General features: G+C 57.3%; 47 protein-coding genes and 1 tRNA gene. 24 read left to right on the top strand and 24 right to left on the bottom strand.

The features are described 5' to 3' along the window. The 4 genes from FT726_RS14955 to phnF form a co-directional block, all read right to left on the bottom strand. The coding region (locus tag FT726_RS14955; RefSeq protein ID WP_346302977.1) for a carbon-phosphorus lyase complex subunit PhnI at nt 1-245 on the bottom strand (245 nt) is incomplete at its 3' end. Further along, nucleotides 245-820: a phosphonate C-P lyase system protein PhnH gene (phnH, locus tag FT726_RS14950; RefSeq protein WP_058774784.1), complete on the bottom strand. Its 576-nt coding sequence runs from the start codon at nt 818-820 to the stop codon at nt 245-247. The genes phnH and FT726_RS14955, both read right to left, overlap by 1 nt. Continuing rightward, nucleotides 817-1,266 (bottom strand): phosphonate C-P lyase system protein PhnG, encoded by a 450-nt coding sequence (phnG, locus tag FT726_RS14945; protein WP_058757348.1) that lies wholly within the window; start codon nt 1,264-1,266, stop codon nt 817-819. The genes phnH and phnG overlap by 4 nt, the downstream gene beginning before the upstream one ends. Then, entirely contained in the window at nt 1,263-1,979 is a 717-nt protein-coding gene (phnF, locus tag FT726_RS14940) for a phosphonate metabolism transcriptional regulator PhnF (RefSeq protein WP_132466836.1), read from the bottom strand. Before phnF ends, phnG begins: the two co-directional genes overlap by 4 nt. Nucleotides 1,980-2,291: 312 nt before the next feature. Between phnF and FT726_RS14935 the strand changes: the two genes are divergently transcribed. After that, nucleotides 2,292-4,457, top strand: coding sequence for an EAL domain-containing protein (locus tag FT726_RS14935; RefSeq protein ID WP_346302976.1), 2,166 nt, complete (start codon nt 2,292-2,294; stop codon nt 4,455-4,457). A 423-nt stretch (nt 4,458-4,880) separates the two neighbouring features. Next, the gene (locus FT726_RS14930) at nt 4,881-5,333 is read left to right on the top strand and encodes a transposase (protein WP_288421879.1); all 453 of its coding nucleotides are present in this window, start codon (nt 4,881-4,883) and stop codon (nt 5,331-5,333) included. Nucleotides 5,334-5,401: 68 nt separating this feature from the next. On the opposite strand, the gene FT726_RS14925 is transcribed toward FT726_RS14930, so the two are convergent. From FT726_RS14925 to nac, 4 genes are all read right to left on the bottom strand, one after another. Then, the gene (locus FT726_RS14925; RefSeq protein ID WP_288421881.1) at nt 5,402-7,183 is read right to left on the bottom strand and encodes a thiamine pyrophosphate-requiring protein; all 1,782 of its coding nucleotides are present in this window, start codon (nt 7,181-7,183) and stop codon (nt 5,402-5,404) included. Between the two features lie 126 nt (nt 7,184-7,309). Continuing rightward, nucleotides 7,310-8,149, bottom strand: a complete 840-nt coding sequence (locus FT726_RS14920; protein WP_346302975.1) for a GNAT family N-acetyltransferase — start codon at nt 8,147-8,149, stop codon at nt 7,310-7,312. Nucleotides 8,150-8,242: 93 nt separating this feature from the next. Next, nucleotides 8,243-9,202, bottom strand: coding sequence for an HTH-type transcriptional regulator Cbl (cbl, locus tag FT726_RS14915; protein ID WP_058757342.1), 960 nt, complete (start codon nt 9,200-9,202; stop codon nt 8,243-8,245). A 257-nt stretch (nt 9,203-9,459) separates the two neighbouring features. After that, complete coding sequence (gene nac / locus FT726_RS14910) at nt 9,460-10,377, bottom strand: nitrogen assimilation transcriptional regulator NAC (RefSeq protein ID WP_058757341.1); 918 nt, start codon at nt 10,375-10,377, stop codon at nt 9,460-9,462. Between the two features lie 185 nt (nt 10,378-10,562). Between nac and FT726_RS14905 the strand changes: the two genes are divergently transcribed. After that, on the top strand, nt 10,563-10,712 hold the full coding sequence (locus tag FT726_RS14905) for a hypothetical protein (protein WP_288421885.1): 150 nt from the start codon (nt 10,563-10,565) through the stop codon (nt 10,710-10,712). 122 nt (nt 10,713-10,834) lie between these two features. Here FT726_RS14905 and FT726_RS14900 read toward each other — a convergent pair whose 3' ends face one another. The 3 genes from FT726_RS14900 to FT726_RS14890 are packed head-to-tail and all read right to left on the bottom strand — an operon-like array spanning nt 10,835 to nt 14,321. Continuing rightward, a complete protein-coding gene (locus tag FT726_RS14900; RefSeq protein ID WP_058777949.1) occupies nt 10,835-11,866 on the bottom strand; it encodes an ABC transporter permease in 1,032 nt (343 codons plus the stop codon). A gap of 14 nt (nt 11,867-11,880) precedes the next feature. Further along, nucleotides 11,881-13,365: a sugar ABC transporter ATP-binding protein gene (locus FT726_RS14895; RefSeq protein WP_021509786.1), complete on the bottom strand. Its 1,485-nt coding sequence runs from the start codon at nt 13,363-13,365 to the stop codon at nt 11,881-11,883. A gap of 32 nt (nt 13,366-13,397) precedes the next feature. Further along, nucleotides 13,398-14,321, bottom strand: coding sequence for a sugar ABC transporter substrate-binding protein (locus FT726_RS14890; RefSeq protein WP_058757339.1), 924 nt, complete (start codon nt 14,319-14,321; stop codon nt 13,398-13,400). Nucleotides 14,322-14,828: 507 nt separating this feature from the next. On the opposite strand from FT726_RS14890, the gene FT726_RS14885 reads away from it, so the two are divergent. The 3 genes from FT726_RS14885 to FT726_RS14875 all read left to right on the top strand — a co-directional run bounded on the left by FT726_RS14885 (nt 14,829) and on the right by FT726_RS14875 (nt 16,442). Then, a tRNA-Asn gene (locus FT726_RS14885) sits at nt 14,829-14,904 on the top strand. Between the two features lie 303 nt (nt 14,905-15,207). After that, nucleotides 15,208-16,053 (top strand): DUF3289 family protein, encoded by an 846-nt coding sequence (locus tag FT726_RS14880; protein ID WP_346302974.1) that lies wholly within the window; start codon nt 15,208-15,210, stop codon nt 16,051-16,053. Next, on the top strand, nt 16,050-16,442 hold the full coding sequence (locus FT726_RS14875) for a DUF943 family protein (RefSeq protein WP_346302973.1): 393 nt from the start codon (nt 16,050-16,052) through the stop codon (nt 16,440-16,442). Before FT726_RS14880 ends, FT726_RS14875 begins: the two co-directional genes overlap by 4 nt. A gap of 136 nt (nt 16,443-16,578) precedes the next feature. Here the strand turns inward: FT726_RS14875 and FT726_RS14870 are convergent, their stop codons facing one another. Continuing rightward, the gene (locus FT726_RS14870; protein ID WP_282995957.1) at nt 16,579-17,028 is read right to left on the bottom strand and encodes a GNAT family N-acetyltransferase; all 450 of its coding nucleotides are present in this window, start codon (nt 17,026-17,028) and stop codon (nt 16,579-16,581) included. 112 nt (nt 17,029-17,140) lie between these two features. Beyond that, entirely contained in the window at nt 17,141-18,085 is a 945-nt protein-coding gene (locus FT726_RS14865; RefSeq protein ID WP_238561831.1) for a LysR family transcriptional regulator, read from the bottom strand. A gap of 146 nt (nt 18,086-18,231) precedes the next feature. On the opposite strand from FT726_RS14865, the gene FT726_RS14860 reads away from it, so the two are divergent. From FT726_RS14860 to FT726_RS14820, 9 genes are all read left to right on the top strand, one after another. After that, the gene (locus FT726_RS14860; protein ID WP_278708377.1) at nt 18,232-19,182 is read left to right on the top strand and encodes a PDR/VanB family oxidoreductase; all 951 of its coding nucleotides are present in this window, start codon (nt 18,232-18,234) and stop codon (nt 19,180-19,182) included. Then, nucleotides 19,179-20,375 carry an amidohydrolase family protein gene (locus FT726_RS14855; protein ID WP_282995958.1) on the top strand — a complete coding sequence of 399 codons (1,197 nt, stop codon included), beginning with the start codon at nt 19,179-19,181 and terminating at the stop codon, nt 20,373-20,375. Before FT726_RS14860 ends, FT726_RS14855 begins: the two co-directional genes overlap by 4 nt. After that, entirely contained in the window at nt 20,365-20,820 is a 456-nt protein-coding gene (locus FT726_RS14850) for a RidA family protein (protein WP_021509778.1), read from the top strand. The genes FT726_RS14855 and FT726_RS14850 overlap by 11 nt, the downstream gene beginning before the upstream one ends. A 14-nt stretch (nt 20,821-20,834) precedes the next feature. Beyond that, entirely contained in the window at nt 20,835-21,713 is an 879-nt protein-coding gene (locus tag FT726_RS14845) for a creatininase family protein (protein ID WP_104189734.1), read from the top strand. A 13-nt stretch (nt 21,714-21,726) separates the two neighbouring features. After that, nucleotides 21,727-22,698, top strand: coding sequence for an ABC transporter substrate-binding protein (locus tag FT726_RS14840; RefSeq protein WP_088518058.1), 972 nt, complete (start codon nt 21,727-21,729; stop codon nt 22,696-22,698). Beyond that, complete coding sequence (locus FT726_RS14835) at nt 22,695-23,525, top strand: ABC transporter ATP-binding protein (protein WP_104189732.1); 831 nt, start codon at nt 22,695-22,697, stop codon at nt 23,523-23,525. The genes FT726_RS14840 and FT726_RS14835 overlap by 4 nt, the downstream gene beginning before the upstream one ends. Beyond that, the gene (locus FT726_RS14830; RefSeq protein ID WP_104189730.1) at nt 23,522-24,319 is read left to right on the top strand and encodes an ABC transporter permease; all 798 of its coding nucleotides are present in this window, start codon (nt 23,522-23,524) and stop codon (nt 24,317-24,319) included. The genes FT726_RS14835 and FT726_RS14830 overlap by 4 nt, the downstream gene beginning before the upstream one ends. Before the next feature lie 57 nt (nt 24,320-24,376). Next, entirely contained in the window at nt 24,377-25,765 is a 1,389-nt protein-coding gene (locus FT726_RS14825; RefSeq protein WP_088518055.1) for an FAD-binding oxidoreductase, read from the top strand. A 104-nt stretch (nt 25,766-25,869) separates the two neighbouring features. Beyond that, complete coding sequence (locus FT726_RS14820) at nt 25,870-27,141, top strand: TonB-dependent receptor (RefSeq protein ID WP_346302972.1); 1,272 nt, start codon at nt 25,870-25,872, stop codon at nt 27,139-27,141. Nucleotides 27,142-27,315: 174 nt separating this feature from the next. On the opposite strand, the gene FT726_RS14815 is transcribed toward FT726_RS14820, so the two are convergent. From FT726_RS14815 to FT726_RS14805, 3 genes are read right to left on the bottom strand one after another with little or no spacing between them, the layout of a single operon-like run. Next, a complete protein-coding gene (locus tag FT726_RS14815; RefSeq protein WP_211727413.1) occupies nt 27,316-27,972 on the bottom strand; it encodes a methionine ABC transporter permease in 657 nt (218 codons plus the stop codon). Further along, the gene (locus tag FT726_RS14810; RefSeq protein WP_288421894.1) at nt 27,953-29,077 is read right to left on the bottom strand and encodes a methionine ABC transporter ATP-binding protein; all 1,125 of its coding nucleotides are present in this window, start codon (nt 29,075-29,077) and stop codon (nt 27,953-27,955) included. The genes FT726_RS14815 and FT726_RS14810 overlap by 20 nt, the downstream gene beginning before the upstream one ends. An 11-nt stretch (nt 29,078-29,088) precedes the next feature. Continuing rightward, entirely contained in the window at nt 29,089-29,916 is an 828-nt protein-coding gene (locus FT726_RS14805) for a MetQ/NlpA family ABC transporter substrate-binding protein (protein ID WP_088518052.1), read from the bottom strand. A 212-nt stretch (nt 29,917-30,128) separates the two neighbouring features. Between FT726_RS14805 and FT726_RS14800 the strand changes: the two genes are divergently transcribed. The 3 genes from FT726_RS14800 to FT726_RS14790 all read left to right on the top strand — a co-directional run bounded on the left by FT726_RS14800 (nt 30,129) and on the right by FT726_RS14790 (nt 33,077). After that, nucleotides 30,129-30,770, top strand: a complete 642-nt coding sequence (locus FT726_RS14800; protein WP_021509768.1) for a TetR family transcriptional regulator — start codon at nt 30,129-30,131, stop codon at nt 30,768-30,770. Nucleotides 30,771-30,848: 78 nt separating this feature from the next. Further along, complete coding sequence (locus FT726_RS14795; RefSeq protein WP_288421898.1) at nt 30,849-32,231, top strand: D-arabinono-1,4-lactone oxidase; 1,383 nt, start codon at nt 30,849-30,851, stop codon at nt 32,229-32,231. A gap of 18 nt (nt 32,232-32,249) precedes the next feature. Continuing rightward, nucleotides 32,250-33,077, top strand: coding sequence for a glycosyltransferase family 8 protein (locus FT726_RS14790; RefSeq protein ID WP_288421900.1), 828 nt, complete (start codon nt 32,250-32,252; stop codon nt 33,075-33,077). Between the two features lie 303 nt (nt 33,078-33,380). Here FT726_RS14790 and FT726_RS14785 read toward each other — a convergent pair whose 3' ends face one another. The 3 genes from FT726_RS14785 to FT726_RS14775 all read right to left on the bottom strand — a co-directional run bounded on the left by FT726_RS14785 (nt 33,381) and on the right by FT726_RS14775 (nt 35,141). After that, on the bottom strand, nt 33,381-33,791 hold the full coding sequence (locus FT726_RS14785; protein WP_058781997.1) for a type II toxin-antitoxin system HicB family antitoxin: 411 nt from the start codon (nt 33,789-33,791) through the stop codon (nt 33,381-33,383). An 18-nt stretch (nt 33,792-33,809) separates the two neighbouring features. Further along, nucleotides 33,810-33,998, bottom strand: a complete 189-nt coding sequence (locus tag FT726_RS14780; RefSeq protein ID WP_288421901.1) for a type II toxin-antitoxin system HicA family toxin — start codon at nt 33,996-33,998, stop codon at nt 33,810-33,812. A gap of 120 nt (nt 33,999-34,118) precedes the next feature. Continuing rightward, on the bottom strand, nt 34,119-35,141 hold the full coding sequence (locus tag FT726_RS14775) for an LLM class flavin-dependent oxidoreductase (protein WP_058757329.1): 1,023 nt from the start codon (nt 35,139-35,141) through the stop codon (nt 34,119-34,121). Between the two features lie 217 nt (nt 35,142-35,358). On the opposite strand from FT726_RS14775, the gene FT726_RS14770 reads away from it, so the two are divergent. Together FT726_RS14770 and FT726_RS14765 are read left to right on the top strand one after the other, a co-directional pair. Further along, on the top strand, nt 35,359-36,426 hold the full coding sequence (locus tag FT726_RS14770) for a fatty acid desaturase (RefSeq protein ID WP_346302971.1): 1,068 nt from the start codon (nt 35,359-35,361) through the stop codon (nt 36,424-36,426). Continuing rightward, a complete protein-coding gene (locus FT726_RS14765; protein ID WP_223815647.1) occupies nt 36,323-37,108 on the top strand; it encodes a phosphate/phosphite/phosphonate ABC transporter substrate-binding protein in 786 nt (261 codons plus the stop codon). The genes FT726_RS14770 and FT726_RS14765 overlap by 104 nt, the downstream gene beginning before the upstream one ends. A 39-nt stretch (nt 37,109-37,147) precedes the next feature. Here the strand turns inward: FT726_RS14765 and fusA are convergent, their stop codons facing one another. Further along, the gene (fusA, locus tag FT726_RS14760; protein ID WP_346302970.1) at nt 37,148-39,247 is read right to left on the bottom strand and encodes an elongation factor G; all 2,100 of its coding nucleotides are present in this window, start codon (nt 39,245-39,247) and stop codon (nt 37,148-37,150) included. A 211-nt stretch (nt 39,248-39,458) separates the two neighbouring features. Here fusA and FT726_RS14755 point away from each other — a divergent pair, with 211 nt between their 5' ends. Then, a complete protein-coding gene (locus FT726_RS14755) occupies nt 39,459-40,370 on the top strand; it encodes a ketopantoate reductase family protein (protein ID WP_288421905.1) in 912 nt (303 codons plus the stop codon). A gap of 215 nt (nt 40,371-40,585) precedes the next feature. Here FT726_RS14755 and FT726_RS14750 read toward each other — a convergent pair whose 3' ends face one another. Continuing rightward, nucleotides 40,586-41,356, bottom strand: coding sequence for a YdcF family protein (locus FT726_RS14750; protein WP_058757325.1), 771 nt, complete (start codon nt 41,354-41,356; stop codon nt 40,586-40,588). Nucleotides 41,357-41,455: 99 nt separating this feature from the next. On the opposite strand from FT726_RS14750, the gene FT726_RS14745 reads away from it, so the two are divergent. After that, the gene (locus tag FT726_RS14745) at nt 41,456-42,523 is read left to right on the top strand and encodes a LacI family DNA-binding transcriptional regulator (protein WP_136545760.1); all 1,068 of its coding nucleotides are present in this window, start codon (nt 41,456-41,458) and stop codon (nt 42,521-42,523) included. Nucleotides 42,524-42,566: 43 nt separating this feature from the next. Here FT726_RS14745 and tmaR read toward each other — a convergent pair whose 3' ends face one another. The 3 genes from tmaR to dacD all read right to left on the bottom strand — a co-directional run bounded on the left by tmaR (nt 42,567) and on the right by dacD (nt 45,446). Then, a complete protein-coding gene (gene tmaR, locus FT726_RS14740) occupies nt 42,567-42,887 on the bottom strand; it encodes a PTS system regulator TmaR (RefSeq protein ID WP_021509369.1) in 321 nt (106 codons plus the stop codon). Between the two features lie 171 nt (nt 42,888-43,058). Beyond that, entirely contained in the window at nt 43,059-44,117 is a 1,059-nt protein-coding gene (locus FT726_RS14735; RefSeq protein ID WP_346302969.1) for an FUSC family protein, read from the bottom strand. A gap of 162 nt (nt 44,118-44,279) precedes the next feature. Continuing rightward, the gene (gene dacD / locus FT726_RS14730; RefSeq protein ID WP_288421908.1) at nt 44,280-45,446 is read right to left on the bottom strand and encodes a serine-type D-Ala-D-Ala carboxypeptidase DacD; all 1,167 of its coding nucleotides are present in this window, start codon (nt 45,444-45,446) and stop codon (nt 44,280-44,282) included. A gap of 202 nt (nt 45,447-45,648) precedes the next feature. On the opposite strand from dacD, the gene sbcB reads away from it, so the two are divergent. After that, nucleotides 45,649-47,070 (top strand): exodeoxyribonuclease I, encoded by a 1,422-nt coding sequence (gene sbcB, locus FT726_RS14725; RefSeq protein WP_058757323.1) that lies wholly within the window; start codon nt 45,649-45,651, stop codon nt 47,068-47,070. Between the two features lie 120 nt (nt 47,071-47,190). Beyond that, on the top strand, nt 47,191-47,299 hold a 109-nt coding region (locus FT726_RS14720; protein ID WP_346302913.1), incomplete at its 3' end, for a hypothetical protein.

Below are 47,299 nucleotides of genomic sequence, written 5' to 3'. Positions count from 1 at the left end.
CGGTAGGCGCGCAGCAGGAAAATCGCCTCGACCAAATCACCACTGGCCTGTTTGATGGCCAAGGCCGCCAGCTGTGTGTCAAAGATGCCGCCTTCGGTCATCACCCGGTCCACCGCCAGCCCCAGCTGTTGCGCCACCTGATCGCAGCCCAGCTCCGCAACGCTGCGATCACCACGGCGCAGATCGGCCTGCAGCTGATGGGCGCTGGCAATCGCCTTTTCGCCCCCTTTCACGGCTACATACATCAGCACACCTCCACGTCGGTGGTGCGTGGCAGCGCCATCATCGCTTCACCGCAGGTGAAAATCAGATCCACCCCCTGCGGGAACGGATGCGGGCGCTCACGCAGATAGGTCAGAATGGCGGCCGGCAGTTGCGGCGCGATGGCGCGCGGCTCACGCAGGCCGGGCCCGGAGAGGCGCAGCGTCAGCCCGCCGTTGAGCGACGGCACTTCGACAATCAGCGTGGTGCTCTTCTCAGGGGACAGATTGTCACCGGCAGCGAAGCAGGCGGGATCGGGATTGGCCGCCGCGTGGGTCAGCGCAAACGGGGCATCGCGCTCATCGACAATCGGTACGCCGGTGTGAAAGCGCAGGTTGCTGCGCAGGATATCGCTGTCCACGCGGCGATCCAGCCACAGCGCGCTCTCCTGATCGACCAGCGTCAGCAGCACCGCCGTTGCGGCCGGGGAGAGATCGCCCCAGCCCTGCGCCAGCGGCAGCGAGACCATCACGCCCGGCTCGCTCATCGCTTTGAGAATGCGGCGGAAGGCGCGCTGGGCGTCGGCAACCGGATGGTTAAAACTTGCCAGTAATGTCATTCGTTATCTCCGCGAACCAGCGTAAAGAAATCCACTTTGGAGCTGGCGATCTCCCGCGCGCGCAGCTGGCGCTGCTCTTCACGCAGTGCCGCCAGCGGGGCAATAATTTTTTCCTGCAGCAGCGCCTGGGTTTCCGGCTGTTGCAGCAGCGCATCAATCAGCGCGCAGCGTTCGGCATGCGCCTTATCGCGCCCCAGCACATAGCTAAAACCCAGCGTGCCGTCGTGCAGTCTGATCACCGCGCGGGTGACGGTGGCATCGCCCATGACGAAGCGTTTCCCGCTGCCGCCCATGCGCGCCTGCAGACGGGTTAAACCGGTTTCCGCCGGGCGCAGGCGCTCGAAGGCGGGTGTAAGCTGTAGCGACTGCCAGTGGCTGGCCAGCGCGCTGGCTTCACTGTGCGCCAGCACCGAAAGCCAGTGCTGACGGGCGGTTTGCTGTTTCATTGGTGCTCCAGGGTGAGTTCAATCATGTCGCCACGCGTCAGGCTGACGGAGTACTCCGCCACCTGACCGTCAGGCTGTGTGTTCAGGGTGCGCACGCACAGCAGCGGCGCGTGCAGCGTAATCTCCAGCTGTTTGCACTCTTTGGCCTGTGCGCGGCGGGTACTGATGCGGGTCTGACGGCGACTCAGCTGCAGGCCGAGCTGCTGCTGCATGAAGTCGTGCAGGGAACCGTGCTGGAACGTCTGCAGCGCCGGCCACCAGCGCAGGTCGGGCAGATAGTGGTTGATCACGCACACCGGCACGCCGTTGACGCGGCGCAGGGTGCGTAAATGAATGACGCTGGCGCCCTCGTCACTGCCCAGCGCGGCGGCCACGTCGCTACTGGCCGGACGCAGTACCGCCAGCAGCCGTTCGCTGGTGGGATGACTGCCCTGCTCCAGCAGGTTCTGGCTAAAGCGCGCCTGGGCATGCAGCGGATAGTCGTACGGGCGCATCAGCACCAGGATGCCGACGCCATGGCGCCGCTGCAGCAGGCCTTTGTTCACCAGCTCATCTACCGCCCGGCGCAGCGTATGGCGATTGACGGCATAGTGATCGGCCAGCTGCTGTTCAGACGGCAGATAATCGCCGCAGCGATAGCGCTCCTGCAGCGCCTGCTCCAGCTGGGCGGCAACCGCCTGATAGACAGTGGTCGGATGTCTGGATATCTCCATCACGCTCAATACCTCATTCGCTTCAGGTTGAGGGGCGCAGCGGAAGAGGCTGCGGAATGGCGACTACAGTGCGGGAGACAGATGACAGTGCCGTGACGGCTCAGTGACGTGCGGATGAATTTGCTTTAAGGCAGCAGGATGGCAGCCAGACGGCGACCAATTCAATAAAATCCACTTAACTGTTACCTTTGTGACTATGCGCAAAAAAATTGCGTGCAGTTTCACGCCTTTAACGCTTCCCTTATCGGATGCAGGCTGCGTAAATTCTGCTAATTTATTCAGTAAGCCCTGCCCGGAGCGCGAAACCTTAAAATGATAAACACCTTCAAACTTTCGCACGGTTTTCGCCGCAATTTTTTGCGCGAAGTGATCCTGCCGCTGGTGGCGATTTTGCTGCTGACTTTTCTCGGTGCCGGTTTCGGCCTGTTCTGGAGCACCTCGGCCACCAACCATGAGGCGCGCGAGCAGCAGCAGCGGATGATCGCCGCCTCGTTCAATCAGAGCCTGAGTGAACATCTGCGCCAGCTGCGCAGCCTGACGCGCTGGTCCCCGCTCGCCGATCAACTGGCGCAGCCGCAGCCTGACAGCGACTGGCTGAATCAAAACGTCGGTAGCTGGCTGTACGATATGTTTGATCATCAGCTGATTGTGCTGCTTGACCGCACCAATCAGCCGACCGCCGTGTGGCGCAACGGCCAGCCGGTGGCGGATCTGCGCATCGGGCCGTACCTGCGCGATCTGTTGCAGACGCCACTGGTGCAAAGCAGTGATGAGGTACCCGGTCCGGCCGACCGCGCGGATTTTGTCCGCATCGGCCAGCGTGCGGCAGCGCTGGCGGTGGGCGATATCAGCAGCACGCGCGAGGCCGGGCGCTACCGGCTGGTGAGTATTAAGTTTCTTGATGATGGCTATCTGCGCAACCTGTCTGAACGCAGCCAGCTGCGGCAGCTCTTCTTTAGCGATGGCGTACCGCAGAACGAACACAAAGCGCGCTATCCGCTGACCTCGCGTCAGGGCGATATCGTCGGCTACCTTAGCTGGGATCCGGACAAGCCGGGCGCGCAGATGTTGCGTACCCTCGGTCCCTCCACGCTGATTTCGGTGCTGCTGATCACCCTGCTGTGTCTGTTTATGGTGCGGCGTATCTGGACTTCCTCGCTCGATTTATCGCAGTCACTGCTGAAGCTCGGGGCCAGCGAGGCGCAGGCGCAACATCTGGCGTTTCACGATGTGCTGACCGGGCTGCCGAACCGGGCGCTGGTTGAAGATCGGCTGACTCAGGCACTGGCCGCCGCGACGCGTCACGACCAGCGCGTGGCGTTGCTGCTGCTGGATCTGGACCGCTTCAAAATCATTAACGATACCTGGGGCCATCACGCCGGCGATGATCTGATTATCGAGGTGGCGCGCCGCCTGAGCCACCTGGTGCGCGCCAGCGATACCGTCGGGCGTATTGGCGGCGATGAATTTATCATCGTGATGCCGGAGGTAGAGAATATCGGTCAGGTGCAGGCGCTGGCGCAGCGCATCATCGCCGCGCTGGGCGAGCCGTATCAGCTGGTGGGCAACGAACTGTGGGTTGGCGTCAGCATTGGCCTGGCGCTGGCACCCCGCGATGGCATTGACCGGCTGGAGCTGATGCGCAAAGCCGACATTGCGCTATACGAAGCGAAAAATGGCGGACGCGGTCAGTATCGCCAGTTTGAAAAGGTGATGGATGAATCGCTGCGTACGCGGCAGCAGATAGCGGCGGATCTGCGTCAGGCGCTGGTCACGTACGACGGTCTGGCGGTGTGGTATCAGCCACTGATGGAGATCAGCGGCCAGCAGATTGTCGGACTGGAAGCGCTGCTGCGCTGGCATCATCCGCAGCGCGGCGATGTGTCGCCTGCGGACTTTATCGCCATCGCCGAAGAGACCGGCATGATTATTCCGCTGGGCGAATGGGTGCTGCGCGAGGCCTGCAAAACCGCCCTGAAGTTACCGCAGGTGATTGTGGCGGTGAACGTTTCGCCGGTGCAGTTCCGCGCCAGCGGGTTTGTCGAACGCATAATTGAGATTGTGCAGTCGGAAGGTGCCGATCCGCAGCGGCTGGAGCTGGAAATCACCGAAGGCGTGTTGATTGAGGATGAACACGAAGCCCGCAACAGCATCATCGCGCTGCGCGACGCCGGGTTCCGTATCGCGCTGGATGATTTCGGCACCGGCTATTCGAGCCTGAATTATCTCAGCACGTTTCCGGTCGACAAGATTAAAATCGACCGGTCGTTTACCCAGTCGCTGGGCGTGGCGGAGAACTCCACCGCGATTGTCGAATCCGTGGTGCGCCTCGGCCACGCCATGGGCCTGACCGTCACTGCCGAAGGCGTCGAAACCGAGGGCCAGAAGAACGCGCTGGCCGATGCCGGGTGTAATGAGCTGCAGGGATATTTGTTCAGCCGGGCGGTGCCGTTGAGCGAGATTGAGCGGATGGTGTGAGGGGAGAACGGCGTTTAATTCGTTTGTTTTTGTCCTGGTGCGCATGAATGCGCACCCTACAAAACCTTGTACCGTCCTGTGGGTTTGCCATTTACGGCAAACAAACACAATCCCAACCCTGTAGGGGCGCCATTTATGGCGACCTGGTAAAAACCCGCACTCATCTAAAATTATCCTGGTGCGCATAAATGCGTACCCTACAAAACCTTGTACCGTCCTGTGGTTTTGCCAATTACGGCGACCAAACACAATCCCAACCCTGTAGGGGCGCCATTTATGGCGACCTGGTAAAACCCCGCACTCATCTAAAAATAACCCATTCATCGCGCTCTGAATATCTGGAATGCAACTCCCAACGTTACCCTCTTCTAATGGCTTTCCGCAAATAAAAGGAGCACATTCTTTTTGAACAAGGAGGTCATAATGAAAAATCGCAAATATCCCCGCCTGAAGCATTATAATTATCGTTCGGCAGGCGCCTATTTTTTAACGCTGGTGTGTCATCAGCGTCGCTCCTTATTTGGCAATGTACATGATGGCATAATGATAGCCTCGCCTTTAGGAAATATCGTTATCTCCGCCTGGAACGAGGTTCCGCGCCGGACGCGTTTCGCCACGCTTGATACATTTGCGCTGATGCCCAATCACTTCCATGCCATTCTGTGGTTACAGGAACATAATGAACGCTCCATCAATCAAATAATTAATTTGTTTAAAGGCGGCGTCACGCGTCAGGCAGGATATAAAATCTGGCAACGCAGCTTCTACGATCGCGTTATCCGCAATGAAAACGAATTACTGCATATACGACAATATATTATGGATAATTCAAAGCGATGGGAATCAGATCGATTGTATATTCTAGGTGCGCATTAATGCGCACCCTACAGTGAAACAGTAAATATTTAGCCAGGCGTTATCCCGGGCATAAACAGGACAGCGCGCTAACCCTTGCTGTGCAGCAACTGACTGGCGGTGTCGCTAATCACCTGCGCCATGCCGCGGTCTCCCTTCGCCATTGACGACATAAAAGCTTTGGCCTGCTTAAGTGTGATATGCGGCGGCAGCGGGGCCACTTCCGGATCGGTTTTCACCTCCAGCACTACCGGTCGGGTGGCGCTGAGCGCCTGCTGCCACGCCGCTGCCAGATCCTTCGGCCGGTCGACATAGATGCCCTGCAAACCGAGGCTGTCGGCAAAGCGCGCATACTGCACATCCGGCAGCTGCTGCGAAGCTTCAAAGCGCGGATTGCCTTCCATCACCCGCTGTTCCCAGGTGACCTGATTGAGATCCTGATTATTGAACACGCAGACAATCAGGCGCGGATCGGCCCACTGCTGCCAGTATTTCTGAATGGTGATCAGCTCGGCCAGGTTGTTCATCTGCATCGCCCCGTCGCCCACCAGCGCCACTACTGGCTGAGTGGGAAAAGCAAATTTCGCGGCGATGGCAAACGGAACGGCGGCCCCCATGCAAGCCAAACCACCCGACAGCGTGGCGCGCTGGCCCTGCTTCACCCGATAATCGCGCGCAAACCAGTTGGCGCAGGAGCCCGAGTCCGAGGTGACAATCGCATCGTCCGGCAGCTGCGGGGACATCTCCCACACCACGCGCTGCGGATTGACCGGGTTGGCGGGCGCCATGGCGCGCTGTTCCATCAACGCCCACCAGTCGCGCACCTGCACCGCGATCTCCTCCTGCCAGTGGCGATCCGCTTTATGCGTCAGTAACGGCAACAGCGCGCGCAGGGTTTCTGCCGCGTCGCCGTGCAGGTTGACCTCGCACGGATAGCGCAGCCCCAGCATCGCCGGATCGATATCGATTTGTACCGCGCGCACTTTACCTTCCGGCGGCAGAAATTCGGTCCACGGAAAACCGCTGCCAATCATCAGTAAAGTGTCGCAGTTCTGCATCAGCTCCCACGACGGTTTGGTGCCGAGCAGGCCGATCGAACCGGTGACAAAAGGCGCATCGTCCGGCAGCACGTCTTTGCCCAGCAGCGCTTTGGCCACGCCCGCGCCGAGCACATTGGCAATCTGCACCACTTCAACCGCAGCACCGCGCGCACCGGCACCGATCAGTACCGCGACTTTTTTGCCGGCGTTAAGCACTTCAGCGGCACGGCGCAAATCCTCGTCGTAGGGCACAATCTTTGGCCGCTGATAGCCCGGCCCGGAATGGGTAAATCCGTGCGCATGCTGCGGTGGCTGCCAGTTCTCATCCTGCAAATCTTTTGGCAGGATGATCACCGCGACGCCGTTCTGCGCTTTGGCAATGCGCACACCGCGATCGACCAGATGCTGGACCTGCGCCGGGGCTGCCGCTTCCTGCACGAAGTTCGCCACATCGGCGAAGATGCGGTCCAGATTCATCTCCTGCTGGTAGCTGGCGCCGCGCGCGGTGGTTTCCGCCTGGCCGGCAATCGCTAGCACCGGCGCGTGATCCATTTTGGCATCGTACAGGCCGGTCAGCAGATGGGTCGCGCCAGGTCCGCCGGTCGACAGACAGACGCCGAGCTCCCCGGTAAATTTGGCGTGACCGGCAGCCATAAAAGCCGCCATCTCTTCATGTCGCACCTGAATAAATTCGATGCCTGCACCGGCTTTATTGGCCCGCTGGATAGCGCCCAGCACGCCGTTGATGCCATCGCCCGGATAGCCATAAATGCGCGTGACGCCCCATGCCTGCAGGCGTTCAACAAAGAAATCGCTGGTTTTCTTGCTCATGACGGGCTCTCCCTTAGACGTTTGCAATAAACGTTAAGGGTAGCCGACGAAATGGAATGTGACAGATTACACCTGTTCGGCGACGTTCGCCGCGTCTGGCTTAGAAATCACCGCCGTTACGCTTAGTTAACCCAGCGCAGGCGAGACCAGCGCAAAGGTCTGCGGCCCGTTCGGTGCCGCCCGCCACGCTGTGCCGTGTACCATCGCGAAAGGCGCATCGACCTGCGCCAGCCCAAGGTTGAGCAGCCACGCGCCGAGCCGGGCATCGGGCGTATCCAGCCGGACAAACTGCTGCGTCAGATCCTGCATCAGCTGCGACACCAGCGCCTGCGCCGCCGCAACATCGTCAGCAATCACCGGACCGATAGTCCAGCCGTGTCCAAAGCGGCGGCGACTGGCAAACCCCTGCAACCTGCCCTGTGCATCCTGCAGCACCACGCTTTGCGCCAGCAACTGCTGATGCAGACGCGTGCGCCGCAGCCCGTTCGCCTGATAATCCAGTGCGTCGATGGCGGCGGCATCCGCTTCAACGGCCAGCCGCAGCGTCATGCCATCCGGTACGATTACCGCAGGCTGCTGCGCCAGCGCGCGCGTCTGGTGCTGCGCCACGCGCTCGCAGGCCTGGAAGCCGAGCTTCTCATACAGCACCTGCCCCATATCGGTGGCGTGCAGCCGCACGTTGCAGCCGGAGAATTTTTCCAGCATTGCCTGCATCACCTGGCGGCCAATACCGCGTCCGCGCGCCTGTTCGCTCACAATCACCAGACCAATAGTGGCGGCATCAGGCCCCCAGCGCCAGCCAATCGCCCCGCCGAGATAGTCGCCCTGCGCCTCAACCACCACGCCTTCACCCAGGGCGATGAGCTGCTGCCAGTCTTCGCGGCGGTGCGCCCAGCCCAGTTGCTGAGTCAGGCGATAACCCGCTTCGGCGTCCGCGAGGGTCATGGCGCGCAATATCGTATTCATTCTGTTCTCCCTGAGAGGCGTTCTGCCCGCCAGCTTGCCACGTCCTTTTGGGGAAGCAAATAAAAAAGGCCCGCACCGGGCCAGAGAGGGAACTCAGATTTGGAAATCGATGGCGGGTTCGTCGTCGGTTTCGTAAGAGAGCGCCTGCCGTTTGATCTCTTCCAGTGACAGGTTAGCGTTACACAGTTCAAGGAACTGCCAGACGTAGTTGCGCTGGAGCTGGCCGCGCTTCAGTCCGAGCCACACGGTGTTGGCATCAAACAGATGGTGAGCATCAATCTTCACCAGGTCTTCGCCGTCGTAAATATCGCACGCCTGATCGGCGAGGATACCGACGCCCAGCCCGAGTTCGACATAGGTTTTCACCACGTCAGAATCCTGCGCGCTGAGCACGATATCCGGGCGGAGGCCAGCAGCCTGGAAAGCACGGTCCACGCGTGAGCGACCGGTAATCCCCTGACGATAGGTGATCAGCGGATGGCGGCTGAGGCTGACGAGCGTGACCGGCTGATTCGCCAGCAGCTCGTGATCGTGCGGCACCAGCAGCGAGTGGTGCCAGCTGAACCACGGGAATGCCGCCAGGCTGGTGTTATTCACCAGCTGCTCCGAGGCGATGCCGACATCGGCCTCACCGGCCAGCAGCATGGCGACGATCTCCTGCGGTGAACCCTGATTGAGTTCCAGCCGCACGTTGGGATAGAGCTGGCGAAACGCTTTGATGACGCGCGGCAGGCTATAGCGCGCCTGGGTGTGCGTGGTGGCGATGGTCAGCACGCCGCTGGTTTCATTGGTAAACACATCCGCCAGCCGGCGCACTTTGCCGGCCTCATCGAGGATACGTTCAGCAATGGTCAGCAGCGCTTTGCCCGGTTCGGTCATGCCTAACAGCCGCTTGCCACGACGAATGAAGATTTCCACGCCCAGCTCATCTTCCAGATCGCGAATATGCCGGCTCACCCCGGATTGTGAGGTAAACAATGTATTGGCGACTTCTGTCAGGTTGAATTCGCAACGGGCCGCTTCGCGTATAATTTTAAGTTGCTGGAAATTCACACCCTTTTCTCCTGTTTCCTGCCCTGTTTCGTCCATGTTATGAAGTTGGTGTGATTGCAACAAATAATAAAAAACGGTGTGTTATGCGCAATAGTAATAAGCGTGGGGTTGGGGATGGGTGCGATTTGCCGCCCTCACCCATGAGGAGAGAGCGGATCGCGCGAGATTGAGATGGCGTGCCGGGATAGATGGCCGCGCCAGACGGTTCCCTCTCCCCCAGGCGGGAGAGGGTTAGGGTGAGGGAAAAAACCTCTCTATCACCCCACTAACATCAGTTCGCGCTCCTCCACCATCGGCTTATTCAGCAGCGACAGCAGAATATTTTTGACCGCCTGCGCCGATGGCGACAGCGGCAGGCGCGCTGAGACGTTCAGCGACAGCGGCAGATTCAGCGATGGACTGTTAATGCGCGCCATCCACGCATGCGTTGAACTCACCAGCGCGCGTGCCGCCGATTCCGGCAGTACGGTGACGCCCATGCCGCTCGACACCGCCGCGGTTAAGGTTGAGATCGACTCAATTTCACCGATGATTTTCGCACTCAGGCGACGCAGCGAGAACGCTTCGTCCACGCGTTTGCGCACGGCGCTGTAGTCACGCGGCAGGAACAGGTTCATCTGCGCCACGTCAGCCAGATCCACCGTAGCACCCGGACAGGCCGTCGCCCCTACCAGATACAGCTCCTCTTTCATCAGCGGAATGCTGTTGATACCGGCAGTCGGCGCGCGATCGTACAGCACGGCCATATCCAGCTGGCCATTCATCACTTTCTCATTGAGTGAAGTGCCGCTGTTCTCATGCAGATAGACCAGCACATCAGGATATTGCTCGCGCACCGTTTGCAGCAGCGGCATGGTGAGCGAAGAGGCCGCCGTGCCCGGCGCGAGGCCAATCGATACCTGACCATTGAGCGCCTGGCCAGCGTTGATCACCGCTGTCTGCGCCTGTTCGCACTGGCGCAGGATGGTGCGTGCGTGAGCATAAAGAATTTTACCGGCTTCGGTTGGCGTTACGCCGCGCTTGGTGCGGATCAGCAACTGCTGGTCGAGTTCGTTCTCCAGCGTCGCCACCTGTTGGCTGAGTGCAGGTTGTGCGATATGCAGGACTTCTGCTGCCTGCGTCAGGCTGCCGATATCGACGATTTTTACAAAGTATTTCAGTCGTCTTAAGTTCATATTGCCTCCGTCACGGATCCCCGAATGCCCAAATGATGAGTTCTCAGCCTGCTGGCTTGTGACAAAGAAATTGCAATATGCAGGCCAGGTTTGATCTTTACCCGGCGGGCACTGACCAGAATTTTCCTAACGAACGGGAAAATAAGCGTTTCTGATTACCCCGAATGGGTTAATAAGCCCCGCACATGACCCATAACGTTTATCCGCTGGCGATGACGCACCCTGATGGTGCAGCATTTGCGAGGCAGATGTGCAAAAAAGTGATGACTGAGCGTGCTGCTGTGGTGCAAAACGGGCAGAAAATGCACGGATTGCGGGGGCAGAAAGGAGAATAAAGAGAAATTGCGCGGTGGCTATCAGTGGGAAAACTTATTGTGTCTGACGATGCCGGCAGCCTGGCAGCGTGCAATTACCGCCTTTACCCTGCTCCTCTCCCGGAAGAGAGGAGCAGAACGGGTTAGCGTTTTTTGCGGTTGCGGTGCATATCGATTGAAACCGCTGCGACGATGATCATCCCTTTGATGATGTCCTGCACGTAGGCATCGACGCCAACAAAGGTAAAGCCACTTTTGATTAAACCGAGGATCACTGCGCCGATCAGCGTGCCGGTAATCCGCCCGACGCCGCCCATCAGGCTGCTGCCACCGATAACTGCGGCGGCGATGGCGTCGAGTTCATACGCCATGCCCATGCTCGACTGGCCGCTGCTGACGCGTGCCGCCAGCACCACTCCCGCCAGACCCGAGAGCGCCCCGGCGATGGTATACACGATGATCAGGTATTTATTAACGTTGATGCCCGATACTTTGGCGGAGGTCATGTTGCCGCCAATCGCATAGACATATTTGCCGTAGCGGGTGTGTTTGAGTGCGATGTGGAACAGGAAGGCGACCACCAGGAAGATAATCACCGGCATCGCGCCCTGACCGATGGAGGTGAAACCGTCCGACAGGAAGCTGATCGGGTTGCCCTGGGTATAATATTGTGCCAGACCGCGCGCCGACACCATCATACCAAGCGTGGCGATAAACGGCGGAATACCGGTTTTGGTGATCAATACGCCGTTGACCACGCCGCACAGCAGGCCGACGCCGATGCCGGCGACGATCGGGATGGCGGCAGGCAGATTGACCAGCGACGGATACATCGGCGACAGGCTGTCAGACGTCTGTGCCAGGCTGGCGGCAACCACCGCCGTCAGGGCGATAACCGAACCGGACGACAGGTCGATACCGGTAGTAATAATGACCTGGGTGACGCCGACGGCGATAATACCGATGATCGCTACCTGCAGCACAATCAGCACTAAACGGTTGGTGTTGAGCAAAAATGACTGGTCACGCACGTACCAGCCGGCTATTTCAAAAATCAGCGCAATGCCTAACATCACGACAAAGATGCCGGTGTCTTTCGGCAGTTTATGGCGCAGATTGCCGAAGAAAGAACTCTGTTCGGTGGCCTGCGGGGCCGTTACTTTTACGTTACTCATAGGGGTCTCGTGCCTCACTCGGATGCCAACGACAAAATGGTTTCCTGGTCGGCCTCTTCTTTATCGAGGATGCCGGTTATACGTCCGCCGTGCATCACCATCACCCGGTCGCTCATGCCGAGAATCTCCGGCAGCTCAGAGGACACCATGATGATGGCCACGCCACGGTTAGCCAGTTCACTGATCAGGCGGTAGATTTCGGCTTTAGCGCCAACATCAATGCCGCGGGTTGGTTCATCGAGGATCAGAATCTTCGGTTGCGCCAGCAGCCAGCGCGCAATCAGCACCTTCTGCTGGTTACCGCCACTGAGGTTATTGATGATCTGATCCATGGTCGGCGTTTTAATATTGAGTTTGCGGATCTGCTCCATGCAGTCCTGCGCCATCTTCATGTGGCTAACGAAACCGCTTTTGCCGATGTAATCGGGCATATTGACGATGCTCATGTTCTCCAGCACTGACAACACCAGAAACAGCCCGGACTTTTTACGGTCTTCGGTGAGAAATGCCATGCCCTTCTCAATCGCCGTTGAGGGCGAATCGATTTTCACCGGCACACCATCAATCAGCACTTCACCGCTGTCGAAGCTTTCCATGCCGAACAGGCTCTCCATCACCTCGCTGCGTCCGGCACCCACCAGCCCGGCCACGCCGAGGATCTCGCCTTTGCGCACGCTGAAGCTGACATCGGTAAAGCGATCTTTGCAGGTCAGATTGCGCACCGTCAGCACTTCTTCGCCGATGGCACTGTTGAATTTAGGGAACAGCTGCGTCAGTTCGCGTCCCACCATCTGGGTGATCAGCGACTGACGGGTAAAGGCGGTGGTGCTGTTGCTGCCGACCCAGGTGCCGTCGCGGAAGATGCTGATCTCATCGGTGATGGCGAAAATTTCATCCATTTTATGGCTGATATAGATGATGGCTTTGCCCTGGGCACGCAGGTCGCGGATGATGGTGAATAGATGCGCCACTTCAGTTTCCGTCAGCGCCGAGGTAGGTTCATCCATAATCACGATGTCGGAGTTCCACGACACCGCTTTGGCAATTTCCACCATCTGCTGGGACGCAATGCTGAGCTCGCCGACCAGCCGATCGGCTTTCAGACGGATATTCAGCTTGTTAAGCAGTTCCTGCGTCTGCTGATTGAGCTTGCCGTGATCGACAAAGCCGTATTTCATCGGTTCACGACCGAGCCAGATATTCTCTGCCACGGTCATGTAAGGCACCAGATTCAGCTCCTGGTGAATCATGGAAATGCCGGAACGCAGCGCGTCCATGGTGTCCTGAAACTGCACTGGCTCCCCTTTAATGCGGATGGTGCCCTTATCGGGACGATACATCCCGATAAGGCATTTCATTAAAGTGGATTTGCCCGCGCCATTTTCACCCATCAGGGCATGTACCGACCCCGGCTTAATACGCAGTGAGACATTGTCGAGTGCCTTCACTCCGGGGAAGAACTTGCTGATGCCTTCGGCTTCAAGCGCAAAAGCGGTCATACATCACCTCCGTACGGCTTAAGGGGGAGCGATTATTTCTGGTTACGGTTTTCGAACTGCGCCATGTTGTCTTTGGTGATCAGCTGGTAAGGGATGTTGATGATTTTTTCCACTTTTTCGCCGTTCGCCAGTTTCACCGCAGTCTGTACGGCACCTTCGCCCTGACCTTTCGCATCCTGGAATACGGTGGCAACCATTTTGCCATTCTTCAGCATTTGCAGCGCATCAGGCGTACCGTCCACGCCGGCAATCAGGATGTGGTTCGGGTTTTTACCCAGCGCCTGCAGCGCACCAATCGCCATTTCATCGTTGTTTGAGGCAATGGCCTGGATATCGTCACCGGCGGTCATCCAGTTGCTCACCACGTCTACCGCATCGTTACGCGTAAATTTGGCGGTTTGCTTCTGTACCACCTTAATGCCCGGATATTTGGCGACCACCGCTTCGACGCCTTTAGTACGGTCACGGGTTGATTCGTTCGCCAGGTCGCCCATCAGGATCGCCACGTTGCCTTTGCCGTTCATCGCTTTGGCCAGTGCTTCCATCTGCAGACGGCCCGCCAGTTCAGAGTCGGAGCCGACGTACGCCATCTTGTCGGTCAGCTGACCCGCCGGTTTGCGGTTGACGAATACCAGTGGAATACCGGCTTTGGTCGCGGCATCCATGATCGGCTTCACCGCGTTAGTATCGACCGGGTTAACGACGATGGCGTCGACGCCCTGGCCGATGAAGTTTTGTACCTGCTGCAGCTGCTGAGAGACGTCGCCTTTGGCATCTTCCACCTGGCCTTTCACGTTATCTTTTTGCATCTCTTTTTGCATGGCTGTGCGCAGGATGGTGAGGAAGTTGTCATCAAACAGCGCCATAGAAACGCCCACCTGGATATCTTTTGCCATCACAGCGGCAGGTAACATGCAAGCTAACAGGGAAGTCACTAACGCTTTTTTGAATTTCATAGGTAACCCTTCTTATTTGTTAACGTGCTCAGGTTGGCTGAGTCCGCGAATGAAAAATATCTTTTACATTCACTCAACGTCGCTGGCGTTTTTTTTCTGTTCGTAGAGGTAAGGCTTCTGGTCTGACGCTATCGGTACCGTGCTGCTCCTTTTTTCAACATCTTCCTTATCAATATGTTACTTTCGAAAGAAGCGTTGAGCGGACAAAACTCGTTTCGGGCGTGATGATAAGCAGTTCATTTGTTTCATCATCTCTTCTTTTGAAATTTTCATCATAAAAGCACTGAAACGATTGTTTTAAAATCGGCAAATAACAAAACTTTGACACGCATCTAACATCTCAAAGGAAATGCGTTTAAAGTGAGATCTTGCTGGCAGTTTGAAATCTGCCCATTCAAGGCAGAAAAGCAGCAATCCGCTGCTTTAACGCGCACTTAAACCAGAAGTGTGCGATCGGGCTTTGACAACGGGGATCGGCATCGCTAATATTCGCCTCGTTCCAACGATTCCTCTGTAGTTCAGTCGGTAGAACGGCGGACTGTTAATCCGTATGTCACTGGTTCGAGTCCAGTCAGAGGAGCCAGATTTAAAGAAGCCCGCTCAGGGAAACCTGAGCGGGCTTTTTGTCTTCTGCGTCCCTCCCCCTTCTCCACACCGCCATCCTGCCATGGCTTGCTGGCTGACCAGCGCTGCATTCACCCTGTCCTCAGTCGCAGGCATGTGCTCCCCGGGGATGCTCCGCAAAAACTGTGTGCCGCTTACGGAATTTAATGACCATTTTTTGTTCTGGCACCAGGCAGTGAAGCGGTAAAACCCGCAGCATGGGCAAATCTGCGCATTCATGTGTGTTTCAACAGGGACAAACACCAGCAAGGGAGCACTTTCTATGAGTAATGCTGTATTTCCAGCAACGGTTTTCACCACCCAGCGGCGTTTTAATGATTACTCTTCTGACGACATGCGTTATGGGGATATCCCGGAAGAGAGGCTGAAAAGAGAGTTTGGACTGGTCAACATATCAAACGTGGTGGATCCTTACACCCTGACCCGATTGACTGCCTTTGATACTCCGCAATCGAGGTTCGCAGGGGCATACAATGGCATACACCGTGGTGGCAAACTCAGCGTTGAACAATGTGCGCAACTGCTGTTTGAAGAGATGCAGGTAACCTCTCTGCCTTACTCTTTCATCGGTCCGCACAGATCTCTTATCAATCAAATGCTGAGGCATTTTCAGCTTTCTCGTGGTTCAGCATTCTATAACGCTCAACTTAATTTAGCGTACCGTGATAAGTTACATTCTGATTATGATGCCAGAAAAACAACGTCGATCATGCGAGAGACCATTGGGTTATTTATTGACTATAACAGCATGGGATTTCCTCAGGAAAAATTAGAGCAATTAACTTCAGCCATTAAACTGTCAATTCTACCGAAATTTGACTCGATGCTACTTGATAAAATCAATGGCATGGGGATTACTGTGCATGATGTCCATGCAACGAAAATAGAAATTATCCGTCTTAATGTTAACAACGCTGGATGGCGTGCGAGTATCAAATTTTCCGGGCAGGATCATTTTGGGCTTGACGCCCGTGATATAGGTAAGCAAAAATTCAGCCAGTTCCAGTTTTTCAAAATCTGGTTTGTCTTGCAACATTTTGACAGATTCGGCTTCCGTCCATTTATCACTAACATGGAAGCGGTGGTCGATATCGAGGGAAAGCGATGATGCGTAAGTTAGTTATTCCAGCCCTGGTGATAGCTTTATGCAGCCTCATTTATCTTTTTTTCGGAAAAGATAAAGTTTCTGTTATTGATGCTCATTATGATGGCAACACTGCACAGATTATTGTTAATAATTTACCTTCCGCTGAATCCAGAAAAATTGAGTGGTGGACAAATAATCGTGAAAAAATACTGGATAAATATAATATTCCATCTGGAAAGAACACGCCGTTCCTGATTGCTATCTATGCATTGGGAACAGGCTATCAAGCGCAAGGTAACGAAGACAGGCTTTGCTTCTCTGATATGAAACCGCCCAAAAATTGTATCGACAAAAATATTCTTATGATGATTTGGCGTACCCGCGAGGGCGGCGTTAAATATCAATTTTAATATCCGGCCAGATTGAAAGAAGCCCGCTCAGGGAAAGCTGAGCGGGCTTTTTGTTGTGGTGAGTTTGCTGGGCGATGGAAGATGATACGGGCCGCTAAATCAAACCCGCCGGACTGATGTCAGCCACCCTTTTATTTTATAACGTTTTGCCCAGGCAAATGGCCTCTTCCCGGCCGCGGTAGGGTCCGTAATTTTCTCTCTGCCGGTAACCCTGCCTGATATAAAAATCCACGGCGCGCTGATTAACATGCCGGGTTTCCAGCCACAGTTCACGATATCCCAGGTTTTTTGCCGCGGCTTCCAGAGCGCAGAGCAAGGCGCAGCCGATGCCCGGCAAACTGCGGTCGGAGAACATCCTTTTCAGTTCAGCGATCCCGGCAGCCACCGGCCGTAACGCGCCGCAGCCGACGGCCGTGCCCTGCGCATCCCTCGCGATCACCCACAACGCGCCTTCACCCTGAAAGGTGTCAACGCTGGCGCGGCTGTTTCCGCCATCGCCAGTGATAGCCGCAAGCTCTGCGGAGAGTTTTTCAATCAGCCACTGTGATTCCGCCGAGCGCGGGTCTGCGTGTTCAATCTTCACCATCGTGATACCTGTATTAAAGGAGGCTGCTGTGCCGCTACCAGACTGACCTTACATCTACAATAGGTGTTGTTCATCACCACCCGCTGCAACATCTGGCGGGCAAGTCCGGCGTTTACCCGATATGCTTCTCTTCCTTGCCTGCCAGCGCTTCTTCACTCTCTATCATTGCAAAGAATAACTCGAGCTGCCCGAGCATCATCGACGCGGCCACCGATAACTGGCGTTGTGGTGCCACGCACAGTGACAGAGTAAAGGGTTTTAATACCGTGTCGATCAGCGGAATGAATTTCAGTTCTCCCCGGCGATATTCATCAACAATATCCAGCCAGCACATCAGGCTGATGCCAACATCATCACGCACTAACGATCGCAGCATATGAATGTTATTGGTGCGCCCCACTTCCTTCAGGCGAATGCCAGAACTGTTAATGAGCGCTTCCAGCGGATCGGCCAGCATTAATGGCGCGGCGGGCACAATAAACGGCCAGGGTTCGCAATGGCTGAAGCGAATAGATTCCAGCGTTGCCAGGGGATGATGTCGGCTAACCACAATCCCCAGACGCAGATCGGCAAAGGATTTCACCAGCAGTTCACGCGAGCTTTGTGGGTTGAGCATGATGCCAAAATCCGCATCACCGGCGGTCAGCGCATTCGCGATATGGATATTGCTCATGGTGGTGAGGGTAAACGAAATGCCCGGATAGTCTTCACGGATACGCTGCAGGATTGAGGAGAAAAAACCGCGGTTAATGGCATCAATGGTGGCGATATGCACATGGCCATGTCGCAAGCCACGCAGATCCTCTAATTGGGTACAAACACGACCAAAATCACGTTGCCAGTTTTTGGCCGCATTAAACAGGATTTCGCCAGCGGCAGTCATACATAAACCTGATGGATGGCGTTCAAACAACGGCATATCCAGCTGTTCCTCCACGCGCAAAATCTGCCGATCGATAGAGGAGGCAGAGACGTGCAACACCTCGGAAGCCTTACGTAGCGAACCCTGGCGTGCCACTTCGGTGAAATAAATCAGAAAACGTGAGAAGGCAAACATAGTGGGTGCTCTCTTTTTTGCAACGCATCATGCGAATTAAACAGATGGACGCTTACACAACGGCAAAATAATAATCGCATCCATGATAAAGACAAGGGTATGCGCGGCGCTAACGCTGATGACAGCCCTGCAAAGACAGGCTGATTATGAAATCAACACACCTGGCTGTCACCGTCATCGCAAAGCAGTCCAACGGTGCTGGCAATCTGTTACTGACGCTGGAGAGTGCCAGCGACCAACCGCTGCCGCCTTTTACACCGGGCGCGCACATTGATGTCCACCTGCCGGCGGGAGGGGTGCGTCAATACTCACTGTGTTCGCCAGCCAGTGCCGCTGGCTATGAAATCTGCGTGCGTCTTGATCCCGCCTCGACAGGCGGTTCCCGCTGGCTGCATCAACAGCTGAATGTCGGCGATGCGTTAACCCTGTCGGCACCGCGTAACCACTTTCCGCTACCGGATGCACCGCGCACCTTATTATTTGCTGCCGGTATTGGCCTGACGCCACTGCTGGTCATGGCAGAAGCGCTGGCCAGGCGGCAGGCTGAATTCATGCTGCATATCTACCTCAAACATCATGATGAACTGGCGTTTGCGACACGTCTGGCGCAGCTCGGTGAGCGTGTCGTCATTCACTACAGTAGCGAAGGCGACAGCCTGCGCACCCGGATACCTGACGATCTGGAAACATCGGCCAACAGCGCGCTGGTTGCCTGCGGACCAGCTGGCTTCATGCACCACCTGCAGCAGCAAGCGCTGGAACGCGGCTGGCAGCCAGATCAATGGCACAGCGAACGTTTCAATCCTGCAGCCTCCCTGATTACCGGAGGCGACAGCTTCGACGTGGAGATTGCCTCCTCCGGCGCGCGTTATACCATTGGACAGGCACAAAGCATTGCCGGGGTGCTGGAAGCGGCGGGTATCGACATCGAACTCTACTGTGAGCAAGGCATGTGTGGTGCCTGCATTACGGGTGTTTTGTCGGGTGAACCCGATCACCGTGACGAGGTGTTAAGCCCAAAAGAGCGTGCCGCGAATGACTGCATCGTCCTGTGCTGCTCACGCGCACGTTCTCCGCTTCTGGTACTGGACTTATGAACATCTATCCAGGCGCAACCGGCGCACGTTTACCCCGCTGGCTCCTGCCAGACAGCTGGCCACAGCAGGACAACCAGCCGCAGCTGGCGACGTTACATTTTCACGCTGACGGGCTGCAGTTCGCCCCCTCTGAAGGAGCGTATGCCGATTATTTGCCCCTCAATGGCGCTCTGGTGCTTCCAGCCCTGATCGAACCGCATGCGCATCTGGATAAAACGTTCACCTTTGAGCGTAGCCCGGCACGCCAGCCCGGTTTACTGGCTGCGATTTCCGCGATGCATCAGGATCGCGTGCACTGGAGCCGTGAGGATTTGCAGCAGCGCGCTGAGCAGGCGTTGCGCTGGGCGGTGGGGAGTGGCGTAGGTGTATTGCGCACCCACGTCGACTGGTTCAGCCCTGAAGCGCCGCTGGCGTGGCAGGTGATCGGTGAGTTACAGCATCCGCTGTGCCGTATTGAACGCGTGGCGCTCGCCCCGCTGAGCTTTTTTGCCCGCCAGGATGATGCGCAGCATATTGCCGCCCAGGTGGCCGTCAGCGGTCCGGGCGCGCTTCTCGGCGGTTTCATCCACAGCAGCAACTGGGATGCAGTCGCCTTCGCCAATCTGCTGCACGCGGCCGAACAGTGGCAGCTCGATATCGACCTGCACATAGATGAAGAGTTGAATGCCGATGCGCAGGGCATGCGCTGGCTGGCGAACTACCTGCAACAACATCCGTTCAGTGGCCAGATTACCTGCAGCCACAGCTGTGCGCTGTCTCAACAGGAAGATGCCCTGCAAATTCTTGACCGGCTGGCCCTGCACCGCGTGACGCTGATCGCCCTGCCCCTGACCAACCTGCTGCTGCAGGACGCGGTGCCTGATCGCACACCGCGTCAGCGCGGATTGACGCTGGTGAAAGAAGCGCAGGCGCGGGGGCTTTCACTGCTGCTGGGCGCTGATAACGTGCAGGACGCTTTCTGCCCCCTCGGCAGTTATGACCCGCTCGATACCCTGTTCAGCGGCGTATTGAGCCTGCAGCTGGGTTCTGCCTTTGATGAAGCCTCTCAGCTCATCTGCCAGCCCGATGCGCTTTATCACAACGATGTGGTGATTTTTCCGTCTGCCGATGCGGCAAGCTGGCCGCTGCGCCAGCGCCAGCGCTATCGGCTCAAACAGGGTGTGCGTTATGGAGACGAAACAGATGACGCTTGATGATGGCGCGGGTAAACCGCTGGCCAAATATGCGGCGTGGCGACGCGTCGGCGACTTTATTTTTCTCTCCGGCATTATTCCGGTGAACCCGCAAACCGCCACCATCGTGCGCGGTTACAGCGATATCCCTGACGCGGCGCAACGGCTGCTGGGACGCAGCGGTGAATTCTCTACCGATTTCAAAGAGGGCCCGATTCTGGCACAGAGCTGGTATGTGCTGGAGAGCATCCGCACCACCGTTGAACGCGCCGGTGGGCAGATGAGCGATGTGTTCAAACTGGTGCAGTATTTCCGCAATCTGGACCATTTCCCGCACTACAGCCGGGTGCGCAGGCAGTTCTTCCCGGATGAACCGCCGGTGTCAACGGTGGTGCAGGTCAGTGAAATGTTGCCCAGCCCGGACGTATTAATCGAAGTTGAAGCCACGGCGTGGTTGCCACAATAACGCGAGGAAACAGTATGTTGCATGGTTATATCCCGGCAAACCGCTTTTTGCCGTATCTGAGCTGGACCGACATTGCCACGCTGGATAATAAAGCCAACACGGTAATCGTTTTGCCGACCGGGGCGATTGAACAGCACGGCCCTCATCTGCCGTGCGCCGTGGACAGCGTGATTTCATCGGGCGTGGTCGGGCATGCGCTGGCACGTTTGCCCGCTGACATCCCCGCGTACGCCATTCCGCCGATCACCTACGGTAAATCCGATGAGCACCTGCATTTTCCCGGCACGTTAACGCTGACCGGCGAAACCTTATTACATACCATTCTGGAGATTGGTGAATCGCTGTATCGCGCCGGTTTTCGCAAGTTTCTCATGGTGAATGGCCATGGCGGCCAGCCGCAGCCGCTGCAAATGGCCGCACGCGAACTGCGTCTGCGCCACGGTGACATGATCATCATTATGCAGGACACCTTCAAAGTGCCTAACTGCGCCGAAAGCTTTATGGACGATAAAGAGCGCCAAATGGCGATGCATGCCGGTCATGCGGAAACCGCACTGATGCTGGCACTCGCCCCCGACACCGTGCAGATGAGCAAAGCCGTGGCGAATTATCCGCCTGCCTTCCCCTGCCCGACACTCTCGACCAGTAAACCCATGGCGGCATGGGCTTCTTATGATTTCGGCCCCAGCGGCGTGATTGGCGATCCACTGCCGTCGACGCCCGAACAAGGCGCGGCGATTCTGGATTCGCTGGCGGAAAGTTGGGCACAGGTGATCACCGAAATGCATCAAATGAGCTGGGTAACCCGCGCTGAACCGGCATGGGGCACAGGCCACTGGCAGGGCAAAGTATTAGACCACAACGACGCTGCATCACTCTTAACATCGCGCTAACCGGGGGATCACGATGAATAAAAAATTAAGCATGATTGCCGCACTGTCGCTGGCGCTGTCGGCCCAGAGCATGGCGGCGGAGAAATTCACCTTTATGACCAACTGGTATGCGCAAGCAGAGCATGGCGGTTTTTATCAGGCACTGGCGCAGAACCTGTATAAAGATGCCGGGCTGGACGTCACCATTAAAATGGGTGGTCCCCAGGTTCACACCATGCAGCTGATGGCGGCGGGTCAGGCAGACTGCATCATCAGCGATAACATGCAGGCGCTTGAATCCTGGCAGCAGGGTGTTGAAGCCGTGCCCGTTGCCACTACGTTCCAGCACTCGGCAATTGCTTTTCTTACCCATCCTGATGTGAAAGATAAAGCGGATCTGCAGGGTAAAACCTTCCTGCTGGCGGCGGAAGCTTATACCTCCTACTGGCCGTGGGCGCAGAGTGCGCTCAGCCTGAAGAATGCGCGCGTGCGCCCGTACACGTTCAGCATCCAGCCATTCCTAGCAGACAAAACGCTGGTGCAGCAGGGTTATATCACCTCGGAACCTTTTGCTGTGCAGAAAGCCCATGCGCAAGCCAATGTCTACCCGATCAGCGAATGGGGTTACCCGCCCTACGGCAACAGCATTGTGTGCATGAAATCAACCATTGAAAAACGTCCGCAGGCGGTAGCCGCATTCGTTAAAGCCTCAATGCAGGGCTGGAAAAACTATCTGCAGGATCCGAGCGCTGGCAACGTCCTCATCAGGAAAGAGAATCCACAGATGAGCGAGGAGCAGATCGCCTTCGGTATTGCCCAGATGAAGAAATACCAGATGGTGACGGGCGGCGACGCGCAAACGGCGGGTATCGGTATTATTACCGAGCCACGGCTAAAACAGACATGGCAGCTGCTGGTGGATAACAAGCTAATCGATCCGGCCAAAGTGCCGTTTGCGGGTAGCTACACGCTGCAGTTCATCAAAGACGTTAAGGTCATGCCATGAACACCGCCAGCAACATAACGCCGATCAATCCGGACAGCCAGCCACGGCCTGCAGCGCCGCCGGCGATTGAGGTGCTCTCCGCGGAGAAAATCTATCCCAACGGGACGCGGGCACTGCTGCCGGTGGAACTGACCGTGCGCCAGGGCGAGTTTGTTTCACTGCTCGGCCCTTCCGGCTGTGGCAAAAGTACCTTACTGAAAATGATTGCCGGCTTAATTGAACCCAGTGATGGCAAACTGATGCTATTTCGTCGCGATCGTCGGGAGAATCAACGCGATCTGCCGCTTTCCTTTGTGTTTCAGGAAGCCACCCTGATGCCGTGGAGCAGCGTGCATAATAATGTACGCCTGCCGTTGGATCTGGCGGGGGTACCACGCGGTGAAGCCGACACCCGGGTGCGGGAGATTCTGGCACTGGTTGGCCTGGGTCAGTTTGGTCATGTACTGCCACGCGAGCTTTCCGGTGGCATGCAGATGCGGGTGTCAATTGCCCGTGGTTTAGTGACGCGTCCCCGGGTGCTGTTAATGGATGAGCCCTTTGGCGCGCTGGACGAAATCACCCGCAACAAACTGGACAGCGACCTGCTCGATTTGTGGCAGGAGCAAAAGCTTACAGTAGTTTTTGTGACCCACTCGATTCAGGAAGCCGTATTCCTGTCGCAGCGTGTGATTATGATGGCCGCGCGACCGGGTCGCGTTGTTGATGATATTCGCATTGAAACCAGCCTGCCGCGTGATGATGCGTTTCGTGTCAGTCAGCCGTTTACCCATTATGCGCAGCTGTTGCAGCGCGGCCTGCTCGCAGCCAGTCAGGAGAGCAAAGCATGAAACCGCTTGCAGCAAACCGTAAATTTCAACAATGGCTGTTTCCGGCGGTGGTCGCCATTGCCATGCTGTTACTGTGGCAGTTTCTGGTCACCGCGTTTAAGGTGCCCGCCTTTCTGGTCCCTTCTCCACTCGTCGTGGCGCAAAGCCTGGCGCAAAACTTTCCGGCGTTGTTTATGTCCTTACTTTACACGCTGAAAATCACGGTGATCTCGTTTGTGCTGGCGACGGTTATTGGCTCCATCATTGCGTTTTTACTGGTGCAGAATCGGTTTATCGAGACGGCGTTATTTCCTTATATTGTCTTTCTGCAGGTAACGCCGATTGTCGCCATTGCGCCGCTGATCATTATTTGGGTGAAAGACACCACGTTGTCCCTGGTGGTGTGCGCCACTCTGATGGCAGTGTTCCCGATCATTTCAAACACCACACAAGGTTTACGTAGCGTGTCTCCGGGGCTACTGAGCTATTTCAGGCTCAACCATGCATCGCGCCTGCAAATTTTAATACGCCTGCGCATTCCATCGGCGTTGCCCTATTTCTTTGGTGCGTTGCGCATCTCCAGTGGCTTGTCGCTGATTGGCGCAGTGGTCGCGGAATTTGTTGCAGGCACCGGCGGCACGGATACCGGGCTGGCCTATCAGATCCTGCAGGCTGGCTATCAACTCAATATTCCGTTGATGTTTGCCGCATTGTTACTGATTTCCCTGGCCGGCTTCCTGCTCTTTGCACTGATGTCATGGCTCACGCGCCGCGTACTGGCAGCATGGCATGAGAGCGAATTGAGCCCGAGTTAATGCAACACGGGCGGATCATCAACCGCCCATCACCTCTTCGACTGACAGGAGCTATACATGTCTGAACCCGATCGCCAGTTTGCACTGGCGGCGCTGGTCGCGGCGTTGCCGGAATTTGACTGGATTAAAGAAGCGCCGAAAGTAAAACGTCTGTCACGTGACTTTCACTGGTTTAGCCCGGTGCTTAAACACCAGCTGGAAGAGAAGTTCGCCGAGCTGGCTGTTCGTCCACGCGATGAGAACGAACTGCTTGCCGTTGTGGCAGCCTGTGCCAAAGCGCGTATCCCACTGAATCTCCGGGGGGGCGGCACCGGCAACTACGGCCAGCTGATTCCGCTGGAGGGCGGTGTCATGGTCGACATGACACGCCTGAACAGCGTCACCGCCATGGGTACCGGTACGGTGCGCGCGCAGGCTGGCATTCGTCTGGGCGATCTCGAAGCACATACCCGCCCGCATGGCTGGGAGCTGCGTTGCATGCCCTCAACCTGGAAACTTGCCACGCTGGGTGGTTTGTTTGGCGGCGGTTTTGGCGGAGTAGGATCGATTAACTACGGTCCGCTGGCCGCGCCAGGCAACGTGCTGTCAATTCGTATGATGACGATGGAAGAGACACCGCGCATCATTACGTTGCAGGCACCGGATGCCCTGCTGTTGCATCATGCTTACGGCAGCAATGGCATCGTGCTGGAGATCGAGTTGGCACTGGCACCCTGCCACGACTGGATAGAGCGCCTGGATACCTTCGCCGATTTCCCCTCCGCGATGGCTTATGCCGATGCGCTGGCGCGTTCACCTGGCATTGTTAAACGTCAAATCGCGGTATTTGCCGCACCGGTGCTGGATTATTTCAGCGATTTAGCGGAGGCGCAGATTCGGGCTCAACACGGTGTCATTTCAGTGACGGGAAGCGAGAGTGATGGCCTGCTGCCCGCCATCCTCGCACAACACAACGGCCGTAATGCATTGCACTTTGCCGAAGGGGAAAATAGCGGCCATTCCCTGATTGAATATTGCTGGAACCACACCACCCTGCAGGCATTGAAGGTTGATAAAACCCTGACTTACCTGCAAACCGCTTATGCCGTGGATAATTACCATCAACAGGTGCTGGCAATGGAAGCTGAATTATCGGATGAGGTGATGTCACATATTGAATTTCTGCGCGACATGAACGGTGCGCTCACCTGTAGCGGCCTGCCATTAATCCGTTACAGCAGCCCGGAACGGCTCAACGCCATTATGGATATTTATCGTAGCCATAATGTGAAAATAAATAATCCGCATGTCATTCATATTGAGGATGGCAAACAAGGTATGGTGCGGCCTGATGTGGTTGCCCTAAAATCCGCCTGCGATCCTTACAACTTATTAAACCCCGGCAAGCTACGTGGCTGGGAAGTACGTGAAACCTTGCCGGCGGTACATATTCCCGGCGTTAATTGATCATCACTTTTTATTTACGGCATAACTCACCGCCGGGTGATCCTCTCACCCGGCTGGCATAGTTACGCTTTCCTCAACGGGTGTGTTTATTCAGGGATCATGCAATGAGAGCACTAAAACGTGTCGGTTTACTTGCGCTGTTTTTCCCCTTCGCGCCAGCAACACTGGCTGCGACACAAAGTAATATCAGCGACTGTCATTACGATGCCAGCGGTGTAGACAGCTTCAGCGATATATTCACCTGCGGTACCGTTAGCGGCAGTTTACGTACGCTCTACTACTCCACACACAATGCCTATTTTTCCAAAGGCTTTAATCAGGACACCACCAGTTACGGCGGCAGTGTGAAATATGAAACGGCTCCCGCGTATGGTTTTCGCGCTGGCGTGAGCGCCATCTTTTTGCGGGGGATTGATCACCCGGATGAAGCGCATACCATCAGCGACATTGGTGATAATCAGACCAATATCGGGGAAGCTTATTTAAGCTGGCAACAGGATGATTTTAAAATTACTGCCGGCGATCAACGCATTAACATTCCCTTCGTCGGTGACTATGACTGGCGTATTACACCGATACTCTTCAGGGGCGTTGATGCCAATTATGGCGACAGCACCCAGTATTTGCATGCTACCAAAGTCTGGCGCTACAAGCCCTGGGGCGACGATCAGTTCCTGGATACCACGGCCTATTCGGATATCGATGAGCGCACTAACGGCATGTGGGCGATTGGTGGCGGACAGGGCACCCAGTGGGATAACAAAAAACTTACCGGACAAGTGTGGTATCAGGAATATGCTGATTATTCCCGCGTTGTCTATGGCGAAAGTCATATGCAGTGGCAGGATACATTGTTGCAGCCGGATGTGGCTCTGCAGTTTATTCGCGGTACCAGCTTAGGGAAAGCGCTGGCCGGAGAGGTCAATAGCACCTCTTACGGTGCTCAGCTCGCGCTGAGTTTCACCCCTGCATTGAACTGGAAATTGGGCTACGACCATATTGCTGCCAGCCCCAATAGCTGGGGTAACGGTTCACTGGTGGTGCCTTATGCCCACAACAGTTCATCGGGTCCCTATTTCGCCCAGCCGTTTTTCACCAGTACCCAGGATCTTGGCAGTGGCAATGCATATATGACCAACCTGAACTACGTGCTTAATGAGCATCTTTCTCTGGGTACACAATATTCGTTTATGGATTTAAAACCCTCGGCACAGTCTGCCAGCATTAATCAGTCGGAATATCTGGTGTATTTCACCTGGGCGTTTAGCGGTGTATTAAAAGGATTAAGCGTGACCGATTTTGCCGGCGTGCAGACATCGCCTCTGTACGATTCACATTTCTGGCAGAATCGTTTGAGTTTGCAATACGACTTTTAATCATTCATTCCATCAGAATTAACTGTCTTTACCTGCTGCCCAGGATGGATGAATTGCTGATTAACCCATAGGCCCCTTTAACAGGGGCCTGTTGAGTTTTTGTACAATATTCACCGCCAGCGCCTGATGCGAAGCATTTGTCTGCAGGAGAGCGTACTGGCGCAGACGTTTTTCTCAGTGCCGCCTGTCAATGCGCTGCACCAGCCGATCGCCGAGCCACTGGATACCGCACACCAGCACGATCAGTACGGCGATCACCGCCACCATCACCGCAGTGTCAAAACGCTGATAACCGTAGCGAATCGCCAGATCGCCCAGGCCGCCCGCCCCGATGGCACCCGCCATTGCCGAGGCGCCGATCAGCGCCACCAGCGTGACGACAAAACCGGAAAGAATGCCCGGCAGCGCTTCAGGAATCAGCACCTCCCAGACAATACGTAATTTGCTGGCACCCATGGCACGCACCGCATCAATCAGCCCGCGATCGACATCGCGCAGTGAAACTTCCGCTACCCGGGCAAAATACGGCGTGGCGGTGATCGATAACGGTACAATTGCGGCCCAGGTGCCCAGAGAGGTGCCGACCAGCAGACGGGTAAAGGGAATCAGCGCCACCAGCAGAATAATGAACGGCAGCGAGCGAAAGCCGTTGATCACTACGCCCAGCAGACGATTGATGCTCCGGTTTTCAGCAATGCCGCCGGGGCTGGTGGTCACCAGAATCAGTCCCAGCGGTAATCCGGCCAGCAGCGAAAACAGGCCGGCCACCGTCGTCATCAGCAGCGTTTCACCCAACGCGTTGAGCAGTAAATCAATCATCACTGGCGACATAACCGACCAACTCCACCTGTGCCTGCTGCGCACGCAGCCAGCTGAGAACCTGATACTCATCGGCAGCGTTGGCGGCCGGGAGCGCAATAAAGAAACGCACTACCGCGTAGTGCTGAATGTGGTCGATGCCCCCCTGCAGCAGGCGAAATTTACCGGGCAGAGCGCTGGCAAACTGCGTCAGCAAATCCCCCTGCGCCGCCACACCAGCAAAGTGAACGCTATAGATCGCCTCACCTTCACGCTGTTCGCTGAGCCGCGCTGCGAGATTCTCCGGCAGCTGCGGCAGCAGCCCGCGCAGCAGCGTGCGCGTCAGCGCGGATTGCGGATGGGCGAACACCTGCCACACCGGGCCCTGCTCGACAATCTCCCCGGCGTCGATGACGGCCACGCGATGCGCCACGGATTTGATCACCTCCATCTCATGCGTGATCAGCAGAATGGTGATACCAAGCTGCTGATTGAGCGATTTCAGCAGCGCGAGAATCGAGCGGGTGGTTTCCGGATCGAGCGCCGACGTGGCTTCGTCACACAGCAGCAGCGCCGGGCTGGCGGCCAGCGCACGGGCAATGCCGACGCGCTGTTTTTGTCCACCGGAGAGCGCCGCCGGATAGTGTCCGGCCTTGTCGCTCAACCCCACCAGCGCCAGCAGTTCCGCTACGCGCTGGTTGCGCTGCGCCTTTTCCATGCCGGCTATTTTCAGCGGCAGCGCCACATTCTGTGCCACGGTTTTTGCCGACAGCAGATTGAAGTGCTGAAACACCATGCCGACGCGACTGCGCACCGCCTGCAGCTGCTGTTCCGACAGACCGGTAATACGCCGCCCTTCAATCTCGATTACGCCTTCGTCGGGCTGCTCCAGCCCGTTGAGACAGCGAATCAGCGTCGATTTTCCGGCGCCGCTGCGCCCAATCAGGCCAAGGATTTCGCCTTTTTGCACCGTCAGTGAGACATTGCGCAGCGCCTGTGTCTGGCCGAAACGGCGCGACACGCCCTGCAAACGCACCACGTTGCTGTGCTGCGCCACGCGATCGCGTACTGTTGCCTCTTCGATCACGCCGCGCGCCACGGCGGTCAGGGGCACAGTGGCCTCGGAAAATAGCGTCATGGATGGGTTCCTTACCAGGCGGTTTCGCCCGTGCCTTTATAGACCTTGTCAAACACCGTTTTGACGGCATCGTTCTGGTACGATGCCACCAGGGTTTTCACCCACGGGGCGCTGGCGTTCTCTTTTTTCACCGCGATAAAGTTGTTGTACGGGTTGTCTTTCACCGGCTCCTGCGCGATACGATCCGCCGCGGTCAGACCGCTTTTCAGCGCCCAGTCGGTATTGACCACTGCCGCATCGAGATCCGGCACCGAGCGACCAATGATGCCGGAATCCAGCTCTTTGATTTTCAGGTGATGGGGATTGTCAGTGATGTCGGCCGTGGTGGCGGCAATGCCGACGCCCGGTTTGAGTTTGATCAGCCCCTGTTGCTGCAGCAGCACCAGACCGCGCGCCTCGTTCGACGGATCGTTAGGCACGCCGATTACCGCTCCGTCTTTCAGAGCGGCGGCGCTTTTCACTTTCTTCGAATAGAGACCGATCGGCCAGACGGCGGTATCGCCGACGCGCACGATATCGTAATGATTGACCTTGATTTGATTATTCAGGAACGGCTGATGCTGGAAGGCATTGGCATCCACTTCACCATTCTGTAACGCTTCGTTGGGCTGATTATAATCATTGAAAATCACGGTTTTCACCGTCAGCCCTTTCGCGGCGGCCTGCTTTATTACTTCACGCCAGACGTCTTCGTCCTCGCCGCTCATGATACCGACCTTCACCGCGGTTTTATCCGCCGCCTGCGCCACTGAAAACGGCGCGACCACGCTGCCGGCAACCAGTAACGCGCCGACGGTTAACAACAATTTATTTTTGGCTGATACAAAGCGTGTGTGCATAAATTATTTCCTGAGTGTTATTATTACGCGAGTCAAAATAAGCTGCCGTGATCGACAGATACGCGCAGTATACGCAGTTGCTTATTCCAGCATTATGATTTATCCGGGAATGCTATTCCTGAAATGAATAAAGCCATGCCGCCGCTCATCGCGCCAAAAGGCCCCGGGCGGCTGTGCTACCATGCCTGTTTGATTGACCGTTATTGAGCGCTATGTCGGATACCACACCCAAACGTAAAAATGACCCGGAAGGGTTGAAAAAACGCATCCTCGCGGGTGCGCTGCAAACCTTCGCCGAATACGGTATGCAGGGCGCGCGAATGGAGCAGATTGCTGAACTGGCACAGACCACCAAGCGCATGGTGGTGTATCACTTCATCAACAAAGAGAAGCTGTATATTGAGGTGCTGGAGCAGGTGTATCAGGCGATCCGCCAGCATGAAACCGGCCTGAATCTTACTACGCTGGAGCCGGAAGAGGCGATGATCAAACTGGTGGAAGCCAGTTTTGACTATCACGTCACGCATCCCGATTTTATGCGCCTGGTGTGTACAGAAAACCTGCTGCGCGGGCGTTACATCATGCAGTCTGAGCGCATCAAAGCGATGAACAAAAGTACCCTCGATTTGCTGGATGACATCCTGTCCCGCGGCCAGCGTCAGGGCATCTTTATCGACGGCCTGGATACCGTGGACGTACACCGCCTGCTCAGCAGTATTTGTGTGCATCACGTCTCCAACCGCTACACCTTCCACACGCTGTTTACCCCCCACGACAGTGAAGAGGACAGTATTCGCCGCAACCGTCAGCTGGCGGTGACGGCCACGCTGCGTTATATCCGCAAAGCCCCGTAATCTGCGGGTTCGCTGTGATGGTCTACGCTTGATCAAATAAACGGGACCGTGACAGACCTCAGATTAAGGAACGCTGTAGTGAAGAAAGATGCTCTCCTCTATCCGTTACGCAACACGCAACATACCGATGACACGCCTGCGCTCTGGAACTGGGCGCAGAATTCGGTAGTTGGCCAGCGCCAGCAATTGCATCAGCCGCGTAGTGAAGCCGAGCTGCAACAGCTGTTGCGCGACTCGCACGGCAAAGTGCGCGTGCTCGGCAGCCGTTTGTCGCCCGGTCGCATGCTGTGCGTACAGCCGCAGGACGTGCTGCTGGATCTCAGTGCGCTGCGCGGCATCCTCGCTCAGGATGAAGAGAGCGTAACGTTTGCCGCGGGCACGCCGCTGCAGCAGGTGTATGACAGCCTGACAAAGATGGATCGCATGCTCGCCTCTTCGCCCGGCGTGATTGCGGTGCAGACGCTGGCCGGCGCGCTGGCAACCGGCACCCACGGTCAGGGCCTGGCACAGAGTTCGCTGGCGGACGAAGCGCTGCATATCCGCATGGTGCTGGCCGATGGCAGCGTGCGCGAGTTTCAGCGCGGTGACGCCGATTTCCCGGCGGCGATGGTGTCACTTGGCGCGCTCGGCATCGTCACCGCCATTACGTTGCGCACTCAGCCATTTCGCCTGTTTACCTGCCATAAATTCGCGGCGTCTGCCGATTCACTGGAGCAGGATTTGCTGACGTGGAATGAGCAGCACGAATTCAGCAAAGCCTGGTGGTTTGTCGATGACAACCTGATGCATGTCTGGAACGCCGATGTCGCCAGTGCCGAGGACAGCCAGGCCTGGTACGACCATCAGCGCGAAGTGATTGAGCACGGCGATCAGGCCGACAGCAGCCTGAACGACACCATCGATCAGACGCTGGAACACATGCATCGCGACACGCAGATTCACGGCAAAGGCGGCAAACAGTTCCGTACCGTCACCCGATTCCGTGATTTCACCGACATCAGCGGCGATATCTACCAGCTGTTTTGTCGTGGCATTGCCGTACCGCAGATCAACGTTGAGATTGGCGTGCCGCTGGCCAAAACGCCGGAAATTATCAGCAAGATTAAAGCCTGGTACGCGCAGAATCGTCCGCACATGCACTATCCCATCATCCTGCGCTGCACCGGCGCTTCACAGGCGTGGATGAGCCCGGCGCATCAGCAACCAACCTGCTTTTTTGGTTTCGTGGTGTATTACGCGGATGACGGCTCGCTGTCGCAGGACGGACTGCATTTCCTCACCGAAGTGGAAAAACTGCTGGCGGCGGAAGGCGGACGTCCGCACTGGGGTAAATATTACGATCCGCAGCGCTATCAGTGGCGCGCCATCTATCCGCAGTGGGATGCGTTTCGTGCAGTGCGTGAACAGCTGGATCCGACGCACCGCTTTAGCAATGACTATGTCACGGCTTTGTTTGATTGAGTTTGATGGGGAGAATCTATGTACGCCTGGGTAACGCTGTTAACGCAGCCGGAATATTATGTCGGGGTGAAAGCGCTGCATCGCTCACTCAAACGCAGCGAAACGCGCTGGCCGCTAATTGTGATGGTCACCGATGCCATCGACCTGAGCATGCGCGAAGCATTACAGGCGCTGGGCTGTGTGATCCATCCGGTCCAGCCGCTGATGCCGGACACCGCGCTGGAGCAGCATTATGCCTCGGCACAGTTTGGTGAAGTATGGAGCAAGCTGCGCGCCTGGGAGCTGACCGGCTGCGAGCGCGTGGTGTTTCTTGATGCCGATATGCTGGTGCTGCGCAACATGGATGAGCTGTTTACCCTCGACCTCGGCAAGCATGCGCTGGCGGCCTGTCACGCCTGCCGCTGCAACCCGAATCAAATCGCCAGCTATCCTGACAGCTGGCAGCCGGAGCATTGTCACTACACGTGGCAGGCGCGCGGTGAGACGCCTCCCGCCGATCTTGATAACTATCTTAACGGCGGTTTTCTGGTGCTGCAGCCGGATCAGGCGGTATTCGACTGGCTGCAGCAGAAAGTGGCTGAGATTGACGACCTGCGCCGCTATCCGTTCTCCGAACAGGATTTGCTCAATGAAGTGTTTGCCGGACGCTGGCTGCCGCTGCCGTACATCTACAACGCCCTGAAAACCCTGCCGTTCCAGCATGCAGGCTTATGGCATGACGATGAGGTGAAGAATCTGCACTACATTCTCGCCAAACCGTGGAAGCGCGATCTGAACCAGCCAGAGGCGCAGCGCGACCGTTATTACGCGCTGGATAAGCTGTGGTGGGAGCTGGGTGCGGGTTAATGGCTGGTAACGGCGCGATTTATCGCGCAATGGTTGGTCGCCATAAATGGCGACCCTACAGAATCTAAAACGGGTCAAAGCCTTTGCTGAATTTCCCAGGGTGCGCATTTATGCGCACCTGGTCGCGGCGCGATTTATCGCGCAATGGTTGGTCGCCATAAATGGCGACCCTACAGAATCTAAAACGGGTCAAAGCCTTTGCTGAATTTCCCAGGGTGCGCATTTATGCGCACCTGGTAGCGGCGCGATTTATTGGGCAATGGTTGTCCGCCGCAGAACTGTCATCGTTTCGCCCTTCCTGATTTAGCGCGTTTTTGCAATGCGCTCCAGCGCAACCTGCGCCAGAAATCCTGAACGGGTTTTAAATTCCGGATGCGTCGCCACGCAACGGTCGATGCGATCAATCAGTAACTTCGGCAGAGTGACATTGATTTTTTCCGAGCCGCCCAGAATCCGGGTCACATCAACATCCACCAGCACCCACACATAACCAGCAAACTCCGCCGATTTCATCAGCGATTTAAGGTCGGAGACCGCCGGAATATCCTGGCCGAGCTCAACCATTAACTCCAGATGTCCGGTAATCGCCTCTTTGGCGTTTTTTACGGCCTCCTCCAGCGTATCTCCCGCGGAAAAACAGCCGGGTAAATCCGGCACCGTAACGCCGTACGCGGTGGTTTCATCTCCCGCTTCGATTGCGATGGGGTAAAACATAAGTGTGCCTCTTGCAAATTAATGGACGGTCAATCCAGCCTGTTTTCTGATACTTTTTACCGTTTTAATCGGCAAATCCTTTTTTGGATGCGATATCGTGACCAGGCCTTTTTTCGTCGGATGGACAAAATGATGGTGGCTACCGTTAATTCGTATCAGTTCCCAGCCGTCGGCTCTGATTTCGGCCATTAGCGATCGGCTATCCATGCGCGTGTCCTGCTACGTCCTCAAAGCAATAAAATAACCCCAATAACCCTGAAATGCAATATTCAGAGTTATTGGGGTTATTAAATTTCAATAATGGTGCGCTTCCCTGCGCACTGTGGCTTAACGCCAGCCGAGCTCTGGCGCGACGTGGGTCAGAATGCTGTCGATCACGTGCGCACAATAATCCACGCCAAGCTGATTAGGGATGGTCAGTAACAGGGTATCGGCTTCCGCAATCGCTTCATCCTGTGCCAGCTGTTTGACCAGCTGCTCCGGCTCTGCAGCATAGCTACGCCCAAAGATGGCGCGGGTTTTCTCATCGAGGAACCCGACGGAATCCTGCTCCTGTCCGCCGCGACCGAAGTAAGCGCGGTCGGTGTCGTTCATCAGGGCAAAAATACTGCGGCTGACCGACACGCGCGGCGCACGCTGATGCCCTGCCGCCTGCCACGCTTCTTTATAGGCGCGGATCTGCTTCGCCTGCTGCACATGGAACGGTTCGCCGGTCTCGTCATCCTTCAGCGTCGAACTCTGCAAATTCATCCCCAGCTGGGCTGCCCAGATCGATGTGGCGTTCGAGCCGGAGCCCCACCAGATACGCTCGCGCAGGCCTTCGGAATAGGGCTCGAGGCGCAGCAGTCCCGGTGGATTCGGGAACATCGGCTGCGGATTGGGTTTGGCAAACCCTTCGCCACGCAGCACTTCCAGCAGCTCTTCGGTGTGACGACGTCCCATATCCGCATCGGTTTCCCCTTCGCGCGGATTAAAGCCAAAGTAGCGGTAGCCTTCAATCACCTGCTCCGGCGAGCCACGGCTCAGGCCGAGCTGCAAACGGCCGTTGGCGATCAGGTCCGCTGCTCCGGCGTCTTCCGCCATATACAGCGGATTTTCGTAACGCATGTCGATCACACCGGTACCAATCTCGATGCGGCTGGTTTTGGCACCGACCGCCGCCAGCAGCGGAAACGGTGAACTCAGCTGGCGGGCAAAGTGGTGTACGCGGAAATAGGCACCGTCGGCACCCAGTTCTTCGGCGGCGACAGCCAGGTCGATCGATTGCAGCAGCACATCCTGCGCCGAACGGGTGGCCGAGTGTGGTGACGGGGTCCAGTGACCGAAAGATAAAAAGCCAATTTTTTTCATGCTAAATGCTCCTCGCGGGCCAGAACGGCGCCGGCGTCATCAATCAGAATTCGATGAGGTAAGGTTACGCCTGTGCGAAGAGGACTGATAGCCAATAGTTTTCGTGCGCATCTTCAACTTTTTTGCATAACAAAGCAATTTTCCGTCTTTGTGTTTATCACGCGTATCACGCATCGTGAGCGCATCTTTTCCCGTCTCGCTGACTGAATACATGAACATGGTCAAAGGAACCTCCGCCTACCTCAGTGCGCAACAGCGCGAAGTGGTGCATCAGCTGGCGCGCAGCTGGCTCTGGCGCAGCGAATTGCCGACCTGGCTGTTAATCATTACCGTTTATAGCGGCTGGTTCGCCAGCGTGCTGTACTGGCAAACGCTGGGCCTGCCCCTCGCCACACTGCTGCTGATCCTGTTCACCACCTGGTATTTGTCGCTGCAGCATGAGCTGATTCATGGTCATCCGACGCGCCTGCCGCGCCTTAATCAGCTGTTTGGCACGCTGCCGCTGGCGGTGTGGTATCCGTATGGTCTGTACCGGAATTCGCACCTGGCGCATCACCGCAACCACACCCTGACCGATCCGCATGATGATCCGGAAACCTATTATCTGTCGCCGGCGCACTGGGCTCGGCTCAAACCCTGGCAGCAGCGCGTTATCCATCTGCGCAACACCTTTCCGGGACGTCTGCTGCTGGGACCGCTGCTGGATATCCTCGCCACGCTGCGCGCGCTGACGCAAAGCGTGGTGCAGCGCGACGTGCCGGCGATGATGATGTGGCTGGTGCACCTGCTACTGCTGGCCGGACTTTTTTACTGGCTCAGCCTGCACGGCTTTTCCCCGCTGTGGCTGGTGCTGGCGGTGAGCTATCCGGCGCTGATGCTGACCAAGGTGCGCTCATTTTACGAACATCGTGCCGATGAGGCGCCGCTGGCGCGCTCGGTGAATAACGAAGCGGCCTGGCCGTGGCGCCTGCTGTTCCTGAATCTCAACTATCATTCTGTACATCACGATCTGCCCGGTTTACCCTGGTACGGTCTGCGCAAAGTCTATTTGCTCTACCGCGACGGCTACTATCAGCGTAATCAGGGTTTTCGCGTTGCCGGTTACGGCGAATGGATGAAGCGCTTCTGGCGTCAGCCGATCGACGTTAACGCCCACCCGGGACACCACAAGGACGCACAGAATGCACATCATCTCTTTACCGATGTACGACATCGACCACCCGAGCACGCTGGCCATGACCTCAGTGCTGACGCGGCTGCTGGCGAAGCGCGGCGTGCAGGCTGAGGTGCAGTGGCACGACGACCTGCTGCCACACTGGCGTGATGACAATCTGCTGCTGAGTCAGACCTGCGGCTATCCGCTGGTCGCGCTATTGCCTGACGTGCAACTGGTGGGCACGTTTCAGTCCAATGCGCCTGGCTGCCATGATCTGCGCTATCGCAGCTGGCTGGTGGCGCGGCAGGAAGATGAGAACCTGAGCCTCGCTGATTTCCGCGGCCGTCGCGCAGTGTGCAACAGCAATGACTCACACTCCGGATACAATTCGCTGCGCTATGTGGTCGCGCCGCTGGCCCGGGACGGCAAATTCTTCGCCACCACCCGGTTCAGCGGCAGCCACCGCCAGTCGCTGGCCGCGCTGCGCGCCGGACAGGCCGACCTCGCCGCGATTGATTGCATCACCTGGGCGCTGCTACGCAAATACCGGCCGCAGGAGCTGCAGGGCTTAGCCATCATCGGTGAAACCCCGCTGTGTGCCGCGCTGCCGCTGATAACCTCAGCGAAAACCGACAGTCTGCTGCTGGAAAAGCTGCGCAGCACGCTGTTTGAGCTGGCCAATGTGGAGGACTACAAGGATGTGATGAAGGCCAACCTGCTGGCGGGCTTTTCTGTGCCGCAGCGCGACTGGTTTGACGAGGTTAAACGCTGGGAAGATGACGCCGCCGCGCTGGGCGTGACGGCGCTGTAAATAAAGCACTAACCGGCGGCATCCCTGCCGCCAGCGGGCTTACTGAGCGCGAGCAGCGATAATCGCCTCTGCGACGTTACGCGGTGCTTCGGCGTAGTGGGCAAACTCCATGCTGTACGTGGCGCGGCCCTGCGACATTGAGCGTAGCGTGGTGGCGTAGCCAAACATCTCGGCCAGCGGCACTTCAGCACGGATAATGCGCGCGCCGAAACGCTCGTCCATGCCCTGCAGCGTGCCGCGCCGGGATGACAAATCGCCCATCACGCCGCCGGCATACTCTTCCGGCGTCTCCACTTCCACTTGCATCACCGGCTCAAGTATCACCGGATCGGCCTGCTTCGCTGCCGCTTTGAAGCCAAAGATCGCCGCCATGCGGAACGCCATCTCGGACGAGTCAACGTCGTGATAAGAGCCAAACGTCAGCGTGGCTTTGATGTCGACCACCGGATAACCGGCCAGCACGCCGCTGTTGAGCGCTTCGCGAATGCCCTTCTCCACTGAAGGAATAAATTCGCGCGGCACCACGCCGCCTTTGGTCGCGTCTTCAAAGGCGAAACCGCTTCCGGCCGCCTGCGGCTCCAGCGTCAGCACCACGTGACCATACTGGCCCTTACCGCCCGACTGACGCACGAATTTCCCTTCCACCTCGCGCACCGTTTTGCGGATGGTTTCGCGGTAGGTTACCTGCGGCCGGCCAATATTGGCTTCCACGCCAAACTCGCGTTTCAGACGGTCGACGATGATCTCCAGATGCAGTTCACCCATGCCGGAGATGATGGTCTGACCGGACTCCTCATCGGTGTGCAGCCGGAACGACGGATCCTCTGCCGCCAGCCGCTGCAGCGCCAGCCCCATTTTTTCCTGATCGCCTTTGGTCTTTGGCTCAATCGACAGCGAAATCACCGGATCGGGAAATTCCATGCGCTCCAGCGTGATTACCGCATTAGGATCGCACAGCGTTTCGCCGGTGGTGACCTCTTTCAGCCCGACGCAGGCGGCAATATCGCCGGCGCGGATCTCATCAATTTCGATGCGATCGTTAGCCTGCATCTGCACGATGCGGCCAATGCGCTCTTTACGCCCTTTTACCGCGTTCCACACGCTGTCACCCTTGCGCAGCACGCCAGAATAGACGCGCACAAAGGTCAGCTGACCGACATAAGGATCGCTCATCAGCTTGAACGCCAGCGCCGAGAAAGGTTCCTCATCGTCAGCATGGCGTTCGTCGTGTTCGCCGCGCTCGTTGATGCCGGCGACCGCCGGCACGTCGAGCGGTGAAGGCATCAGTTCGATGACCGCATCGAGCATGCGCTGCACCCCTTTGTTTTTAAACGCGCTGCCGCACAGCATCGGCTGGATTTCGCCCGCCAGCGTGCGCTGCCGCAGCCCGGCAATCACCTCGTCTTCACTGAGATCGCCCTGCTCCAGATAGCGATCCATCAGCGCTTCGCTGGCTTCTGCCGCTGCTGCCACCATGTTTTCCCGCCACTCCGCCGCCTGCGCCTGCAGCGCGTCCGGAATCGGCGCATAGCTAAAGCTCATGCCCTGGCTGGCGTCGTCCCAGTAGATGGCGCGCATTTTGTTGAGATCGATGACCCCGCTGAACTGCTCTTCAGCGCCGATGGGAATGACAATCGGCACCGGATGCGCCTGCAGGCGATCTTTCATCATCTGCACCACGCGGAAAAAGTCCGCGCCCTGGCGGTCCATCTTGTTGACGAACGCAATTCGCGGCACGTGGTATTTATTCGCCTGCCGCCACACGGTTTCTGACTGCGGCTGAACGCCACCGACCGCGTCGTACACCATCACGGCACCATCCAGCACGCGCATTGAGCGTTCCACTTCAATGGTGAAGTCAACGTGTCCGGGCGTATCAATGATGTTGATACGGTGCGGCGTGAAGCTGCCGTCCATGCCCGGCCAGTAGCAGCTGACCGCCGCCGAGGTGATGGTAATGCCGCGCTCCTGCTCCTGCGCCATCCAGTCGGTGGTTGCCGCGCCATCGTGCACTTCACCCAGCTTGTGGCTCATTCCGGTGTAAAACAGGATGCGCTCAGTGGTGGTGGTTTTACCGGCATCGATGTGCGCGGAGATGCCGATGTTGCGATAACGTTCGATGGGGAGGGGTCGGGGCATGATGCGTCCTTAGTCTGTTGACGAAAAAAACCGGCAGGCACCATTGCCCGCCGCTGTGCCCCAGCATAAACCCATTGTACGAATGAATACGAACAGTTTGAGCTTTTTTTGCTCATCGCTGAGATTGTCACGGTTTTCCGCATTTGCGGTGTGGCGCAGTGACGCGCAGCGCTTTAAGGTAAGGCTTTCATGCTTAACGGGAAAACAGTCCATGCGTATTCTGATTGTGGGAGCCGGTGCCACCGGCGGGTACTTTGGCGCGCGCCTGGCGCAGGCCGGCCGTGATGTGACCTTTCTGGTGCGCGAGCGCCGCCAGCAGCAGCTGCAACAGACCGGACTGGTGCTGCAAACACCGGAAGGCAGCACGGTGCTGCAGCCGCAGCTGGCGCTGGCCTCGACGCTGACTGGTGATTACGATCTGATTATCCTGACGGTGAAAAGCTTTGCGCTGGAACAGGCGATTGAAGACATCGCCCCGGCGGTCGGGCCGCAAACGCTGATCATGCCGATCCTCAATGGTATGCGTCACATTGATACGCTGCGCGCACGTTTCGGTGACAAGGTGATTGGCGGGCTGTGTAAGATTCACGCCACGCTGGGCGAGCACGGCGAAGTGATGCAGCTGTCGCCGCTGCACGTGCTTTACTACGGCGCGCTGGACGGCAACAACGATGCCCGTCTGGCGCGCGTGGATGCCGCGCTGCGTGACGCGCAGTTTGACAGCGTGTTCGCCGATAACATTATCAGTGAGCTGTGGGAGAAGTGGCTGCTGCTGAGCACGCTGGGTGCGGTGTGTTGTGTGGCGCGCGGCAATACGCAGCACATCCTGCGTTCAGCCGGTGGTGAAGCGCTGCTACAGGGCATTTTCGCCGAGGTGCTGGCGGTGATCACCGCTGATGGCTACCAACAGCGTCCGGCCGTGACGGCGAAGATTTATGAGACGCTGAACAATCCTGATGCGGCGATGACCTCATCCATGTACCGCGATTTAACCCAGGGCTATGATATCGAAGCCGATCAGATCATCGGCGATTTGCTGGTGCGCGGCGCGCGCCATGCGGTGGCGACGCCGTTGCTGAACGCGGTGTATGTGAACTTGCAGGTGTATTTGCAGACGCGGTGATCGGTCCGGTGCGTGGCGTGCCAGGTGCGCATGAATGCGCCCCCTGTTATTTGTGCGACATGTCATTGCGGCACCAGCCAGTCGCACAAACCGTAGCGGCGCAATTTATCGCGCAATGTGCATTTCCGCATCGCGGCCGGTTGCGCAATAAATTGCGCCGCTACGGATAGTGCAAAATATTATTTTACTCAATCACATATGCTTTTGGTGACGGCTTAACCCAACCGCGACTGCACGCCGGGCAGCTGCATCAGGCGCTGCCAGGCTGCTTCGACCGCGTCGGGTACATCAACGTGACCGAAGAACCCCTTGCCGTTCGGGCCATAGCCGCTGGCGTCGTCACGCAGGCGCTGCACCTCGCCCATCAGCAGCGACAGAAAACGCTCCACTGACCACAACCCCTGCGGCGGCGCGCCAACGATGCGCAGCATGCCCGCATCCATCATCACCTGCGGCACAAACACCGGCCAGCTGATGAATTCCGGCGCATGCTCACGATCGCGCCACTGCCAGCGGAAGGTTTCCCAGCTGCGGCGCTGCATCAACGGATCCTGCACCAGCAGCACGCGCTGCGGCTGCCACTGCTGCTCATCCAGCAGGCGCTGGCTTAAGGCGGCGTTTTCGCCACAGTTGCGCGAGGCGGTTTCCAGCAGCAGCTGATCGTCAGGCAGCTCAGCGAACACGCGCGCCATCTCGCCCAGCAGCTGTGCTTCGCCCTTGCCGGCGGTGTCGATCTGGCGATAGAGCGGATGGCTGGCAATCATCGCGGCCAGCAGCGCGGTTGAGTGACCGATGCCGCCGCTGATCAGCAACGGCAGCTGATATTTCTTCGCCAGCGCAATCACCGCTTCGACGTTCGGCAGCACCGCATGTCCGGCAAGTATGGCTAAATCGACCTCCAGCGTACCGTCCTTTGGCAGCTGATCGAGCGCCAGCCAGGCGGCAATGGTGTTGATATCCTGAATTTGATGGTCATTGAGCTGCATCACTTTCTCCTTGCGTTATCACTGGCAGTGTAACGCCTTAATACCGCGACGGCAGGGAAAAATTTGCTACACTCGCCGCATTCTCATCAGGAGGGATCAATGACAGCGCGTTCCGTAACGCTTGACGATGTCGCCCGGCTGGCTGGCGTCTCCTATCAAACGGTTTCCCGGGTGCTGAACCATTCGGCGCAGGTGTCACCCCGCACCCGCGCGCGGGTGGAAGCCGCGATGCAGCAGCTCAGCTACGTGCCAAACCGGGTCGCGCAGCAGCTGGCCGGCAAGGCCACGCGCACGCTCGGGCTGGCGACCAGCGATCTGGCGCTGATGGCGCCGGCGCAGATTGCTTCGGCGATTCAGCAGCGCGCGGCGGCGCAGGGCTATCATCTGGTGATCGCCATGGCCAATGCCACCAGCCACGCGCAGGACACGGTGCATGAATTGCTGGCGCAGCGCGTCGATGCTCTGCTGATCAACCTGCCGCTGGATGCCGCGCAGGCGGCGCAGATTCAGCAGCAATGCGGCAGCAAACCGACGCTGTTTCTGGATGTGGAGCGCAGCGCGGTCGTGGCGCAGTGTCAGTACCGGAGCACCAGCGGTGCGCAGCAGGCGGTGGATCATCTGGTGGCGCTCGGCCACCGGCAGATTGGCGTGCTGAACGGGCCTGCCAGCTCCGCGTCAGCCCGGGCGCGATTTAGCGCCTGGCAACAGGCGCTGGCGCGTCATCAGCTGGTGCCGCACTGCGTACTGAGCGGCGACTGGAGCGCAGCGTCCGGCTACCAGGCGCTGCTGACCCGGCTGCCCGACCAGCTGCCGCAGGCGCTGCTGGTGGCTAACGATCAAATGGCGCTGGGGGCTATGCGCGCGCTGCATCAGCATGGCGTACAAATTCCGGCGGAGATGTCGATCATCGGTTACGACGATACGGCGGAGAGCGCGTGGTATCAGCCACCGCTGACCACGGTGCGCCAGGATTTACAGCAGTTAGGCACAGTGAGCGTCGATCGTCTGCTGGCGCAGCTGGAGGGAGAGATACCGGACAGTCAGCCGCTGGAGACCGAGCTGGTCCTGCGCGCCACCACAGCGGCGCCGTTGCAGCAGCAGGTGGATGTGGCGGAGATTGCGCAGCAGTTACAGCAGCTGGCGCGGGCATTAAAAAGGTCGCCATAAATGGCGACCCTGGAGCAAAACGCGGCTATCAAGCCCGTGAGGCTTACTGCCCTTTTGGTTCGCCCATCGCTTTGAGCTTTTTCGACAGCTCGCGACGCTCTTTCGACAGATCGGCGTTTTTGATGATGTACTCGTCTACGCGATCTTCATAATCCACGCGCATGCTGGCGATGATTTCCTGAATCGCTTCCACGCTCATACCAGGTTTGATGTACTCGCTCAGGTTGTCCAGCAGCAACACACGTTTCTGGTTATCACGGATTTTCTTTTCGTTGTCCGTAATTTCGCGCTGCAGTTTGTTTTTACGACGAAACATACGCACAAACTCCAGTACGTCCTGAAATGATTGCTTGGCATTTTCCATGTTGGCACCTTTCTTGTGGCCTGCCGCGGCAGGCAAAATAGTCATAAACCGGGAAGACATTTAGCTTAGCGGCTTATAAGCCGGGTTCGCAATTTTCACCGCTAAATTCGGACTGGCACTTATCTTAGCGCAAAGAAAGGGCAATTCGCACTAAGTCATTGCCTGAGAAAACTATTTGCGCAGCGCCAGACGCACCAGGTCTGTCATGCGCTCCAGCTGACGCGCCTGCTCCAGACTCAGCCAGACGTAACCGTAAATCGCGGTGGTCTCCAGCCGCGCGCTGCCGTTGGCGATCAGCGCTTCCAGCTCCTGGGTAATGGCTTCCAGCTCGTGGCTGTTGGCAATCACCTGTTCGGTCTCGCCTTTCACCATCAGCGCCGCCAGCGCGTTCAGGGTGTTCTCGGTCATCTGCTGCGTGCGGCGTAGCGTCGGCGCGTTAAGCAAAATCAGATGGCTCTCGCGCGACGCCCACCAGGCTTCAATCTGCATCTGCATGGTGTTAACCATATTACGGTTAATGGTCTGAATGGCTTCAAACACCGATTTAGGGATACGCGTCTCTTTGCTCGCCGGCTCCAGCAGCGCGCGCATTTTGATCACGCTGGTGAGCAGCTTCTGGAAGCGCGGATTGAGGCGCGGCTTCTCCACCAGATTGGCAGAAAAGCCAGCGTGATGAATCTTCGCCATGTTGATAAAGGCGTCCGACAGCTGAATGCGCCAGTGAGTGTAGGCGCGCTGCGCCCAGATGGCGCTGAACAGCAAGGCCATCAGCGAGCCGAGAATCACATCGCCGCCGCGCCACAGCGCCACGGTGAAATCGCCGGCCGGCGCGCCGACCACCACGCCGAGCGTGATGCCGATCAGCAGTGCCATATACGGGTGTTTGCCCAGCGTCAGATAGCCGCAGACGATCATCACGATAAAGCACCACACCAGAATCAGCGGCAGTGACAGCAGCTCCAGCTTCAGCGCGATCAGCCCTGATATCAGCCCGGCAAAGGTACCGCTGATACGCTGCACCACGCGCGGCAAAACATTGCCCCAGGTGGAGATCGGTCCCATCACCACCACCAGCGTGATCAGCGGCCAGGTGCCTTCCGGAATATCGGTGAGACGGACAAACAGAAAGCACAGCACAAAGGCGATAGCGATGCGTACGCCGTGCACGGCGCGGTAGTGGCGGTAAAACCAGAACTCAATCGGAGAGATGGGCTTGTCAGCGCGTAACATGGTGGTCCGGGTGCGATAAAAATTTGCGCGCTATGTTACCCTGGCACAGCACGAACATTGAGGGGCTGGCGCAACTTTTTGCGCAATAATACAACTGCGCTACATCTTGTTTTCTCAGTGCACACAAGGATGTAACGCAGCGGTTGCTTATTGCCCGACGGCTTACAGTTTCTGTTTCACGTAATCGCTGATGCGCGTGATGATGCCTGCTTCATCGACCGACTGCAGCGCGTACAGCGGATAGCTGGCCAGCTGCTTGTCTTTATCCAGCACCTGAATTTCGCCCACCTGCTCGCCGGCTTTGAGTGGCGCTTCGAGGTCTTTACGATTGATCACATACTTCGCCATTACGTTCGACACTTCGCTGCGCGGCAGTGACAGATAGATATCTTCGGTGGTACCGACGTCCACTTTGTGCGGGTTGCCGTACCAGACGTTTTCGCTGCCGATCTTTTTCCCGGCGTGGAACAGCTGCACGGTGTCGAAGTTGTTCTGTCCCCACACCAGCAGTTTACGCGCCTGCTCTTCACGTCCCTTCGAACTTTTCCCGCCCATGATCACCGCAATCAGACGATGGCGACCGACAATGTTCGAGGCGACGATGTTGAACCCGGCGCTCTCGGTGTGGCCGGTTTTCATGCCGTCGACGTGCAGATTCTGATCCCACAGCAGGCCGTTACGGTTGTTCTGGGTAATGCCGTTGAAGCTGAGGGTTTTCTCGCTATACATGGCATAGAAATCCTGCTCACCGTTGATGATGGCGCGTGACAGCACCGCCAGATCGCGCGCGGTGGTGTGCTGCCCCGGCGCATCGAGACCGTGCACGGTTTCGAAGTGGGTGTGCGTCAGACCGAGCTTCTGCACGTAGCTGTTCATCATGTTGACGAAGCTCTCCTGACTGCCGGCCACATAGTCGGCCAGCGCCACGCAGGCGTCGTTGCCGGAATCGATGATCACGCCGCGCATCAGGTCGCGCACGGTGACTTTATCGCCCGGCTTAAGAAACATCAGCGACGAGCCTTTAAACACCGGATTGCCGGCGGCCCACGCGTCTTTACCCACCGTGACCACATCGTCACGGGTGATTTTCTTCTGATCGACCGCGCGGTCGACGACATAACCGGTCATCAGTTTGGTCAGGCTGGCCGGGTTGCGCTCCGCATCCGGGTTGCCTGCGGTGAGGATCTGCCCGGTGGTGGCGTCCATCAGCACCCAGGACGCGGCATCAATAGCCGGCGGCGTCAGGGGAAACGGCATGCTGTCATCCGCGTGCGCCAGCGATGTCCAAACAATCATTCCAGATACAGTTACCAACAGACGCCTTTTCAACACTTCTTCCTCAACATCAAATAAATGAATTTACCGCCGCACGTTTTACGGCAAATAGCACTTTGATATCTGAATAAATTGAAAAAAAGTATGAACCGCGGACAAATGCTGCGCGCCCGCTCGCAGCGATGGCGATCGAGGTTGTGCTGTACCGGGCTGACGACTATTCTGTGCGTTGATTTTCCATAGCCAGGATAACGCCGTGCCCGCCTCTGAGTTCACTTTTCTGTTCCACGATTATGAAACCTTCGGCAAAAGCCCGTCGCTGGATCGTCCGGCGCAATTTGCAGGCCTGCGCACCGACAAAGCCTTTAACGCCGTAGGCGAACCGCAGGTGTTTTACTGCCAGCTCGCGGACGATTACCTGCCGCAGCCGGAAGCGGTAATGATCACCGGTATCACGCCGCAGGTGGCCAACGCGCGCGGCGTGCCGGAAGTGGAGTTTGCTCAGCGCATTCACGCGCTGTTCAGCGAACCGCAGACCTGTGTGATCGGTTACAACAACGTGCGCTTCGATGACGAAGTGACGCGCAATATCTTCTACCGCAACTTTATCGACCCGTATGGCTGGAGCTGGCAGAACGGCAATTCGCGCTGGGATCTGCTCGACGTGATGCGCGCCTGCTATGCGCTGCGCCCGGAAGGCATCGTCTGGCCGGAGAACGACGACGGTTTCCCGAGCTTTAAGCTGGAGCATCTCACCCAGGCTAACGGCGTGGCACACGAACAGGCGCACGATGCGATGTCCGATGTGTACGCCACGCTGGCGATGGCAAAGCTGGTGCAGGAGAAGCAGCCGAAGCTGTTTGAGTTTCTGTTTACCCATCGCAACAAGCAGAAACTGATGACGCTGATTGATATTCCGCAGATGAAGCCGCTGGTGCACGTTTCCGGCATGTTCGGCGCAGCGCGCGGTAATACCAGCTGGATTGTGCCGCTGGCATGGCATCCGGATAACAAAAACGCGCTGATCGTGGCCGATCTGGCCGGCGACATGACGCCGCTGCTGACGCTGTCGCCGGATGAGTTGCGCGAGCGGCTGTATACGCGACACAGCGATCTGGGCGATTTGCCGGCGGTGCCGATCAAGCTGGTGCACATCAATAAGTGCCCGGTTCTGGCCCCGGCCAATACATTGCGCCCGGAAGATGCCGAACGGCTGGGTATCGATCGTCAGCACTGTCTGGCGAATCTGGCCCTGCTGCGCCAGCATGCCGAAGTGCGGGAAAATGTGGTGACGCTGTTTGCCGAAGCGGAGCCGTTCACGCCGTCGGAGGATGTCGATGCGCAGCTGTATGACGGCTTCTTCAGCGACGCCGATCGCGCCGGTATGAACATCCTGCGCCAGACGCCGCCGCAGAACCTGCCGGCGCTCGATTTGACCTTTGAGGATAAACGTATCGCGAAGCTGCTGTTCCGCTATCGCGCCCGCAACTTCCCCGGCACGCTGGATGATAAAGAGCAGCAGCGCTGGCTGCAGCATCGCCGCGAGCAGCTTAATGCGGAGCGGGTACAGGCGTTTTTGCTGGAGCTGGAGTCGCTGGCCAGTTTGCATGAGGGCGATGCAGAGAAGATGGCGCAGCTGAAGGCGCTGTATTTGTATGCGCAGGAGCTGGTGTCGTAGCAGGGTTTCGTGCGGGCTGATGCCCTCACCCCGGCCCTCTCGCTGTACAGTCCGGGGACATCGTGAACACTTGTTCGGGGACATGGTAGACACTTACAACTAAGGCATAAGAACCCGTTTATGGAGTCGCTTATGCCCTGGGATGCGAGAGATACCATGTCATTACGTACTGAGTTTGTTCTGTTCGCCTCGCAAGACGGGGCGAACATCCGCGAGCTGTGCCGCCGCT

Origin of the sequence: Pantoea sp. Morm (genome assembly GCF_016643525.1) — a bacterium.
Taxonomy (GTDB): Bacteria; Pseudomonadota; Gammaproteobacteria; order Enterobacterales; family Enterobacteriaceae; genus Pantoea; species Pantoea dispersa.
Note: the sequence above shows the minus strand (reverse complement) of the source record. Positions and strands in the feature narration are given on the sequence as shown.

What these genes read in the sequence shown, in the direction of transcription:
- phnF (WP_132466836.1), bottom strand. Translation starts at nt 1,979, where the DNA reads ATGGAGATATCCAGACATCCGACCACTGTCTATCAGGCGGTTGCCGCC.
- FT726_RS14815 (WP_211727413.1), bottom strand. Translation starts at nt 27,972, where the DNA reads ATGTCGCCAGTGATGATTGATTTACTGCTCAACGCGTTGGGTGAAACG.
- FT726_RS14930 (WP_288421879.1), top strand. Translation starts at nt 4,881, where the DNA reads ATGAAAAATCGCAAATATCCCCGCCTGAAGCATTATAATTATCGTTCG.
- FT726_RS14895 (WP_021509786.1), bottom strand. Translation starts at nt 13,365, where the DNA reads ATGACCGCTTTTGCGCTTGAAGCCGAAGGCATCAGCAAGTTCTTCCCC.
- FT726_RS14900 (WP_058777949.1), bottom strand. Translation starts at nt 11,866, where the DNA reads ATGAGTAACGTAAAAGTAACGGCCCCGCAGGCCACCGAACAGAGTTCT.
- FT726_RS14765 (WP_223815647.1), top strand. Translation starts at nt 36,323, where the DNA reads ATGCACATCATCTCTTTACCGATGTACGACATCGACCACCCGAGCACG.
- FT726_RS14800 (WP_021509768.1), top strand. Translation starts at nt 30,129, where the DNA reads ATGTCGGATACCACACCCAAACGTAAAAATGACCCGGAAGGGTTGAAA.
- FT726_RS14775 (WP_058757329.1), bottom strand. Translation starts at nt 35,141, where the DNA reads ATGAAAAAAATTGGCTTTTTATCTTTCGGTCACTGGACCCCGTCACCA.
- FT726_RS14825 (WP_088518055.1), top strand. Translation starts at nt 24,377, where the DNA reads ATGTCTGAACCCGATCGCCAGTTTGCACTGGCGGCGCTGGTCGCGGCG.
- FT726_RS14890 (WP_058757339.1), bottom strand. Translation starts at nt 14,321, where the DNA reads ATGAAATTCAAAAAAGCGTTAGTGACTTCCCTGTTAGCTTGCATGTTA.
- FT726_RS14860 (WP_278708377.1), top strand. Translation starts at nt 18,232, where the DNA reads ATGAAATCAACACACCTGGCTGTCACCGTCATCGCAAAGCAGTCCAAC.
- FT726_RS14875 (WP_346302973.1), top strand. Translation starts at nt 16,050, where the DNA reads ATGATGCGTAAGTTAGTTATTCCAGCCCTGGTGATAGCTTTATGCAGC.
- phnH (WP_058774784.1), bottom strand. Translation starts at nt 820, where the DNA reads ATGACATTACTGGCAAGTTTTAACCATCCGGTTGCCGACGCCCAGCGC.
- FT726_RS14735 (WP_346302969.1), bottom strand. Translation starts at nt 44,117, where the DNA reads ATGTTACGCGCTGACAAGCCCATCTCTCCGATTGAGTTCTGGTTTTAC.
- FT726_RS14750 (WP_058757325.1), bottom strand. Translation starts at nt 41,356, where the DNA reads ATGCAGCTCAATGACCATCAAATTCAGGATATCAACACCATTGCCGCC.
- FT726_RS14855 (WP_282995958.1), top strand. Translation starts at nt 19,179, where the DNA reads ATGAACATCTATCCAGGCGCAACCGGCGCACGTTTACCCCGCTGGCTC.
- FT726_RS14785 (WP_058781997.1), bottom strand. Translation starts at nt 33,791, where the DNA reads ATGTTTTACCCCATCGCAATCGAAGCGGGAGATGAAACCACCGCGTAC.
- FT726_RS14925 (WP_288421881.1), bottom strand. Translation starts at nt 7,183, where the DNA reads ATGAGCAAGAAAACCAGCGATTTCTTTGTTGAACGCCTGCAGGCATGG.
- FT726_RS14780 (WP_288421901.1), bottom strand. Translation starts at nt 33,998, where the DNA reads ATGGATAGCCGATCGCTAATGGCCGAAATCAGAGCCGACGGCTGGGAA.
- nac (WP_058757341.1), bottom strand. Translation starts at nt 10,377, where the DNA reads ATGAACTTAAGACGACTGAAATACTTTGTAAAAATCGTCGATATCGGC.
- FT726_RS14810 (WP_288421894.1), bottom strand. Translation starts at nt 29,077, where the DNA reads ATGACGCTATTTTCCGAGGCCACTGTGCCCCTGACCGCCGTGGCGCGC.
- FT726_RS14770 (WP_346302971.1), top strand. Translation starts at nt 35,359, where the DNA reads ATGGTCAAAGGAACCTCCGCCTACCTCAGTGCGCAACAGCGCGAAGTG.
- FT726_RS14790 (WP_288421900.1), top strand. Translation starts at nt 32,250, where the DNA reads ATGTACGCCTGGGTAACGCTGTTAACGCAGCCGGAATATTATGTCGGG.
- FT726_RS14830 (WP_104189730.1), top strand. Translation starts at nt 23,522, where the DNA reads ATGAAACCGCTTGCAGCAAACCGTAAATTTCAACAATGGCTGTTTCCG.
- FT726_RS14755 (WP_288421905.1), top strand. Translation starts at nt 39,459, where the DNA reads ATGCGTATTCTGATTGTGGGAGCCGGTGCCACCGGCGGGTACTTTGGC.
- fusA (WP_346302970.1), bottom strand. Translation starts at nt 39,247, where the DNA reads ATGCCCCGACCCCTCCCCATCGAACGTTATCGCAACATCGGCATCTCC.
- FT726_RS14845 (WP_104189734.1), top strand. Translation starts at nt 20,835, where the DNA reads ATGTTGCATGGTTATATCCCGGCAAACCGCTTTTTGCCGTATCTGAGC.
- FT726_RS14820 (WP_346302972.1), top strand. Translation starts at nt 25,870, where the DNA reads ATGAGAGCACTAAAACGTGTCGGTTTACTTGCGCTGTTTTTCCCCTTC.
- FT726_RS14865 (WP_238561831.1), bottom strand. Translation starts at nt 18,085, where the DNA reads ATGTTTGCCTTCTCACGTTTTCTGATTTATTTCACCGAAGTGGCACGC.
- FT726_RS14805 (WP_088518052.1), bottom strand. Translation starts at nt 29,916, where the DNA reads ATGCACACACGCTTTGTATCAGCCAAAAATAAATTGTTGTTAACCGTC.
- FT726_RS14745 (WP_136545760.1), top strand. Translation starts at nt 41,456, where the DNA reads ATGACAGCGCGTTCCGTAACGCTTGACGATGTCGCCCGGCTGGCTGGC.
- FT726_RS14920 (WP_346302975.1), bottom strand. Translation starts at nt 8,149, where the DNA reads ATGAATACGATATTGCGCGCCATGACCCTCGCGGACGCCGAAGCGGGT.
- phnG (WP_058757348.1), bottom strand. Translation starts at nt 1,266, where the DNA reads ATGAAACAGCAAACCGCCCGTCAGCACTGGCTTTCGGTGCTGGCGCAC.
- FT726_RS14935 (WP_346302976.1), top strand. Translation starts at nt 2,292, where the DNA reads ATGATAAACACCTTCAAACTTTCGCACGGTTTTCGCCGCAATTTTTTG.
- FT726_RS14870 (WP_282995957.1), bottom strand. Translation starts at nt 17,028, where the DNA reads ATGGTGAAGATTGAACACGCAGACCCGCGCTCGGCGGAATCACAGTGG.
- FT726_RS14905 (WP_288421885.1), top strand. Translation starts at nt 10,563, where the DNA reads ATGACCCATAACGTTTATCCGCTGGCGATGACGCACCCTGATGGTGCA.
- FT726_RS14850 (WP_021509778.1), top strand. Translation starts at nt 20,365, where the DNA reads ATGACGCTTGATGATGGCGCGGGTAAACCGCTGGCCAAATATGCGGCG.
- FT726_RS14835 (WP_104189732.1), top strand. Translation starts at nt 22,695, where the DNA reads ATGAACACCGCCAGCAACATAACGCCGATCAATCCGGACAGCCAGCCA.
- tmaR (WP_021509369.1), bottom strand. Translation starts at nt 42,887, where the DNA reads ATGGAAAATGCCAAGCAATCATTTCAGGACGTACTGGAGTTTGTGCGT.
- FT726_RS14880 (WP_346302974.1), top strand. Translation starts at nt 15,208, where the DNA reads ATGAGTAATGCTGTATTTCCAGCAACGGTTTTCACCACCCAGCGGCGT.
- FT726_RS14840 (WP_088518058.1), top strand. Translation starts at nt 21,727, where the DNA reads ATGAATAAAAAATTAAGCATGATTGCCGCACTGTCGCTGGCGCTGTCG.